The sequence below is a fragment of the Streptomyces sp. WAC 04229 genome, assembly GCF_003947455.1.
Classification (GTDB): domain Bacteria; phylum Actinomycetota; class Actinomycetes; order Streptomycetales; family Streptomycetaceae; genus Streptomyces.
Map to the genome: position 1 here is coordinate 1 of NZ_QHJH01000001.1, position 56394 is coordinate 56394.

The following is a 56394-nucleotide window of genomic DNA, read 5'->3' on the forward strand; positions in this document are numbered from 1 at the left end:
CCCGTGGGGTGGCCGAGGGTGAGGCGGGCGAGCAGGGCGACGGCGTCGGCCAGCGGGCGGGCGCCGAGGTGTTCGGCGACGGTGCCGGCCAGGCGGAGCAGCTCCGTGGCGCGGGCGCGCTCGTCCTCGCCGCCGGTGGCCAGGAGGGCGCCGGCCAGCCGGTGGCGGACGCGGGCGAGATCGTAGGGCCGCTTCAGGCGCTCGAAGGCGGTGACCGCCTCCGACCAGGTCTGCGGGGTGTCCTGGTCCCGGGCCCGGTGCAGTTCGGCGCGGACCCACTTCTCGTGGGCCTCCCAGACGGGGACGCCGGTGGTCAGGGACTTGGCGGCGGCCGCGATGCGGTCGAGCACCTCGGCCCGGCCCTGGTCGGCGGCCGGCACCGTGCGGGCGTCGGCCTCCGCCTCGGCGGCGGACAGCAGCAGCGGCCAGCCGTAGCGCTGCGTGCCGGGCGGGAAGCCCGCCTCCAGGATGCGGCCGAGTTCGGCGCGGGCGTCCGGGAGGCGGCCGTCGGCGGCGGCGATGCCGACGGTGAGGGCGGCCAGCGGCAGGTGGTGCTGCGGCATCGGGTCGTGGGCGCCGTAGGCGGCGCGGGCCTCGGCATGCAGCCGGGCGGCCTCGGCGCGCTCGCCGCGGGCGAGGCTGACGACGGCCCGCTTGAGGGCGGCGCCGCCGCGGGGTGCGGGGCCCCGGCCGGGGGTGGCGGCCATGTCCGCGGCCCGCATCGCCTCGTCCCAGCGGCCCAGGGAGATCAGTGACTCGGCGAGATTGCCCCAGACCCAGGCCTCGGAGTCCAGCAGTCCCATCCGGCGCGTGAGGTCGACGCCTTCCCGCAGGACGCCGATGGCGTCCTCGGACCGGCCCAGGCCCTCCAGTGTCGAGGGCAGATTGACGTGGCTGCGGGCCACCGCGGGGGAGCGTCCCTGCGCGACCACCAGGTCTCTGACCTGGAACATCTCCGCGAGTCCGGCCTCGATGTGCCCGGCGTCCACCATCAGGCCGCCGAGGGTGAGCCGGGCGTTCAGCTCGATGTCGTCGGCGCCGACCATGCGCGCGTACTCGACGGCCCGCTCGGCGGCGGTGACCGCGCCGGGGCCCGGGCTGTGCAGCATCTGCCAGTTGGCGGCCATGGCGAGGACCTCGGCATGCACCTGGGAGGGCGGCAGGCCGCGGACCAGTTCCTGGGCGATGCCCAGCTCGCGCCAGCCGTCGCCGCGGCCCTGGGCCTGGACCAGGAGGGAGCGCTGCGTCCAGAACCAGGCGGCGCGCTGCGGGTCACGGCCGCTCGCGCCGGACCCGGCCTCCGTGTCCGGCTTGTCCTCCAGGAGTCGCAGAGCCCGCTTGGTGATCTTCATCGCGCGTTCGCGCTCCCCGCACAGCCGTCCGGCGACGGCGGCCTCGGCCATCAGGTCCATGTAGTGCAGGGGCGTACTGGCCGGGTCGCAGCCGCAGGGAGGGTAGACCTCGGTGTAGTCGACGGGGCGCAGCGTGTCGCGTACGTCGTCGGGGGCGGCGTCCCACAGCTCCATGGCGCGCTCCAGCAGCCGGAGCTGTTCGGAGTAGGCGTGCCGGCGGCGGGCCTCGACGGAGGCGTCGAGGACGGCGGGCAGGGCCTTGGCGGCGTCGTGGGCGTGGTACCAGTAGCTGGCCAGGCGCATCACGCGCTCCGTCGCGGGCACCAGCGCGGGCTCGGCGTCCAGGGCCTCGGCGTAGCGGCGGTTGAGGCGGGAGCGCTCGCCGGGCAGCAGGTCGTCGCCGACGGCCTCGCGGACCAGGGAGTGGCGGAAGCGGTAGCCGTCGCCGTCGGGCGCGGGGAGCAGGATGTTGGCGTTCACCGCGGACCGCAGCGCCTCGATGAGGTCGTCCTCGGCGAGCCGGGCGACGGCGGCGAGCAGCCGGTACTCGACGGTGGAACCGCCCTCGGCGACGATCCGGGCCACCCGCTGGGCGCTCTCGGGGAGGGCCTCCACGCGGACCAGGAGCAGGTCGCGCAGGGAGTCGGTGAGGCCGGCGCAGCTGCCGTCGTGGGCGGCCACGGCGAGTTCCTCGACGAAGAAGGCGTTGCCGTCGGAGCGTTCGAAGATCTCGTCGACCTGGAGCGGGTCGGGTTCCCGGGCGAGGATGCCGGCGATCTGGCGGCCCACCTCGTCGCGGGTGAAGCGGCCCAGTTCGAGGCGGCGGACGGTGCGCAGCCGGTCGAGTTCGGCGAGCAGCGGGCGCAGTGGGTGGCGGCGGTGGATGTCGTCGGAGCGGTAGGTGGCCAGGACCACCAGGCGGCCGGTGCGCAGGGTGCGGAAGAGGTAGGCGATCAGGTGGCGGGTGGACGCGTCGGCCCAGTGCAGGTCCTCCAGGACGAGGAGGACGGTGTGCCGGGCTGCGACGCGCTCCAGCAGGCGGGCGGTGAGTTCGAAGAGGCGGGCCATGCTCTCCTCGTCGTGCCGGCCGCCGGTGCCCGGGGTGGCCTCGCCCAGTTCGGGCAGCAGCCGGGCCAGCTCCTCCTCCTGTCCGGCGGCCGCGGCGGCCAGCTCCGTCGGCAGGTGGCGGCGCAGCGCGCGCAGGGCGGTGGAGAAGGGCGCGAAGGGCAGCCCGTCGGCACCGATCTCGACGCAGCCGCCCAGCGCGACGACGGCGCCCTGCCGGCCGGCGGCGGCGGCGAACTCCTCGACGAGGCGGGTCTTGCCGACGCCCGCCTCGCCGCCGAGCAGCAGGGCCTGCGGTTCGGCGGCGTCGGCGCGCCCGAGCGCGTCCTTCAAGGTGTCCAGTTCACCGGCACGGCCGATGAACACGGGACTCACGGACCTGGTCTCCACGGACCAGAGCATCGCACGCGGGTCCGACAGTGGAGCAACGGTTTTGGGCGACGGGTCGGCCACGGATACGACGGCGGGGAGGGAGGCCGTGCGGCCTCCCTCCCCGGTCCCCCCGTTCACGCGACCCGGGCGAACCGGTGCCGGCGCTGTCGCGGCGTATGGCTCTCCGTCTCGGCGGCGGCGTGCCGGGCCTGGCGGCGCTCGGCGCGACGGGCCCGGACGGCCTCGCGGGCCAGCCGGGCCTCGTCGGCGCGGCGGATGAGTTCGGCGGAACGGTTCCGGTGGATCTCGTACTCGAACATGGTGTGTCCCTTTTCCCTGGTGTGAGGCCGGTTTCGGCTTCGCTCTCTGCGATGCCTCAACCTTCGTCTCCCAGGGGGGTCCGCCACATCGGGCAAGTGCCGCATCTTCGGCGCCGGGTGGGGCCTTAGACGTGCGTGAGGGGCCTTAGGAACGGCGCCAGGTGCGCGCCGGTGTCCTAAGACCCCTCAGAGGGCCGGGTCAGCCGGCGGACGGCAGGCCGAGAAGAACGTCCGTGTACTTCAGGACGGCCAGCAGCAGGCCGATGACGCCGAGGCCGACGCCCGCCCAGGCCACCGACTTGATCCACGGGGCCTGCGGCCGGCCGGGCACGCCGAACGCGGGGCGGGCCAGCACCACGACTCCTACGATCAGGGCGACCAGGGCGAAGATGCCGCCCCACATCGCGGTGGCCTGCCAGGCGTTGCCGTAGCCCTTCTCGATCAGCGCGCCGACGTCGGAGGACGACGTCGACTGGAGCTGGCCGATCAGCGACTCGCGCGCGGAGGCCACGGTGCCGACCCAGCTGCCGGTCAGGGAGACGATGCCCAGTCCGGCGGAGACGACGGCGCCCGCGCCCTGGCCCACGCCGGTGGGGCCCTCGTTCTCTCCGGCACCGGTGACGGCGTCGTCCTCCACTGCCTCGTCGTTCACGGCGTCGGTGGTCCCGGCCTCCGCGTTCTCGGGCGCCTCGGCCACCGCGTCCGTCTTGTCCTCGGTCTTCACACCGGTCTCGTCCACTGTCTTCGTTCCCATGCCTCGCACCGTACGGACGCTGTCTGAGAGGTCCCTTAATGATCCCTGTGAGCGGCACGCGCGCGTGCTTCGCGCCACTCGGGCGCGAGCACCGCCCACACCTCCATGTCCTGGCGGGCGCCCCGGTAGGGGAAGCTCTCGCGCAGCACACCCTCTCGCATCATGCCGAGTCGCCGCGCGGCGTTGACGCTCGGGGTGTTCGCCGAGGAGGCGTGCCACTCCACGCGGTGCATGCCGCGCTCGTCGAAGGCCCAGTCGATCAGGACGCGGGCGCCGCGGGTGACCAGGCCGCGGCCGGTTCCGGCGGGCTCGAGCCAGCAGCCGATCTCGCAGACGCCGGTGGCGGCGTCGAAGACGCGGTAGAGCAGGCCGCCGACGAGCTTGCCGTCCAGCCACAGCCCGTGCAGGAAGCCGCTGTCGGCGGCGTGCCGGTCGGCGTAGGCCTGGAGCACCTCGCGCGCCGAGTCGACGTCGGTGGCCTTCGCCCCGAAGGGAATGTGCTCGGTGATGAAGTCCCGGCCCCGGTCCAGATGGGCCAGGAACTCCTCGGCGTGCCAGGTTTCCAGGGGGCGCAGTTCGGCGCCGTCGTCACCCAGTGATATCGCGTACATCCCGCTGCCGCTCCTTGTCCGCGAGAACGTCCGCCACCTCGGCGTCCGTCGCAGCGGCCAGCCTCTCATGGGCGGCCCGGCACTCGGGCGGCTCGATGCTGATGCGCGGCAGTACGGCGTCCAGGCGGCGGGGCAGCCACCAGTTGGCGCGGCCCAGGAGGTGCATCAGGGCGGGCACCAGCAGCGTGCGCAGGACGAAGGCGTCGAGGGCGACGGCGGCGGCGAGAGCGATGCCGAACATGGCGATCACCCGGTCGCCGCTGAGCACGAAGGCGAGGAAGACCGAGATCATGATGAGGGCGGCGGAGTTGATCACCCGGCCGGTCTCGGCGAGCCCGACCCGGACCGCACGGCGGTTGTCTCCGGTCTCCAGCCACTCCTCGTACATCCGGCTGACCAGGAACACCTGGTAGTCCATGGAGAGCCCGAAGAGCACCGAGACCATGATCACGGGCAGGAAGGGCTCGATCGGTCCCGCGCTGCCCAGGCCGAGCAGTTCGCTCCCCCAGCCCCACTGGAAGATCGCCACGACGACACCGAAGGCGGCGGCCACGGCGGCGACGTTCATGACGGCGGCCTTGAGGGGGATGCCGACGGAGCGGAAGGCGAGCAGGAGCAGCACGCAGCCCAGCCCGACGACGACGCCGACGAAGAGGGGCAGCTTGCCGACGATGACCTCGGCGAAGTCGTCGTATCCGGCCGTCACGCCGCCCACGTGCACGTCGAGCGCGGTGCCGGCCTCGGCACGCGGCAGCACCTCGGAGCGCAGCCGCTCGACGAGGTCGCTGGTGTCCCGGGACTGCGGGGCGGACTCGGGGACGACGGTGAGGTACGCGGCGTCGCCGGCCGAGTTGTACGTCACCGGAGTCACCGAGGAGACGCCCTCGGTGGTGCGCAGGGTGGCGTCGAGGTTGTCCAGCGCGAGGCGGTCCTCGGCGCCGCGGACGTCGGTGACCAGGGTGAGCGGGCCGTTGACGCCGGGGCCGAAGCCGTCGGCGAGGAGGTCGTAGGCCTGGCGGGTGGTCGTGGAGCGGGGGTCGTTGCCCTGGTCGGAGGTGCCGAGGCGCAGATCGAGGGTGGGCAGCGCGAGCACGGTGATGACGACGAGGGCGACGGCGCCGAGCAGCTTGGGGTGCCGCTCGACGAAGGCCGACCAGCGTGCGGCGAACCCGGTCGGCACCTCGGGTTCGGGCCCGTGCTCCGCGAGGCGGCGCCGCTCGCGCCGGCTGAGCGCCCGCGGGCCGATGTACGCCAGCAGGGCCGGCAGCAGGGTCACGGAGGCCGCGACGGTGAGGAGCACGGTCAGCGAGGCGGCGACGGCGACGCCGTTGAGGAAGCTGAGCCGGAGGATCAGCATGCCCAGCAGCGCGATGCAAACGGTCGCACCCGCGAAGACGACGGCGCGTCCCGTGGTCGCCACGGCACTGGCGGCGGCCTCGGTGACGGACAGGCCGCGCTTCAGTCCGCGCCGGTGCCTGGTGACGATGAACAGGGCGTAGTCGATCCCCACGCCGAGTCCGATGAGGGTGCCCAGCATGGGCGCGAAGTCGGCGACGGTCATGAAGTGGCCGAGGAGCGTGATGCCGGCGTAGGCGGTGCCGACGGAGACCAGCGCGGTGGCGATGGGCAGCAGGGCCGCGGCCACGGAGCCGAAGGCGAGGAACAGCACGACCGCGGCCACGGCCACGCCGACGGCCTCGGCGAGGTGGCTGCCGGGCGGCTCGGTGAGCGCGACGGCGCCACCGCCCAGTTCGACGCGGAGCCCGTCGGTCTCGGCCGCCTCGGCGGTCTCGACCACGGCCTGCGCCTCGCCCGCGTCTATGTCCCGGGAGGCGTCCTCGAAGGTGACCGTGGCGTACGCGGTGCGGGCGTTCTCGCTGATCCGGGGCGAGTCGGGGTCGTCGTACGGGTTGGTCACCCCGGCCACCCCGGGCAGCTCCGCGATGCGCTCCAGGGTGCCCGTCACGGCCTGTTCGACGTCGGGGGCGCGGACGGTGCCGTCCGTGGTGTGCCAGACGACCGTGTCGCTCTCGCCGTCGAGGCCGGGGAAGCCGGAGGCGAGCAGCCGGGAGGCGCGGTCGGAGTCCGTGCCGGGGATCGCGTAGTCGTTGGAGTAGGCGGAGCCCGTGACGGCGGCGGCCGTGGCCACGCCGCCGAGGGCGAGCAGCCACAGCAGGACGGCGATGAGCCGACGTCGAACACACCAGCGTGCGAGGGCTGCCACGAACGTGCTCCCAGGTGTCTGATTGTGGATCTTTGACCGGGGGCAGTCGTCCATGGCGTGAACGGCCCGCAAAGAACGCATGAGCAATGCGGAATCACTCTTGCAGGCCGAATTGATCGTTTGCGGACTTAGTGGGCTTATTCACAACAACGGCCCTGGGGGGACGCGCCGTGGCCGGCGCGTCCCCCCAGGGCTCGCGTGCTGCGGTGCCGCGGTGCTCAGCCCTCGGTCACACCCAGCTTCTCCAGGATCAGCTCCTTGACGCGGGCCGCGTCCGCCTGGCCCCGGGTGGCCTTCATGACCGCGCCGACCAGGGCGCCGGCCGCGGCCACCTTGCCGCCGCGGATCTTGTCCGCGACGCCCGGGTTGCCGGCGATGGCGTCGTCGACGGCGGCGGTCAGCGCGCCCTCGTCGGAGACGACCTTCAGACCGCGCTTGTCGACGACCTCGTCCGGCGTGCCCTCACCGGCGAGGACGCCCAGGATGACCTGGCGGGCCAGCTTGTCGTTCAGGTCGCCCTTCGTCACCAGCTCGGCGACGCGGGCGACCTGGACCGGCGTGATCGCCAGCTCGTCGAGCGCCTTGCCCGACTCGTTGGCGCTGCGGGCCAGCTCGCCCATCCACCACTTGCGGGCGGAGGTCGCGTCGGCGCCGGCGTCGATGGTGGCGACGATCGGGTCCAGTGCCCCGGCGTTGAGGATCGACTGCATGTCGTTGCCGGAGATGCCCCACTCCTCGCGGAGCCGGTTGCGGCGCACCAGCGGCAGCTCGGGCAGGGCGGACCTGATCTCCTCGACCCACTCGCGCGAGGGGGCGACCGGCACCAGGTCGGGCTCCGGGAAGTACCGGTAGTCCTCGGCCTCCTCCTTCACGCGGCCCGAGGTGGTGGACCCCGTGTCCTCGTGGAAGTGGCGGGTCTCCTGGATGATCGTGCCGCCGTCGTTCAGCACGGCGGCGTGCCGCTGGATCTCGAAGCGGGCCGCGCGCTCCACGGAACGCAGCGAGTTGACGTTCTTGGTCTCGCTGCGGGTGCCGAACTTCTCCCGGCCGTGCGGACGCAGCGACAGGTTGACGTCGCAGCGCATCTGGCCCATCTCCATGCGGGCCTCGGACACACCGAGGGCACGGATCAGCTCGCGCAGCTCACGGACGTAGGCCCGGGCGACCTCGGGGGCGCGTTCGCCCGCTCCCTCGATCGGCTTGGTGACGATCTCGATGAGCGGGATACCGGCGCGGTTGTAGTCGAGCAGGGAGTGCGAGGCGCCGTGGATGCGGCCCGTCGCGCCACCGACGTGCGTCGACTTGCCGGTGTCCTCCTCCATGTGGGCGCGCTCGATCTGGACGCGGAAGGTCTCGCCGTCCTCCAGCTGCACGTCGAGGTAGCCGTCGAAGGCGATCGGCTCGTCGTACTGGGAGGTCTGGAAGTTCTTCGGCATGTCCGGATAGAAGTAGTTCTTCCGGGCGAAGCGGCACCACTCGGCGATCTCGCAGTTCAGCGCGAGACCGATCCGGATCGCCGACTCGACGCCGGTCGCGTTGACGACCGGGAGGGCGCCGGGCATGCCGAGGCAGACGGGGCAGGTCTGGGTGTTCGGGTCCGCGCCGAGCGCGGTCGAACAGCCGCAGAACATCTTGGTCTTGGTGCCGAGTTCGACATGGACCTCGAGGCCCATGACGGGGTCGTACGACGCGAGTGCGTCCTCGTACGACACCAGGTCGGTCGTGGTGGTCACGGTGAAACTTCCCTCTCAGCCCAGCAGGACGTCGTCGTCGCCGAGCCGCTTCAGCTCGCGGTAGAGGATGGCGAGGTTGGTGACGACCGCGGCGCCCGTGACGACGGCGTCGAGCAGCCGCAGCGTGTCGTTGTCACCACGGGCCTTCTTGATCTGCTTGTAGACCCCGACGGCGCCGAACGCCGACGTGGCCATCGAGACGTACAGGCCGGACCGGGACTTCTTGAAGCCCTTTGCCTTGGTCAGTGCGCTCACAGCGACGGTGCCTCCTCGATCAGCGGGTGGCCCCACTGTTCCACGAAGGCGGCCTCTACGGCGGCGCCGACCTTGTACAGCCGGTCGTCCTTCATGGCGGGGGCGATGATCTGCAGACCCACCGGCAGGTTGTCCTCGGGGGCGAGGCCGCAGGGCAGCGACATGGCCGCGTTGCCCGCCAGGTTGGTGGGGATGGTGCACAGGTCGGCCAGGTACATCGCCATCGGGTCGTCGGCGCGCTCGCCGATCGGGAAGGCGGTGGTCGGGGTCGTCGGGGAGACGATCACGTCGACCTGCTCGAAGGCCCGCTCGAACTCCTGCTTGATGAGGGTGCGGACCTTCTGCGCGCTGCCGTAGTAGGCGTCGTAGTACCCGCTCGACAGGGCGTACGTGCCGAGCATGATGCGGCGCTTGACCTCGGGGCCGAAGCCGGCCTCGCGGGTCAGGGAGGTGACCTCCTCGGCGGAGTGCGTGCCGTCGTCGCCGGTCCGCAGGCCGTAGCGCAGGCCGTCGAAGCGGGCGAGGTTGGACGAGCACTCGGACGGCGCGATCAGGTAGTACGCCGACAGCGCCAGGTCGAAGGACGGGCAGTCCAGCTCGACGATCTCGGCGCCCAGCGACTTCAGCAGCTCGACGGACTCGTCGAAGCGCTGGATGACGCCGGCCTGGTAGCCCTCGCCGCGGAACTGCTTGACGACGCCGACGCGCATGCCCTCGACGCTGCCGTTGCGGGCCGCCTCGACGACCGCGGGGACCGGGGCGTCGACGGAGGTGGAGTCCATCGGGTCGTGCCCGGCGATCACCTCGTGCAGCAGGGCCGCGTCCAGGACCGTGCGGGCGCAGGGGCCGCCCTGGTCGAGGGAGGAGGAGAAGGCCACCATGCCGTAGCGGGAGACGCCGCCGTAGGTCGGCTTGACTCCGACCGTGCCGGTGACGGCCGCGGGCTGGCGGATGGAGCCGCCGGTGTCGGTGCCGATGGCGAGCGGGGCCTGGAAGGCGGCGAGGGCGGCGGAGGAGCCGCCTCCGGAACCGCCGGGGATCTTGGTGAGGTCCCAGGGGTTGCCGGTGGGGCCGTAGGCGCTGTTCTCGGTGGAGGACCCCATGGCGAACTCGTCCATGTTGGTCTTGCCGAGGATGACGACGTCGGCGTCCTTGAGGCGCTTGGTGACGGTCGCGTCGTACGGCGGGATCCAGCCTTCGAGGATCTTCGAGCCGACGGTGGTCGGGATGCCCTCGGTGGTGAAGATGTCCTTCAGCGCGAGGGGGACGCCGGCCAGCGGGCCGAGCTTCTCGCCGCGCTCGCGCTTGGCGTCGACCTCGCGGGCCTGGGCCAGCGCGCCCTCGCGGTCCACGTGCAGGAAGGCGTGCACCTTCTCGTCGACGGCCTCGATGCGGGCCAGGTGCGCCTCGGTGACCTGGACGGCGGTCAGCTCGCCGGCGGCGATCTTCGCGGCGATCTCGGCCGCGGTGAGCCTGATGATGTCGCTCATGGCGGTTACTCCTCCCCCAGGATCTGCGGCACCTTGAAACGCTGCTGCTCCTGGGCCGGGGCGCCGGAGAGCGCCTGCTCGGGCGTGAGCGACGGACGGACCTCGTCCGGCCGCATGACGTTCGTCAGCGGGAGCGGGTGCGAGGTCGGCGGTACGTCTTGGTCGGCGACCTCGCTGACGCGGGCGACCGCGCCGATGATGTCGTCGAGCTGTCCCGCGAAGTGCTCTAGCTCTTCGGGCTTCAGCTCCAGACGCGCCAGCCGGGCGAGGTGGGCGACCTCCTCGCGCGTGATGCCAGGCATGCAGCGTTCCTCTGGGGTGAGTGTGTGTACTTCGGGCAAGTCGGTTTGGCCCAATCCTATGGGGCAGGACCGGGTGCGCGTTAAACGGTTTCCCTCAGCGCCCCGAAGGGGCGCGGGGAACTGCGCGACCAGCCGCGACGAAGCCGCACCCGACCGACGGCCGAACGTGGCACCGGCGTGCCTATCCGACCCGCCCCGGGTCGTCCCCGGCGGCAGCCGGCAGCGCCGGCGCAGGCCGCTGCCACCCCCGCGACCCCCGCGCCCGCAGCCACGCCGTCGTCTCCTCCGGCGGCATCGCCGCCGCGACCAGCCACCCCTGTACGGCGTCGCAGCCCAGGTCGCGCAGGCCCTCCCAGGTCTCGTCGTCCTCGACGCCCTCGGCGACGACGAGCAGGCCGAGCGAGTGGGCGAGGTCGACGGTGCAGCGCACGATGGCCGCGTCCTCGGCGTCCACGGCCAGCCGCGCCACGAACGAGCGGTCGATCTTCAGCTCGCTGACCGGGAGCCTGCGCAGGTGGACCAGGGAGGAGTAGCCGGTGCCGAAGTCGTCCAGGGACATCTTCACGCCGTGCCCGGTCAGCGCGTTGAGGGTGTCGGCGGCGCGCTGCGGGTCCTCGAGGAGGACGTGCTCGGTGATCTCCAGTTGGAGCGCTCCCGCGGGGACTCCGTGCCGGGCCAGCCGGGCGGCCACCGAGCCCGCGAAGCCGGGGGTGTGGACGTCGCGCGGGGAGACGTTGACCGCGACCGGCACGAAGAGTCCCTGCGAGCGCCACTGGGCGACCTGTTCGAGCGCCGTCTCCAGCACGTACTCGGTGAGGTGGGGCATCAGCCCGGAGGACTCGGCGATCGCGATGAACTCGTCCGGCGGGACCTTGCCGCGCTCGGGGTGCACCCACCGGACCAGGGCCTCCAGGCCGGCGACCTGTCCGTCGAAGCGCACCTTGGGCTGGTAGTGGAGCTGGACCTCGTGGGCGTCCAGGGCCCGGCGCAGGTCGCCCAGCAGGCCGAGGCGGTCCGGGGTGTTGGAGTCCCGCTTGGACTCGTAGACCTCCACGCCCGTACGGTCCCGCTTGGCCTGGTACATCGCCACGTCGGCGCGGCGCAGCAGCCCTTCGGCGTCCAGCGCGTGGTCGGGGAAGACGGCGACGCCGGCGCTGGCCTCCAGGACGAGGGTGAGTCCGTCCAGGTCCATCGGGGAGCTGAGCGCGGCGACGAGTCCCCGGGCGATCCGGGTCGCCGACGTGGTGGAGTCGGCGACGGGCAGTAAGACGGCGAACTCGTCGCCGCCGAGCCGCGCGGCCTCCGCCCCGCGCGGCAGGGCCTGCCGCAGCCGGTCGGCGGTCTGGAGCAGCAGCCGGTCGCCGGCGAGGTGGCCGAGGGTGTCGTTGACCGAACGGAAGCGGTCGAGGTCGATCAGCATCAGCGCGGTGCGGGCACCGATGCGCTCGGCGTCGTCCAGCGCGGTCCAGGTCCGCTCCAGGAGCCACTGCCGGTTGGGCAGTTGGGTGAGGGGGTCGCGGAGCTGTTCCTCGGCGCGGGCGCGGGCGATCCACAGGGTGGAGTCGAGGGCGATCAGCGGAATGGCGAACAGTGGCAGCAGCAGCGGCTTGGCGACGGCGACGACGCAGATCAGCGGGGCTATGCCGAGCAGGGCTACGGCGACCAGGCCGTGTCTGACCAGGGCGGTGCGGGCAACGGTCGTCAGTCCGGGGCGGGGCGTCTGGAGGTACCACAACAGGCCGCGGGTGACGGCGAGATAGGCCGCGGCGACGAGCACCACCTTGGGCGCCGCGTACACGCCCCAGGTGTCGGGGTCCCAGGGCTCCTCCACCGACGGTACGGAGCCGCAGACGCCCAGCAGCAGGGCTCCCGCGGCGACGCCGAGGATGTCCACCGCGCCGTGCAGGACGCCCTGCCGCCAGCGGCCCCGGCGGGCTATGCCGACCAGGACGACGACGGTGAGGCTGACCATGCCGGCCGGAACCCAGCCGTACAGGAGCAGGACGGCGAGGGTGAGGGCGGCGCCGGAGCCGGTGCCGCCCCACCAGCGGGAGCGGCCGAGCATGACGAGGTGGCCGACGACGATGCCGGCCAGGACGGCGAGGGACCAGCCGGCGGTGCCGGCCGGGAAGAGGGCGTGGCCGCCGGTGAACGCCCGGTAGAGCCCGGCGCCCAGCACGAGGGCGGCGGTCGCGACGACGGCCGCGGGCAACGCGGGCCAGGACGGGTGCCGTTCGCTCTCGGCGCCGGACAGGTCGGGGGCGCGGCCCGGGCCCGGCGGCACCGACCCGCGGGCGCTCGCCGCGGGGTAGAGGGCACCACCCGCGCGTAGCCTCGCCCACCGGCCCGCGTGCCACGCGTCCGTCATGCGGCGCAGGCGCAGCCGTGAGCCCGCGGCGGCGCTCTCGGTCGGTTCCATTCCCGTCCCTCTCACAGCCTGCGGTGCCCACGCCACGCGGTCCTCGCCTCGACCACCATCAACGGCTCCGCGTTGGAAGACCCTGCCCCTGTCCCTCGCGGCAGGGGGGATGCCCCGACCGCGGCTGGGCACGGCAGGTGCACACCTCAACAGTAGGCCGCGGAAGGCTTCCAGGGGCACCGGTCGTCGACGGTTGCCCGAATGCGGCCCGGCCACCCTTATGCATCTGATATGCGCCGATCGGGTGGCCTTCAACCGCTATTCCTCAGCCGAAAGTGCGACGTCGGCCGCCGCTTCGGCCCCCTGTTCGAGCAGGACGGTGAAACCTTCCTCGTCCAGCACCGGCACCTTCAGCTGCATCGCCTTGTCGTACTTCGACCCGGGGTTGTCACCGACCACGACGAACGACGTCTTCTTGGACACCGATCCGGTCACCTTGGCGCCCCTGCTCTGGAGGGCTTCCTTGGCGGCGTCGCGGGTGAAGTTCTCCAGGGTGCCGGTGACGACGACGATGAGTCCTTCGAGGGGGCGCGGGCCTTCGTCCTCGCCGCTCGACCGGTCCTCGAGGGGAACGCCGGCCGCCTTCCACTTGCGCACGATCTCGCGGTGCCACTCCTCGGCGAACCACTCCTTGAGGGCGGTGGCGATGATCGGGCCGACGCCGTCGGTGTTCGCCAACTCCGCCTCGCTGGCCTGCTCGATGCGGTCCAGCGAGCGGAACTCGCGGGCCAGGGCCTGCGCGGCGACGGGCCCGACGTGGCGGATGGAGAGCCCGTTGAGGAAGCGGGCGAGGGGGCGGGTGGTCTTGGCCTCCTCGATGTGCTGGAGCAGCGCGAGGGTGTTCTTCTTCGGCTCGCCCTGCTTGTTGGCGAAGACCGTGACGATCTTCTCCTCGCCGGTCTTCGGGTCGCGCTTGGGCAGTCCGCTGTCCTGGTCGAGGACGTACGCCTTGATGGGCAGCAGTTGCTCGAGGGTGAGGTCGAAGAGGTCCCCCTCGTCCACCAGCGGCGGCTCCGCGGGCTCCAGCGGCCCGGTCAGCGCGGCCGCCACGACGCCGCCGAAGTGGTCGATGTCCAGGCACTCCCGGCCCGCGAGGTAGGTGACACGCTCACGCAACTGGGCCGGGCACGTACGGGCGTTGGGGCACCGCAGGTCGATGTCGCCCTCCTTCATCGCCTTCAGCGGCGTGCCGCACTCGGGGCACTTCGCCGGCATCACGAACTCCCGCTCGCTGCCGTCCCTGAGGTCGGCGACCGGCCCGAGGATCTCCGGGATGACGTCGCCGGCCTTGCGGAGCACCACGGTGTCGCCGATGAGCACGCCCTTGGCCTTGACGACCTCCTGGTTGTGCAGCGTGGCGAACTCGACCTCGCTGCCGGCCACGGTGACCGGCTCGACCTGCGCGTAGGGCGTGACCCGGCCGGTGCGGCCGACGCCGACCTTGATGTCGACTAGCTTGGTGTTGACCTCCTCCGGCGCGTACTTGTAGGCGATGGCCCAGCGGGGGGCGCGGGCGGTGGAGCCGAGCCGGCCCTGGAGGCGGATCTCGTCGAGCTTGACGACTACCCCGTCGATCTCGTGGGCCACGGAGTGCCGGTTCTCGCCGTAGTGGGCGATGAAATCGCGTACGCCCTCCAGGCCGTCGACCACCCTGTTGTGCGGGGAGGTGGGCAGGCCCCAGGTCTTCAGCAGGTCGTACGCCTGGGAGAGGCGGGTCATGCCCGAGTAGCCCTCCAGGACACCGATGCCGTGGACCACCATGTGCAGCGGGCGGGTGGCGGTGACGCGCGGGTCCTTCTGGCGCAGGGAACCGGCGGCCGCGTTGCGGGGGTTGGCGAAAGGCTTGTCCCCCGCCTCGTTCAACCGGGCGTTGAGTTCCTGGAACTTCTCCATCGGGAAGTAGACCTCGCCGCGGATCTCCACGCGGTCGGGGACCTTGTCGCCCCCCAGGCGCTCGGGGATCTCGGCGATGGTGCGCACGTTGGGCGTGATGTCCTCGCCGGTGCGGCCGTCGCCCCGGGTGGCCGCGCGGACGAGGCGGCCACGCTCGTAGGTGAGGTTGACGGCGAGTCCGTCGACCTTCAGCTCGCACAGGAAGTGGTACTCCTGCTCGCCCAGCTCCCTGGCGATGCGCTCGGTCCAGGCGGCCAGCTCCTCGTCGTTGAAGGTGTTGTCGAGGGAGAGCATGCGCGTGGGGTGCGCGACGGCCGTGAACTCGGTCTCGTAGGAGCCGGCGACCTTCTGGGTCGGGGACTCGGGGGTGCGCAGCTCGGGGTGGCGCTCCTCCAGCTCCTCCAGGGTGCGCAGCAGCCGGTCGAAGTCCGCGTCGCTGACGACGGGGGCGTCCTTCACGTAGTACCGGAAGCGGTGCTCCTCGATCTGCTCAGCGAGTTGCGCGTGCTTCTCGCGCGCCTCGGCGGGCACGCTTGTCGTCTCCGCTTGCCTGTCGCCGGCCACCGGCATGTCCTCCCGTTACTCTGGGTTGTCCGCGAGGGATCTCGCCGCCCGGACGCACTGGGCGAGGGCCCGGCGGGCGTACGCGGGGGAAGCGCCCGCGAGTCCGCACGACGGGGTGACGGTGACCGCCTCCGCGAGCAGCTCCGGCCGCAGCCCCAGCCTGCGCCACAGCGTCCTGACACCCATGACGCTACCGGCAGGGTCTGACAACGGGCCGTCGGTGCCGGGCACGACACCGGCGAAGAGCCGGGTGCCCGCCTCGACCGCCTCGCCGAGCGCCTCGTCGTCACGCTCGGTGAGGAGCGAGAAGTCGAAGGAGACGCCCGCGACGCCCGCCCGGCGCAGCAGGGCGAAGGGGACGTCCGGTGCGCAGGAGTGGACCACGACGGGGTCGCCGCCGTGCGCCCCGGCGACGTCGCGCAGGGAGGCCTCGACGACCTGGCGGTCCACGGCCCGGTGGGTGCGGTAGCCGCTGGCGGTGCGTACCCGGCCGCGCAGGACGGCGGTGAGCGAGGGTTCGTCGAGCTGGAGCACGACACGGGCGCCGGGCACGCGGCGCCGTACCTCCGCCAGGTGCAGGCGCAGGCCCTCGGCGAGCGAGGCGGCGAGGTCGCGGCAGGCGCCGGCGTCGGACAGGACCGCCTCGCCGCCCCGGAGTTCGAGGGCCGCGGCGAGCGTCCACGGGCCGACGGCCTGGACCTTCAGCGGCCCCTGATAGCCCTGAGTGAACTCCTCCAGGGCGTCCAGGTCCTCCCCGAGCCAGGCGCGGGCCCGTTTGGTGTCCCGTCCGGGCCGGTCGCCCAGCCGCCAGCCGCTGGGCTCCACGCGCGCGTACAGCTCGACGAGCATCCCGGCGGTGCGGCCGATCATGTCGGCGCCGGGGCCGCGGGCGGGCAGTTCGGGGAGGAAGGGGAAGTCCTCGAAGGTGCCGGTGGCGGTCTTGACGGCCTCGCGGGCGTCGTCCCCCGGGAGGGAGCCGACGCCCGTGGCGGGACCGAAGCTGGGCTGGCTGTTTTCACTCACCGCAGCAGCCTACGGAACACCCCGCCGGCGTCACCGTCCCGGGCGGACCGTGAGGTCGTTGATCTCGGCGTCCCTCGGGAGGTCGAGGGCCGTCAGGATCGTCGTGGCGACCGATTCGGGGTCGATCCACCGCGACGCGTCGTACTCCTTGCCCTCCTGCTGGTGGACCTTGGCCTGCATGGGGCTCGCGGTGCGGCCCGGGTAGACGGAGGTGACGCGGACGCCGTTCGCGTGCTCCTCCTGGCGCAGGGCGTCGGCGAGCGCCTTGAGGCCGTGCTTGGAGGCGCCGTACGCCGACCAGCCGGCGTGGGCGTTGAGGCCGGAACCGGAGTTGACGAACACCACCTGGCCCTGGGCGACGCGGAGCTGGGGCAGGAAGAGGCGGGTCAGCTCGGCGGGGGCGATCAGGTTGACGGCCAGCTGGTGGCGCCAGGTCTTCGGGGTGAGGTCGCCGACCGGTCCGAGGTCGACGACCCCGGCGATGTGCAGCAGCGAGTCCACGCGGTCGGGCAGCGTCTGGTGCGAGAAGGCCCAGGAGAGCTTCTCCGGGTCGGCCAGGTCGCCGACCAGCGTCTTCGCACCGGGGTGGGCGGCCGCCAGTTCCTTGGCGCGGCCCGCGTCGCGCGCGTGCAGGACGACTTCGTCGCCGCGCTCGTGCAGGCGGCGGGCGACGGCCGCGCCGATGCCGGAGCCCGCTCCTGTGATCACATGTGTAGCCATGCCCGCCATGCTCGCACCACCGCAGGGCTACTCGATGCCCTGGCTCTCCTCCAGGTAGGCCAGCGCGCCGACCGGCTCCTCGGCGAAGAAGACCAGCTCGGCCAGGGGGCGGGGCAGGAAGCCCTCGTCCTCCATGCGGCGGAACTGCTCCTTGAGGCCGTCGTAGAAGCCGGCCGTGTTGAGCAGGACGACCGGCTTGTCGGTGTGCCCGTGCTTCTTCAGCTCCAGGATCTCCGTCGCCTCGTCGAGGGTGCCGGTGCCGCCGACCATGATCACCACGGCGTCGGCCTTCTCCAGCAGCAGCCGCTTGCGCTCGGCGAGGTCCCCCGCGATCACCATCTCGTCGGCGCCCTCGCGCGCCTTGGCGGCCAGGAAGTCCACCGAGACGCCCAGCAGCCGCCCTCCGGACCCCTGCACGCCGTCGGCGACCACCTTCATCAGGCCGACGTCGGAGCCGCCCCAGACGAGGGTGTGGCCGCCCTTGCCGAGGAGTTCGGCGAACTGCTTCGCGGGGCCGGTGTAGCGCGCGTCGAGGTCGGCGGCGGAGAGGAAGACGCAGATGTTCATGGGGCAACGGTACGTTCGGCGCCCGGCGGGGAAGAACCCGGCTTCCGGACGCGCTGAAGTGACCGAACCCACTGTCCGAGGAGGACGATCGTGAGCAAGGGACACATCATCACCGTGGAGCCGAGCGGCCGGCACGTGCGCGCGGTGCACGGCGGCCGGGTCCTGGCGGAGAGCGACAAGGCGCTGGTCCTGCACGAGACGGGCTGTCCGGACCGCTTCTACATCCCGGCCGAGGACGTACGGCTCGACCTGCTGACGGCCCCTTCAAGGGCGACGCGTCCTACTGGTCGCTGCCCGAGGCGGCCGACCTAATCTGGGCGTACCCGGACCCGAAGACGGAGGTGGCTCAGATCAAGGACCACCTCTGCTTCTACGACGTCGAGGTCTCCTGAGCCGTCCGTGTCCTGAGCGATTAATCGCGTGCTTTGGGGCACTCTGCACAGACATGGAGAAGAACACCGTTTCGCGCGACGGCACGCGCATCGCCTACGAACGCACCGGGCGGGGACCCGCGGTGGTCCTCGTCAGCGGTGCCATGTCGACGGGCGCCACGACGGCACCCCTGGCGGCGGCGCTGTCGGACCGCTTCGACGTCACCGTGTACGACCGCCGGGGGCGCGGCGGGAGCGGCGACACGGCGCCCTACGCGGTGGAGCGCGAGATCGAGGACCTGGCCGCGCTGATCGAGGCGGTGGGCGGCGAGGCGAGTCTGTACGGCATGTCGTCGGGCGGCGCGCTGGCGCTCCGCGCGGCGGCGAGCGGGCTGCCGGTGCGCCGGGTCGCCGTGTACGAGGTGCCGTACGCGATGGACGACGCCGCGGCGCGGTCCGCCGCGGAGTACACCGAGGGGCTCGCCGAGGCGCTCGGCGAGGACCGGCGCGGGGAGGCGGTGGAGCTGTTCCTGCGCCGGACCGGCCTGGGCGAGGACATGATCCGGGGCGCCCGGCAGTCGCCGATGTGGGCGGGCATGGAGTCGGTCGCGCCGAGCCTGGCGTACGACGACGCGGTGATGGGCGACAGCCGCGTCCCGGCGGCCGCGATCGCCTCGATCACCGCTCCCCTGCTGGCCCTCGCGGGCGGCGCGAGCGACGCCTGGTGGCACGAGGCGGCGCGCGCGGTGGCCGACGCGGCGCCGAACGGCACCTACGGCACCGTGGCGGGACAGGCCCACATGGTGGAGCCGGGGGTACTGGCGCCGGTGCTGACGGAGTTCCTGGGTCGGTGAGCGCGGGCGGGCCCCAGAGGCCGACGTCCGGTTGCCTCCGTGGCTTCGGCCCGGACGACGGGCTCGGCGTTCAGGCCGCGCCGGCGGTGGCGCGCGTGGTGGACGCGATCGTCGCCGAGCCCACCACGCGGGTGCCGTCGTACAGCACGATCGCCTGGCCGGGGGCGACCCCGCGCACCGGCTCCGCGAAGGAGACCTCCAGTGCGTCGCCGACCAGCTCGGCCCGCACCTCGGTCTCGCCGCCGTGGGCACGCAGCTGGGCCGTGTAGGTGCCGGGGCCGACGGGGGCGGCGCCGCACCAGCGGGGCTTGATCGCGCGGAGGGCGTCCACGTCCAGGGCCGCGGCCGGGCCGACCGTGACCGTGTTGTCCACCGGCGAGATGTCCAGGACGTAGCGCGGCTTGCCGTCGGGGGCCGGGGTGCCGATCCGGAGCCCCTTGCGCTGGCCGATGGTGTAGCCGTAGGCGCCCTCGTGGGTGCCGAGCCGGTTGCCCGCCTCGTCGACGATGTCGCCCTCGGCGCGGCCGAGCCGGTCGGCGAGGAAGCCCTGGGTGTCGCCGTCCGCGATGAAGCAGATGTCGTGCGAGTCGGGCTTCTTGGCCACCGCGAGGCCCCTGCGCTCGGCCTCCGCGCGGATCTCGTCCTTGGTGGTGAGCGTGTCGCCGAGCGGGAACATCGCGTGGGCGAGCTGCCGGTCGTCCAGCACGCCGAGGACGTAGCTCTGGTCCTTCGCCATGTCGGAGGCGCGGTGCAGCTCGCGGACGCCGTCCTCGCGCAGGATCACCTTGGCGTAGTGGCCGGTGCAGACGGCGTCGAAGCCGAGGGCCAGCGCCTTGTCGAGGAGCGCGGCGAACTTGATCTTCTCGTTGCAGCGCAGGCACGGGTTCGGGGTGCGGCCGGCCTCGTACTCGGCGACGAAGTCCTCGACCACGTCCTCGCGGAAGCGGTCGGCGAGGTCCCACACGTAGAACGGGATGCCGATGACGTCCGCGGCGCGGCGGGCGTCGCGCGAGTCCTCGATCGTGCAACAGCCCCGGGCGCCGGTGCGGAAGGACTGCGGGTTCGCGGAGAGCGCGAGGTGGACGCCGGTCACGTCGTGCCCCGCCTCGGCCGCGCGGGCGGCGGCGACGGCGGAGTCGACCCCGCCCGACATGGCGGCGAGGACGCGGAGGGGACGGGTGCGCTGCGGGGTGTCAGTCATAACCCTTCCAGAGTAAGGGGAGGGCGGGAACCGGAGCGCGCGAGTATGCGTTGAAGATCGCATGGGGGCGAAGCACGAATCCACGAGTGGCTCCGCGGACGGGTCCGCGGGCGGGTCCGGCGACGCGGACCGGCGGATCGGCCGGCGCGCGCTGATCGTCGGCGGTGCCGCGACGGCGGTGGGCACGGCCGTGCTGGCCCGCGACGAGCTGGCCCGGCTGTGGTGGCGGGTGCCGGGCGTCGAGCGGCCCCGCGAGGAGGGCGCGGTCGACTACTCCGGCGCGCGCTGGGTGGCGGCGGCCGACGCGAACTGGCGGCGGGCCGACCGGCCGGACGACTTCGGCGTCGACATGGTGATCGTCCATGTGACGCAGGGCAGCTTCGACAGCGCGGTGAAGGCGTTCCAGGACCCGGGGCACCAGGCGGCCACGCACTACATCGTGGGCCAGGACGGGGGCGTCACCCAGATGATCCGCGAGCTGGACGTGGCGTACCACGCGGGCAACCGCGACTACAACGAACGCAGTGTCGGCATCGAGCACGAGGGCTTCGTGGACCGCCCGCAGGACTTCACCGACGCGATGTACGCCGCCTCCGCGCGGCTGACGGCGGGCATCTGCGCGCGGTACGACATACCCCTGGACCGCGAGCACATCATCGGCCACGTGGAGGTGCCGGGCACCGACCACACCGACCCGGGTCCGCACTGGGACTGGGAGCGGTACATGAAGCTGGTGCGCCGGGCGGCCACGAGCACCCCGTCACCCGGTCCGTCCCGGTCCGGGGCGTAGGCCACCCGCTCGCCGGCCTACCGGCCTACGTCAGTCCGGCCGCCCGCGCCCGCTCCACCGCGGGTCCGATCGCCTTGCCGAGCGCCTCCACGTCGGCCTCCGTGGAGGTGTGGCCGAGGGAGAAGCGCAGGGTGCCGCGGGCCAGGTCGGGGTCGGTGCCGGTGGCCAGCAGGACGTGGCTGGGCTGGGCGACGCCCGCGGTGCAGGCGGAGCCGGTGGAGCACTCGATGCCCTGGGCGTCGAGCAGGAGCAGCAGGGAGTCGCCCTCGCAGCCGGGGAAGGTGAAGTGGGCGTTGGCCGGCAGGCGCCCCTCCGGTGCCGGATCGCCGCCGAGGATCGCGTCCGGGACCGCCGTACGGACGGCGTCGACCAGGTCGTCGCGCAGGGCGCCGATCTCGCGGGCGAACCACTCGCGCTGCTCGGCGGCGAGGCGTCCGGCGACCGCGAAGGAGGCGACGGCGGGGACGTCGAGGGTGCCGGAGCGGACGTGGCGCTCCTGGCCGCCGCCGTGCAGGACGGGCACCGGGGTGTACTCGCGGCCGAGGAGCAGCGCGCCGATGCCGTAGGGGCCGCCGATCTTGTGGCCGGAAACGGTCATCGCGGCGAGCCCGGAGGCGGCGAAGTCGACCGGGAGCTGGCCGACGGCCTGGACCGCGTCGGCGTGCAGCGGTACGTCGAACTCGGCGGCCACGTCGGCGAGTTCACGGACCGGCAGGATGGTGCCGATCTCGTTGTTGGCCCACATGACGGTGGCGAGGGCGACGTCGTCGGGGTTGCGGGCGACGGCCTCGCGCAGCGCGTCGGGGTGCACGCGGCCGTGGGCGTCCACGGGCAGGTACTCGACCCGGGCGCCCTCGTGCTCGCCCAGCCAGTGCACCGCGTCGAGGACGGCGTGGTGTTCGACGGGGCTGGCCAGCACCCGGGTGCGGGCCGGGTCGGCGTCGCGCCGGGCCCAGTACAGGCCCTTGACGGCGAGGTTGTCGGCCTCGGTGCCGCCGGAGGTGAAGACCACCTCGCTGGGGCGGGCGCCGAGCGCCTCGGCGAGGGTCTCGCGGGCCTCCTCGACGGTGCGCCGCGCACGGCGGCCGGACGCGTGGAGCGAGGAGGCGTTGCCGGTGACGCCCAGGTGGGCGGTGAGTGTCTCGACCGCCTCGGGAAGCATCGGGGTGGTCGCCGCGTGGTCGAGGTAAGCCATGGTGAGGCCGATTCTACGGGGCCCTCGCGCCCGGCCTCAGGGCAAGGTTGGCCGGTTTACAGACTCCACGACATCGTGTTGTCCGTGGCCATGAACGCGACCAGGACCAGCAGGTCGGCGACGCCCAGGCCGAGACCGAGCAGGGCCCGGCCGCGGCGGGCGGTGCCGCGCCACAGGGCGACCGAGGCCAGGGCGATGGCGATCGGGCCCAGGAAGACGTTGAGGACGAGCAGGCCGAGCAGGCCGAGGACGAAGGAGGCGACGGCCATGCCGTCGGTGTCCCGGATGCCGGTGGGGCGGGTGGTGCGGTCGGCCGGTGCGGTGAGCTGCATGAGGTTCTCCCTGCCGTGCGTCAGTGGGCGGAGGTGCTCCGTCGGCGGCCGTGCCGCTCGCGGATCGCGAAGACGCCGAGCCAGACGGCGATGACCAGGCCGACGGCGACGGAGAAGGTGAGCGGCGCGTGGGCGACGGTGCCCAGCACCACACCGAGGAGCAGCAGTGCGACAACGAGAAAGATCATGGTGTGCGGATCCCCCCAATCTCTGGCATTCTCTGGTTACAGTTGTTCACTGACTACCCAGTCTAGCGCTCCGCACCGCTTTTCAATTCCAGAGAACAGTTGTTAACTGCATGGTATGAGTCACACTCCCGGCGTTCGGCAGGCCCAGAAGCTCAAGACCCGGCAGGCGCTCCTGGACGCCGCTCTCGGACTGCTGGAGGAGCAGAGCCTGAGCAGTCTGGGCCTGCGCGAGGTCACCCGCGCCGTGGGCGTCGCCCCGACCGCCTTCTACCGGCACTTCCGCTCCACGGCGGACCTGGGGGTGGCACTGGTCGAGGAGGCGCTGGGCAGCCTGCATCCGATGATCCGGACGACGGTGTCTCCGGCCGAGGACAGTGACGAACGCATCGCCCGCGCGGTCGAGTTGATCGCCGGGCATGTGGCCGCGCACCCGGCGCACGTCCGGTTCGTCGCCCGTGAGCGGCACGGCGGCGTGCAGCCGGTGCGCGAGGCGATACGGGAGCAACTGGCCCGGTTCGCCGAGGAGGTGCAGGCCGAGCTGGCCAAGGACGCGGAGTCGGCGGGCTGGAGCGCGACGGACCTGCGGATGCTGGCCGGACTCTACGTCGACCAGATGCTGATCACGGCCTCGCTGTTCCTGGAGGCCCTGGACGCCCCCGAGGAGGAGCGCAGGCGCGCCGCGGAGACGGCGACGCGCCAACTGCGGCTGATCAGCGTCGGCCGCCGGCACTGGCTGGACTGACCGAACCGCCGCGGCCGGAGCGCCGGGCGGCCGACGCGGCGCGGGTCAGGTGAGCCGGACCCGGGCCAGCTGCCGGGACTGGGCGACCAGGCGGTCGGCGCTGTCCCAGACCTCCCCGTCCTCCTCCAGGAAGCCGCCGGCGAGGTTGCGGGTGGTGATGGAGACCCGCAGCGGGCCCGGCGCCGGGCGGCACCGCACGTGCACGGTCAGCTCGACCGTGGGCACCCAGCCCTTCAGCCCCATCTCGAAGGCGGTCGGGGGCAACGCGTCCACCGCGAGGAGCAGCGAGAGCGGGTCGGCGTCGCGGCCGTCGGCCAGCCCGAACCAGGCGCGCATCTCGCCCCGGCCGGAGGGCTGTCCGAGCGCCCAGCCCAGCGTGGCGGGGTCGAGCTTCAGCTTCAGCCGGTCGGCGATGGCGGAGCTGCCGTCGACGGGGGCGGGGCCGTCCTCCGGGCCGAAGCAGTGCTCGACCGGCGGGATCGCGGGCGGCTTCGCGGAGGTGCGGACGTCGTCGGGCAGCGCGCCGAGGTCGCCGTAGGAGGCGAGGACGCGGATGCGCTCGACCTCGTTGCCCTCGTCGTCGTACTGGAAGAGGGAGGCCTGCCCCGTGGAGAGGCCGCGTCCCGCGCGGACGGTCTCGGTGCGCACGACCGCGGGGCCCGGGTGGGAGGCGGTCAGGTAGTGCGCCGAGACCGTGAAGGGGTCCGGGTGCGGGAGGGCGTCGCCCAGGGCGCGGCCCAGGACGGCCAGCAGGTAGCCGCCGTTGACGGCGTTGATGATCGTCCAGCCGGCGGAGAGGTCGACGTCGTAGACGCCGGGGGCGCGCCGGGTGACGTGGGTGTCCCGGTCGAACTCGCTGTCGCCGACGGTGGCCGGTACGGCCGGGGCGGAGGCTGCTTCTGGCATGGCTGCACGGTACAACAGGAAACTACTAAGCGGTAGCTTTCCACTGCCTCATGCGGGCGGCCTCACGGCTGCGGCCTCATTCCCGCCCCTCCCGTGCCCGCAGGTACGCCTCCAGTTCCGCGGCCCCGGCCAGCAGCGCCCTGCCCCGGGCGGAGAGGCGGTCGCGCCAGTCGCGCAGGGTGGCCTCCAGGGGCTCCAGCCCACCGGCCGACCGCACCTGCTCGATCACCGGCGCGATCCGGGCCAACGGGTAGCCGCCCCGCCTGAGCTGGTGGGCCAGCTTGGCGTCCCGTACGTCGGCCTCGCCGTAGACCCGGTAGCCGGTCAGCGGGTCGCGGCTCGGACGCACCAGCCCGGCACGCTCCCACTTGCGCAGGGTCGCGGGCCGGATGCCCAGCTCCCGGGCGAGCGGCCCGACGAACCTGCCCGCGGACGCGGGCGTCACGGTAGCGGCGGCGGTGGCGGCGGCGGTGGCGGTGGCGGTGACAGCGGGCCCCGGCCGCCCGAGGTCCCGCAGCGCGCCCTCGACGGCCTCCAGGGTCCGCCGGTCGTCGAGCAACTGCGCGTGGCTCTCGTCGATCAGCCGGAACGCCTCGGCCGTCGCGCCCTCGTTCACCGCCCGCATGACCGAGGTCGCCGTCCGGTGTCCGTGGCCGGGCACCAGGGCGAGGAAGGCGTCCAGCGCCCGCGCGTGCAGCGGGGTGTAGGTGCGGTAGCCGTGGGCCGTGCGGTCGGCGGCCGGGAGGATGCCGGCCTCCTCGTAGTTCCTGACCGCCTGCGTCGACAGACCGTGCCCGCGGGCCAGATCGACGGGCCTGAGCTTGTCCCCGCTTTGAAGGTTGTACGCCACGCACCGCACGCTATCGCGGCCAAGTCTCCACCGAAAGTTCAACGATACGGTTTAATGCATGGCTACTGGCATCAAGGACATCACCCTCCCCGCCGACGCCGCGGCCGTCCTGGGCATGCTCCCGGCCCGGCCCCGCGTGCTCGCCCTGGGCGAGCCCACCCACGGCGAGGACACCCTCCTCGACGTGCGCAACGACCTCTTCCGGCAACTCGTCGAGCAGGAGGGCTACCTGACCCTCGCGATCGAGAGCGACTGCCTGGCCGGCCTGGTCGTGGACGACTACGTCACCTCGGGCACCGGCACACTCGACGACGCGATGGAGCACGGCTTCAGCCACGGCCTCGGCTCCTCCGACGCCAACCGCGACCTCGTGCGCTGGATGCGCGCGTACAACGAAGGCCGGCCCCCGGCCGAGCGGGTGCGCTTCGCCGGTCTCGACGGCCCGCTGGAGATCACCGGCGCCGCGAGCCCCCGGCGGGCCGTCACCGCGCTCCACGAGCACCTGTCGGCACACGTCGACCCCGGCCTGCTCCCCTGCACCGCCGGGACGCTCGACCGCCTGCTCGGCGCCGACGACCGGTGGACCGAGCCCGCGGCGATGACGGACCCGGCGCGTTCGGTGGGGCGGTCGGCCGAGGCCGGGGAGTTGCGGGCCCTCGCCCACGACCTGGTGGCGCTCCTCGACGAGCAGACGCCGCACCTGCTCGCGACGGCCTCGCGGGACGACTGGTACCGGGCGCGGCTGTACGGGCGTACCGCGACCGGACTGCTGGACTACCACCGCTGGATGGCCGACCCCTCCCCGGCCCGGATGAACCGGCTGCTCGGCGTGCGGGACCGGATGATGGCCGGCAACCTCCTCGCGCTCGCGGAGCGCGGCCGGGTGCTGGTCCACGCCCACAACTCCCACCTCCAGCGCGAGCGGAGCTCGATGAGCATGTGGCAGGGGCCGGTGGCGTGGTGGAGCGCCGGTGCGCTGGTGAGCGCCCGGCTCGGCGAGGAGTACGCCTTCGTGGCCACGGCCCTCGGCACGATCCGCCACCAGGGTGTGGACACTCCCCCGCCCGGCACCCTCGAAGGCCACCTGTACGCGATGCCGGAGGACCGCCGCGTCGTGGACGCCGGGCGGCTGGCCTCCGCCCTCGGCGACCCGCGGCCCGCGCCCCGGGTGTCCCCCTGGTTCGGCTACGCCCCGCTCGACCCCGCGCACCTGGACACGATCGACGGAGTCGTCTTCATCAAGGACATGCCGGACAGGGACGTGCCATAGAGGCCCTGACGGGTCACTCCCTCACTCCCCCTCCATCACCGTCGACCGCCGGTTCCAGGCGCGGGGGGCCCGCCAGTGGAAGCGCAGCGCGAGCAGCCGCAGGACGAAGGCGGTGACGACCGCGAGTGCGCTGGTGAACGGGGTGAGGGCCTCGTAGCGGATGCACAGGGCGACCATCGCGGAGCCGACGATCGCCGGGACGGCGTACAGGTCGCGGTCCCAGCGCAGGAGTGAGGGCACCTCGTTGGCGAGCACGTCGCGCAGGACGCCGCCGCCGACCGCGGTGGCCAGGCCCAGGCAGGCGGAGGCGGTCAGGCCGAGCCCGTAGTCGTACGCCTTGGTGGTGCCGGCGACGCAGAACAGGCCGAGGCCGGCCGCGTCGAAGATGTTCACGCCGGTCTGGAGGCGCTCCACGTGGGGGTGGAGGAAGAAGACCAGCACCGTGGCGAGCAGCGGGGTGACGAAGTACCCGAGGTCCGTGAAGGCGGCGGGCGGCACCGCCCCGATGACCAGGTCCCGGAACAGCCCGCCGCCCAGGGCGGTGACCTCGGCGAGGACGGCGATGCCGAACACGTCGAAGTTCTTGCGTACGGCCAGCAGCGCGCCGGAGATGGCGAAGACGAAGATGCCGATCAGGTCGAGTGTGTGCTGGACGGTGGGGCTGAAGAGTTCCTCGTACACCCGGCCATTCTCACCCGCCGACGAGCCCCGCCTCACGCATGAGGGCGGGGGCTCGTCGGCGGACGGGTCACTTCTCCTTGGCGGGAGGCTCCTCGTCGGTGGCCTCAGCCGAGGCCTCGGAGGTGGCCTCGGTGCTGGTGGCCTCGGCGGACGCCTCTCCGGACGTCTCTCCGGACGCCTCTCCGGACGTCTCTTCGGCCTCGGCGATCGCCTCGACCTCCGCGGCCACGGCCGCCGAGGTCGCCGCCGACTCCGCGAGGGCGTCCTCCGACACCAGCTCCGCCGCCTCCTTGGCGGCCGTGAGCAGGACGACGTCCTGCGGGGCCTGGTCCTCGAAGTTCTCCGGGTGGTGGCAGGCCACCTGCTGGCCCGGACGCAGCTCCTTGAGCGGCGGCTCCGTGGTGGTGCAGATCTGCGTCGCCTTCCAGCACCGGGTGTGGAACCGGCAGCCGCTCGGCGGGGCGATCGGCGAGGGCACGTCGCCCTTGAGCAGGATGCGCTCGCTCTTGGCACCGCGGCGCGCCGGGTCCGGAATCGGCACCGCCGACATCAGGGCCTTGGTGTACGGGTGCATCGGCGACTTGTAGAGCAGGTCGCGGTCGGCCAGCTCCATGATCTTGCCGAGGTACATCACCGCGATCCGGTCCGAGACGTGCCGGACGACGGACAGGTCGTGCGCGATGATCACGTACGTCAGGCCCAGCTCGGCCTGGAGGTCGTCGAGCAGGTTGACGACCTGCGCCTGGATCGACACGTCCAGGGCGGACACCGGCTCGTCCGCCACGACCATCTTCGGGTTGAGCGCGAGCGCGCGGGCGATGCCGATGCGCTGGCGCTGGCCGCCGGAGAACTCGTGCGGGTAGCGGTTGTAGTGCTCGGGGTTGAGGCCGACCACCGACAGCAGCCGCTGGACCTCCTTCTTGACCCCGCCCTCGGGCTCGACGCCCTGGAGCTTGAAGGGGGCGCTGACGATCGTGCCGATGGTGTGGCGCGGGTTCAGCGAGGAGTACGGATCCTGGAAGATCATCTGCACGTCGCGGCGCAGCGGGCGCATCCCGCCGACCCCGAGGTGGGTGATGTCCTTGCCCTCGAACTCGACCTTGCCCGCTGTCGGTTCGAGCAGCCGGGTGATGAGCCGGCCCATGGTCGACTTGCCGCAGCCCGACTCGCCCACGACGCCGAGGGTCTCACCCGCGCGGACCTCGAAGTCGATGCCGTCGACTGCGCGGACGGCTCCGACCTGGCGCTGCAGCAGGCCCTTCTTGATCGGGAAGTGCTTCTGCAGCCCGGTGACCTTCAGCAGGGTCTCGCCGGGGGCGGCGTCCTTGGTGAGGGTGGCGCCGCTGCTCTGTGCGGGGATGGTCACCGCTGTGTCCTCTGCCTTCGCTTTGTCACTCACAGCTTCGGCGCAATCTCTTCGGTCCAGATACGCTCCCGCTGCTCCTGCGACATGTGGCAGGCGGCCCAGTGCTTGCTGCCGACCTCGGTCAGGTCCGGGCGGACCGTGCGGGTGATGTCGTCCTTGGGCACGTCGGCGTACGGGCAGCGCGGGTTGAAGGCGCAGCCGGACGGGAGGTTGATGAGGGAGGGCGGGGAGCCCTTGACCGGGATGAGGCGTTCCTGCTGGTCGCGGTCGAGCCGCGGCATCGAGCCGAGCAGGCCCCAGGTGTAGGGGTGCCGGGGCTCGTAGAACACCTTCTCCGCCGGGCCCCGCTCGACGCACCGGCCGCCGTACATCACCAGGAGGTCGTCGGCCAGTTCGGCGACGACGCCCAGGTCGTGGGTGATGATGATGACCGCGGAGCCGAACTCCTTCTGCAGGTCCCGGATGAGGTCCAGGATCTGGGCCTGGACGGTCACGTCCAGGGCGGTGGTCGGCTCGTCCGCGATGAGCAGCTCGGGATTGTTGACCAGCGACATGGCGATCATCGCGCGCTGGCGCATACCGCCGGAGAACTCGTGCGGGTAGCTGTCCACCCGCTTGTCCGGCTGCGGGATGCCGACGCGGTCGAGCATCTCGACGGCGCGGCGCTTGGCGGTCTTCTTGTCCACGTCGTGGTGGATGCGGTACGCCTCCACGATCTGCTGCCCGATCGTGTAGTACGGGTGCAGCGCGGACAGCGGGTCCTGGAAGATCATCGCCATGTTCCGGCCGCGCAGCTTGCGCACGTGGTCCGGGTCGGCGGAGAGCAGCTCGGTGCCGTCCAGCCAGATCTCGCCGGATATCCGGGCCTTGCGCTTGCCGTACTGGCCGGCGGTGTGCAGGCCCATGATGCCGAGCGAGGTCACCGACTTGCCGGAGCCGGACTCGCCGACGATGCCGAGGGTCTTGCCCTTCTCCAGCTGGAAGCTGAGACCGTCGACGGACTTGACCAGGCCGTCGTCGGTGGGGAAGTGCACCTTGAGGTCGCGCACTTCCAGGAATGCCTTCGGAGCGGGCGAGGTGGCGGTGGGCTCGCCCACGGCCGCCCCGCTCTTGCTGAGTTCGGTCATGCGAGCCTCACTCGGGGGTCGATCACGGCGTACAGGACGTCCACCACGAGGTTGGCGATCAGCACCGCGAGAGAAGTGATCAGGACGACACCCAGGATAAAGGGCAGGTCCTGGTTCTGGATCGCGTCCAGCACCTTCTGGCCGAGGCCGGGGAGGCTGAACGTGGTCTCGGTCAGGATCGCGCCGCCCATGAGGGCGCCGAGGTCCATGCCGAGCATGGTCAGCAGCGGGGTCAGGGTGGACCGCATCGCGTGCTTGCGGATGACGACCTGCTCCTTGAGGCCCTTGGCCCGCGCCGTGCGGATGTAGTCCTCGCCGAGGATCTCCATCATGGTGGCCCGGGTGATCCGGGCGTACATCGCGGCGTACAGGAAGGCCAGGGTGATCCAGGGCAGGATCATGCCGCCGAACCAGCCGGAGAGGCTCTCGTCCAGCGGGACGAACTCCGCGTTGATCCAGCCCAGGCTGTGGGAGAAGATCGCGAGGCTGAGCAGACCGGTGAAGTAGATGGGGAGGGAGACGCCCGCGAGCGCGACGACCATCGCACCGCGGTCCCACAGGGTGCCCCGCTTGAGCGCGGAGAGCACGCCCGCCGCCAGACCGAAGATCAGCCACAGCACGGCCGCACCGAGCGCGAGAGCCAGGGTCACCGGGAATCGCTCGGTCAGCACCGGCCAGACGGCCTGTTCGCTGCGGAAGGAGTAACCGAAGCAGGGGGCGGAGCACTGGGTGACGTCGCCGCCGCCCGCGTAGGTCCGGCCCGCGAAGATGCCCTTGAAGAACTCCCAGGCCTGGACGAAGATCGGGTCGCCCAGACCCAGCTTCTGCCGCACCGCTTCGACGGAGGCCGGGTCGGCCTGCTTGCCCACGAAGCTCGTGGCGATGTCGACGCCCGCCCACTTGGGGACGAGGAAGAAGATGCCGAAGACCACCAGGATGATGACCACGAGCATCACTACGGCGGCGAACAGCCGCCTGATGAGGTAAGCGAGCACAGCTTACGGCCCGCCGCGGATCGCGGGCCGCCGGAGGTCTTCCGGCGGCCCGCGGTCACGCCGCGCCGGCCTTCACCTGCCTTTCGTGCCGTACGGCGGGTGTACCGGTTACTTCGAGGACTTCAGGCCGAGGTTGACGAAGTCGTACATACCGCTGTAGCCGTCGGTCGTGTAGACGTTCGCCAGGCGGCTGGAGCGCCAGTTGATGAACTTCTCGAAGACGAAGGGCAGGTAGTAGCCGCCCTCCATCACCTTGTGGTTGATCTGCTTGGCGATGTCCGCCTTGCCGGTGTCGTCCAGGGTGGTGACGTACTTGTCGAACAGGCCGTCGATCTCCTTGTCCTTGATGAGCGCGTAGTTGTTGTTACCGCTCTCGAGGATGTAGTCGCTGCTCCACAGCGGGAGACCGTAGCCCTGGACCGACGGGAAGTCGGGGCCCCAGCCCATGATGATGATGCCGTAGTTCTTCTTGATCACGTTCGAGGGGCTGCCGATGATGCCGGCGGTCTGCGAACCGTCGTACTGGTCGATGTCGACCGTGATGCCGATCTTCTTCAGCGACGCCTGGAGCGACTCGGCGGTGGCCACCTCGACCGGCTTGTTGTTGCGGACCGCGATGGTGGTCTTGAAGCCGTTGGGCTTGCCGCAGGCCTTCAGCTCTTCCTTGGCCTTGGCGACGTTGCCCTTCTTGTTGGCACCGGCCATCTCGTACGGGTCGTACTTCTGGCCCTCGGAGCCCGGCACCGCCGGCGGCAGCATGTTGGTGCCGATGTCGCCACCGGCCTGCGGGCCACCGCGCGCGGTCTGGAGCGAGACGTGGTCGGCCCCGTAGAGCACGGCCTTGCGGCAGTGGATGTTGTCGAACGGCTTCACGCTCTGCGGGAAGACCGCGTAGCGGATGTAACCGGAGACCGGGTTGTCGACGTTGCCCTTGTGCTGCTTCAGGGCGGTGGTGCGGCCCTGGGGCGACAGACCGGTCTGGGCCAGGTCGATGTCGTAGTCGCCGGCGATCAGACGCTGGTCCAGCTCGTTGGCGTTGGTGAAGAACTTGATCGTGATCTTGTCCGGGTACGCCTTGCGGACCGGGTCCGAGTCCTGCTTCCACTCGGTGTTGCGGACCAGGGTGAGGTCCTTGCCCGGGTTGTAGGACTGGAACTTGTACGGACCGGAGGAGAACGGCTTCAGGCCGTACTTGGACTTGGTGTCCTTGTCCTGGCGGACCGGGGACGCCGAGGTCAGCGCGAGCATCTCCTCGAAGTCCGAGTTGGCCTGCGGCAGCTTGAAGACGATGGTCTTGTCGTCCGGCGTCTCGATCGCCTTCAGACCCAGCTTGTCCGCGGACTTGTCCTTGTAGGGACCCTGGTACTTGTCCTCGGGGTCGAGCACCTCCTTGAGGTACGTCGGACCGCCGGAGAGGACGTCCTGCGCCCACACGCGCTCGATGCCGTACTTGATGTCCTTGGAGGTGATCGGCTTGCCGTCCTCCCAGGTGACGCCGTCACGCAGGGTGTACGTGTAGGTCTTGCCGTCGTCCGAGACCTTGGCGACGTCGGTGGCGAGGTCGGGGGTGACGCCCGCGCCCTTCTCACCCGGCGCCGGCGTGTTCGTCACGAGCTGGCGGGAGTAGTACCGCGAGAAGTTCCACATGAAGCCGTAGTAGCCGCGGGTGGTGTCCCACGAGTCGGCGTCCTGGACGCTGGCGAACTTCAGCTCGCCGCCCTTCTTGGCCTGGTCGGCCTGGGCGACCTTGTTGTTCGCGGCGTCGAAGCCGGCCGCGCCGTTCTTCGACCCCTCGCCGTCGCTGTCACCGCCGCCGCACGCCGCCGTGGTCAGCAGCGCGGCGACCACTGCGGCAGCGGCCATGGCCTGCTTGCGCCGCCCTGAGGTGCGTTGGGTAGTCACGATCTCGGATCCTCCGGATTAGATGAGAGACCCCGTGCAGGTGCCACGGGTCGCTTGCCGGTACGGCAGGTCAGCGGGAGCCCTTCGGGTCCAGCGCATCGCGTACGCCGTCACCGAAGAGGTTGAAGGCAAGAACGGTGATGAAGATCGCCAAACCGGGGATCACCATGTACATGGGATCCGACTGGTAGTAGTCGATCGCGCTCGAGAGCATCTGCCCCCAGGACGACGTGGGCGGCTTGACGCCCACGCCCAGGAAGCTGAGTGCCGCCTCGGTGAGGATGTTGGTGGGGATCATCATCGTCGTGTACACGATGATCGGGGCCACCAGGTTGGGCAGCAGTTCCTTGAACAGGATGTAGAAGCGTCCGGCACCCAGGGACCGGGCGGCCTCCACGTACTCCCGCTCACGCATGGAGAGCGTCTGGCCGCGTACCACGCGCCCGATGTAGGGCCAGCCGAAGAAGCCGATGACGAGGATCATCACGAAGAGGCGTACGCCCGTGCCGCTGAGTCCCAGCATCTCGTTCGGCATCACCGAGACCAGCGCGATGATGAAGAGCAGCTGCGGGAAGGCCAGCAGGCCGTCCATGACCCGGCTGATCAGGGCGTCGACCCAGCCGCCGAAGAAGCCGGCGAGCACACCCAGGACGGTTCCGATGATCACGGCGACGATCGCGGACAGGAAGCCGACGAGCAGCGAGATCCGGGCGCCGTGGACGATGCGGGCGAAGATGTCGCGGCCGTTGACCGGCTCGACGCCGAACCAGTGGTCGCCGCTGATGCCGCCGAGTGACCCCCGGGGCGTGCCGAACAGCGGGTCGATCAGGTCCTCGTGGTAGACGTCCGGGTCCTGCCCGACGATGTTGGTGATCAAGGGCGCGAAGATCGCGACCACGACGAGCAGGAGCACCACGACGCCGCCCGTCAGGGCGAGCTTGTCCCGCTTCAGCCGCTCCCAGGCGATCCTGCCGAGGGAACGCCCCTGTACCGCCTTGGCTTCGGCGCCGGCAACCGCCGCTTCCTCGGCAGCACTCGGGGCCGCTTCCGCGGTCGGCTCGTGCAATGGTGCCGTCATCTGGCAGGGACCCCTCTCAACCGGCGGTAGCCGGCCCGCACTTGCCGCTGTAGCGGCGTGATCCGTCCGTCGTACAAAGGGGCGAGCATCCACCCCTTGTTGCGGGAGTCTTCAACGCTTTGGCGATCTGTAGCCAGACTTGACGGTGAATGGATGCGCAACCGTGATGCTGTTCGAGGTGTTCCGTTATCCGGACAGTGGGTAACGGGGGCCGGACACGGATGAGTTGGGGCAGAGGGGACAAGGCGGCGCTTTGCACCCTCATCTACGCGCGAAGATCGCCACCGGTCACCCCGGGGCCGGACCCCCGACCGTCAGGACCGGCCCCCGGCCGGAGGGTATCCGTACCCGCCCGCCGGCGCCTGCGCGGGGGCGGGGGCCTGGGCCTCGCGGGCGTAGAACGGACGGGCGTGGGCGCGCAGCCACATGGCGACCGGGTCGTGGAGGTCGGTCATCGCCACCGTCGACACCGCGAGCCCGTCCGGCACCGCGCCGACGGACTGCTGCATCATCGCGCGCACCGCGTCGACGGCCGGCGGCGAGGTGTCGTAGACCTCGAGACCGATGGCGAGGTAGGGCGCCCCGAGCGCGGGCTGCACCCAGGCGCGGCGCAGCGCGCGGACCGCCGGGGTGCGGTGGGCGTTCTGCGTGAGCAGGGCGTAGAACTGGGGGATCTCGATGGCCGGTTCGGACAGCCTCAGGGGTCCGGCGGGCTGGCGGTCCAGGCCGGAGGCGATCCGGCGCAGGTCCGGCCAGGGGACGCCGACGCCGCCGCCGGGGGCGTGCGGGTTGAGCCAGAGGCCGAAGTGGTCCGGGTAGAGGGCGCGGGCCGCCTCCAGGCCGTCGACCACCTCGTACGACCTGTTCCAGCCGCTGGCCGACAGCTCCTGGGCGGAGGTGACGCACGGCGCGTAGCCGTAGCCCTCGACCTCCATGTTTCCGTACTGGGCGTCCGGGGAGCCGGCCTGGCCCTGCCACAGCAGCATCCAGACCTGGCCGGAGGTGGGGGTGGCGAGCGCGCGCAGCAGGGCCTCGTAGGCGTCGTAGCGCCCGGGCGTCACCTGGCGCAGCATGTGCTCGACCTGCCCGGTCGTGGTGCCGCTGGCGCTCACGTCTGTGGCCCTTTCTGGAAGTTCCCGGTCGTGGAAACAGCTTAAGGCTCCGCGGGGTGGGGGGCGCCTATCAGCTCGGGGGGCGCTGTCGTCCTGCGGGTGCGGGTTCGTTGTGGCTGGTCGCGCAGTTCCCCGCGCCCCTGGGTTGGCTGCCCTGACCGGCGTTTACAAGTCCCGGTCGTAGAAGGGCCGGACCCGCTCGCGCATCCAGTCGCAGACCGGGTCCTGGGCGGCCTCCAGGAGGACCAGGTTGACCGGCCACTTCGGCGGGGCGGCGGTGAGGGCGCGGCCCAGGGCGTCCAGGGGGAGGGCGCGGGCGTCGCCCTCCCAGTGGGTGAGTTCGACGCCGACGAACAGGGTCGGGTCGGCGGTCTCGACGGCGGCCAGGCAGCGGCGGGCGGTGCGCACGACGCCGGTGGCGGCGAACTCGGCGGAGGCCGCGGCGAGGAAGTCCACCGGGTCGTCCTGCCAGTCCGGCTCGAAGAGGCGGACCCGGCCGCCGGACGCGGGCCCGTCCAGCGGGGTGCGGCCGGCCCGGCACAGCTCGGCCACGGCGGGCGGCGGCAGCGGGATGCCGACCACGCCCTCCGGGTTCACGGCGATGCCGATCTGCGGGGGCAGGCCGCGGGCGAACTCCGCGGCGGGGGCGACGGTGTACGCCATCTGCGCCCCGGCGACCTGGCGGAGCTGCTCCTCGGAGCTGAACACCGGCACATAGGCCTGGCCGTCGATCTCCAGGGAGGGCAGGTCGAGGGGGCCGCTGTGCGGGCCGCCGCCGTTCGGCAGGGGGACCCAGAGGAAGCTGCGGCCGAGCACCTCCACGATCCGCCCGCCGGCGCCGGGTATGCCGAGGGAGGCGGAGAGCACCTCCTCCAGCTCGTTGCCGGGCCAACCGCCGTGCGGGTGGGGGTGTGCCTGTGCCGGGAACCCGGGGAAGTCCATCTGCCTACCGCCTGCCTGGTACCGCTGTCCTGGCTGAAAAGGCTAACCCGTTCGGCCCAGCCCCCCGTGGTCCGTCATCCGGTGAAGGCGATGCGGCGGAGGTTGTCCGCGGCCGCCCGGTCCAGGACGACCGCCGAGGTGCAGCCGGCCGGCAGGGCGCCCCCGGTCACGGCGCGCAGCAGGCGGGAGTTGGCCGCGCGGTGCCGCAGGAACGCGTACCGCGAGACGCCGCGGCCGCGCTCGCGCTGTCCGGCCAGGGCCTCGTCGACGCCGACGTCGAGGAGCAGCAGGTGCAGGGTGCCGTCGCGGCGGCGGGCCTCCCGGGCCAGCCAGCCGCGCACCCAGGACTGTGTGCCGCAGTCGTGCACGACGACGCCCTCGCCGGAGCGCAGCGCCTTGCGGAGCCCCGCGTAGTGGGCGAGGCGGACCAGGGGGCGGTAGAGCGCGTACGGCAGGAAGCCCGGCATGCGGCGCTCCCAGCGGTCGCGGGTGTCCTGGGAGTCGATGCGCGGGCCGCGCACGGTGCGCGCCATCAGGGTGGACTTGCCGCTGCCGGGCAGGCCGGTGATCACCACCAGGTCCCGGGGTCCGAAGAGCAGGGCGTGCGGGCTGTGCCCGTCCCGCTCGCGCAGGTCGCGGACGACGGGCGCGGGCCGCTCGGCGCACGACTGCGGGGCCGGGGCGGAGGGCTGCTCGGGCAGCGCGAGGCCCGAGGTCGTGGCGTAGGCCGTGGTCCTGTTCACCGTGATCGTCTCCCCTGGGGCGGTTCACGAGTTCCCATCCCCGTCGAGTGTAAAGAGAAGGTAATGCGCGGGTCTCGCGATTTCGTTCGCTTACTGCCACAAGCCGGTTACAGATCACGGTCTGCCACGAATCGGCCGGTCGTGCAATGATGGCGGCGCCAACTGCATACCGGCCGTTTGAATCCGCGCGGGAGAGTCCCCGGCCACGCCGGGGCGCCGAAGGAGCAAGTCCCTCCCTTGAATCTCTCAGGCCCCCGTTACCGCGCGGGCGAGGCACATCTGAAAAGCGGGCCGCCGTTCGACGGCTGCCCCACCCAAGGTGCAAGCCCTGATCGCCGTACTCCGGTGGTCGTGGCGAACCTCTCAGGTTCCGATGACAGATGGGGAGGACCGACCTCGCCCGTGCCGTCCTGTCCTGGGAGACGACCGACCGATGAGCAGTTCGAACACCCGCCGTACCGCGCTCGACGCCACCCATCGCGCGCTGGGCGCGACGATGACCGACTTCGCCGGCTGGGACATGCCCCTGCGCTACGCCTCCGAGCGTGACGAGCACGTCGCGGTGCGCACCCGGGCCGGTCTCTTCGACCTCTCGCACATGGGCGAGATCACCGTCACCGGGCCGCAGGCCGCCGCGCTGCTGGACTTCGCGCTGGTCGGCAACATCGGCGGCGTGAAGCCGGGCCGCGCCCGCTACACCATGATCTGCCGCGAGGACGGCGGCATCCTGGACGACCTGATCGTCTACCGGCTGGCGGACGCCGAGTACATGGTCGTCGCCAACGCCTCCAACGCGCAGACCGTGCTCGACGCGCTGACCGAGCGGGCGGCCGGCTTCGACGCCGAGGTGCGCGACGACCGCGACGCCTACGCGCTGCTCGCCGTGCAGGGCCCCGAGTCCCCGGGCATCCTCAAGAGCCTCACCGACGCCGACCTGGACGGCCTGAAGTACTACGCCGGTCTGCCCGGCACGGTGGCCGGCGTCCCGGCGCTGATCGCGCGCACCGGCTACACCGGCGAGGACGGCTTCGAGCTGTTCGTGAAGCCGGAGCACGCCGTCGAGCTGTGGCAGGCGCTGACCGAGGCGGGCCGGGGCGTCGGTCTCGTCCCCTGCGGCCTGTCCTGCCGGGACACGCTCCGCCTGGAGGCGGGCATGCCGCTGTACGGGCACGAGCTGACCACCTCCCTGACGCCCTTCGACGCCGGGCTCGGCCGGGTGGTGAAGTTCGAGAAGGAGGGCGACTTCGTCGGTCGCGCCGCGCTGACCGGGGCCGCCGCCGAGGCCGAGCAGAACCCGCCCCGCGTGCTGGTCGGCCTGGTCGCCGAGGGCCGCCGGGTCCCGCGCGCCGGTTACCAGGTCGTCGCCGGCGGCCAGGTGATCGGCGAGGTCACCTCCGGCGCCCCCTCCCCCACGCTGGGCAAGCCGATCGCCATGGCGTACGTCGACGCGGCGCACGCTGCACCGGGGACCGAGGGTGTGGGCGTGGACATCCGGGGCAGCCACGAGCCGTACGAGGTCGTGGCACTGCCCTTCTACAAGCGCCAGAAGTAGACACTGAGGGCGGAGGGCCGCCGGCCCCCCGCGCGTGTCCTTGCTGCTCAACGGCAGTGTCAGCAGTCCCCCATTCATCAGCAGTCACCCGCGTACAGGAGAATTCAGGCCATGAGCAACCCCCAGCAGCTGCGCTACAGCAAGGAGCACGAGTGGCTGTCGGCCGCCGAGGACGGCGCCTCGACGGTCGGCATCACGGAGCACGCGGCCAACGCGCTCGGTGACGTCGTCTTCGTGCAGCTTCCCGAGGTCGGCGACTCGGTGTCCGCGGGCGAGACCTGCGGCGAACTGGAGTCGACCAAGTCCGTCTCCGACCTGTACTCCCCCGTCTCCGGTGAGGTCACCGAGGTCAACGAGGACGTCGTCAACGACCCGTCGCTGGTGAACAGCGCCCCCTTCGAGGGCGGCTGGCTGTTCAAGGTCCGGGTCACGGACGAGCCGGGCGACCTGCTCTCCGCCGACGAGTACACCGCATTCGCCGGCGCCTGAGGAGTCACGGACGCATGTCGCTTCTGAACACACCCCTGCACGAGCTCGACCCCGACGTCGCCGCCGCCGTCGACGCCGAGCTGGACCGCCAGCAGTCCACCCTCGAGATGATCGCCTCCGAGAACTTCGCGCCCGTCGCGGTCATGGAGGCCCAGGGCTCGGTCCTCACCAACAAGTACGCCGAGGGCTACCCCGGCCGCCGCTACTACGGCGGCTGCGAGCACGTCGACGTGGTCGAGCAGATCGCCATCGACCGGGTCAAGGCGCTCTTCGGCGCCGAGCACGCCAACGTGCAGCCGCACTCCGGTGCCCAGGCCAACGCCGCCGCGATGTTCGCGCTGCTCAAGCCCGGCGACACGATCATGGGTCTGAACCTCGCCCACGGCGGGCACCTGACCCACGGCATGAAGATCAACTTCTCCGGCAAGCTCTACAACGTCGTCCCGTACCACGTCGGTGACGACGGCCAGGTCGACATGGCCGAGGTGGAGCGGCTCGCCAAGGAGACCAGGCCGAAGCTGATCGTCGCCGGCTGGTCGGCCTACCCCCGTCAGCTGGACTTCGCCGCGTTCCGCAAGGTCGCGGACGAGGTCGGCGCGTACCTCATGGTCGACATGGCGCACTTCGCCGGTCTGGTCGCCGCGGGCCTGCACCCGAACCCGGTCCCGCACGCGCACGTCGTGACCACCACCACGCACAAGACGCTGGGCGGCCCGCGCGGCGGTGTGATCCTCTCCACGGCCGACCTGGCCAAGAAGATCAACTCCGCCGTCTTCCCCGGTCAGCAGGGTGGACCGCTGGAGCACGTGGTCGCCGCCAAGGCCGTCGCCTTCAAGGTCGCCGCGAGCGAGGACTTCAAGGAGCGCCAGACCCGTACCCTGGAGGGTGCCCGCATCCTGGCCGAGCGCCTGGTGCGGGACGACGCGAAGGCGGCGGGCGTGTCGGTCCTGACCGGGGGCACGGACGTCCACCTCGTTCTGGTGGACCTGCGCGACTCCGAGCTGGACGGCCAGCAGGCCGAGGACCGCCTCCACGAGGTCGGCATCACGGTCAACCGCAACGCCGTCCCGAACGACCCGCGTCCGCCGATGGTGACCTCCGGGCTGCGCATCGGTACGCCGGCCCTGGCGACCCGCGGCTTCACGGCCGAGGACTTCGCCGAGGTCGCGGACGTGATCGCCGAGGCGCTGAAGCCGTCCTACGACGCCGAGGCGCTGGCGGCCCGGGTGAAGGCCCTGGCCGACAAGCACCCGCTGTACCCGGGTCTGAACAAGTAGACACCACGTGATCGGGGCGCCGCGCCCGCCACAAGCGGGTCCGGCGCCCCGCCCCGAAGCACCGCCCTCTGCACCACCCCCGTTCTGAGGAGACCCCCGTGGCCATCTCGGTCTTCGACCTGTTCTCGATCGGCATCGGCCCGTCGAGCTCGCACACGGTCGGCCCGATGCGCGCGGCCCGCATGTTCGCCCGCCGCCTGCGCAACGAGGAGCTGCTGGACTCCGTCGCCTCGGTCCGGGCCGAGCTGTACGGCTCGCTCGGCGCCACCGGGCACGGCCACGGCACCCCCAAGGCGGTGCTGCTCGGCCTGGAGGGCGACTCGCCGCGCACGGTGGACGTGGAGACGGCCGACGACCGCGTCGAGACGATCAGGTCCTCCGGCCGCATCCGCCTCCTCGGCGAGCACGAGATCGCCTTCGCCTACGACGACGACATGGTCCTGCACCGCCGCGAGACCCTGCCCTACCACGCCAACGGCATGACCCTGTGGGCGTACGACGCCGAGGGCGCCGAGGTGCTGACCAAGACGTACTACTCGGTCGGCGGCGGCTTCGTCGTCGACGAGGACGCGGTGGGCGCGGACCGCATCGTGCTCGACGACACGGTGCTCAAGTACCCCTTCCGCACCGGGGACGAGCTGCTGCGCCTGGCCCGGGAGACCGGCCTGTCGATCTCCGCCCTGATGCTGGAGAACGAGCGGGCCTGGCGCGACGAGGACGAGATCCGCGAGGGCCTGCTGGAGATCTGGCGGGTGATGCGGGCGTGCGTGGACCGCGGCATGACCCGCGAGGGCATACTCCCCGGCGGCCTGAAGGTCCGCCGCCGCGCCGCCAACACCGCGCGCAAGCTGCGCTCCGAGGGCGACCCGCAGGCCCTGGCCATGGAGTGGATCACCCTCTACGCGATGGCCGTGAACGAGGAGAACGCGGCCGGCGGCCGGGTCGTCACCGCCCCGACGAACGGCGCGGCGGGCATCATCCCGGCCGTCCTGCACTACTACGTCAACTTCGTGCCCGGCGCCGACGAGGACGGCGTGGTCCGCTTCCTGCTCGCGGCCGGCGCGATCGGCATGCTCTTCAAGGAGAACGCCTCCATCTCCGGCGCCGAGGTCGGCTGCCAGGGCGAGGTCGGCTCCGCCTGCTCGATGGCGGCGGGCGCCCTCGCCGAGGTGCTGGGCGGCTCCCCCGAACAGGTGGAGAACGCCGCCGAGATCGGCATGGAGCACAACCTCGGCCTGACCTGCGACCCGGTCGGCGGCCTCGTCCAGATCCCGTGCATCGAGCGCAACGGCATGGCCGCGGTGAAGGCGGTCACGGCGGCCCGGATGGCGATGCGCGGCGACGGCTCCCACAAGGTCTCCCTCGACAAGGTCATCAAGACCATGAAGGACACCGGCGCCGACATGTCGGTGAAGTACAAGGAGACGGCCAGGGGCGGGCTGGCCGTCAACATCATCGAGTGCTAGGCGGATGGGCTCTGACCAGCGCGTTCGCATCTTTCAGCGCTGTCAGGGCCTTGGCTGCCTACGCAATGGAGAATCTTCCGATTCACGTGTCCCGAGGCGCAGCGAGAAGAAGCATGACGTCGTCGATGGGCTGTTGCATGTCGACGGTTCGGTCGGTGAGCCACTGGAGCTGGATGCCGTCGGCGAGCGCGACAAGGATCGCGGCAAGCCGTTCAGGGGGCAGGTCCGTGCGCACGGCGCCCTCGTCCATCCGTCGCTGAAGGAATGCGCTGATGAGAGGCCGGATTTCGGCGTACCGCTCCGCGAAGAGGCTGTGGGCGGGGTGGGTCGTGTCGCTGGCGGCAGCAGCCATCGATACGAACAGCTCCACCAAGCCGGGGGTGTCCGCGCCCTCCTGGATGATGGAGCGGTAGGTTTCCGCGCCCTTGAATTCCGCGTGCCGGGCACGTGCCGAGGTGTCCCGGGCGCGGAGGACCTGTGTGAGGAGGTCTTCCTTGGAGTTGAAGTAGTGCATGAGTCCGGGCAGGCTCAGGTTGCAGCGAGCGGCAACCTTGCGCAGTGAGGTGCCGCGGTAGCCCTCCTGCGCGAAGATCTCCAGCGCTACTTGGAGGATCTCTTCCCGCTTTGCCTCGCCCTTTTCGTAAGGGCCACGTCGCGCCATGACGGTCACACTAGCGTGCGAACGGGCGGGTTCCCGTTTGCTGTCACCGCGGGGGCGGGCAGGTAGCCGTCCCTCGCGAGGGCGCCGAGCCAGTGCGCCGACGGCTTGGGGGTGCGGGCGAAGGTGCGCGGGTCGACGGCGATGAGGCCGAAGGTGGGCCGGTAGCTGCCCCATTCGTAGTTGTCCAGGGCGCTCCAGTGCAGGTAGCCGCGGACGTCGGCGCCGTCATGCATCGCGGCGGCCAGGCCGGCCAGTGCTTGTTCGGTGTAGGCGATGCGGCGTTCGTCGTCGCTGGTGGCGATGCCGTTCTCGGTGACGAGGATGGGTACGTGCTGTCCGACGATCTGACGGGTGTGCTGGACGGCTTGGCCCAGGGCCTGGGGGTAGAACTCCCAGCCAGTCAGCGTGGTCTCCGCGCCGTCCGGTACGGGCAGCGGGCCGTTCACTGCGATGCGGTGGCGGGTGTACGCCTGGACGCCGATCCAGTCGTTGTCGCGGGCGGCGTGCAGGAAGACGTCCTCGCGGGACATGCCATGGGCCCTGGCGACTTCCTCGGCGCCGGGTTCGGGTTGGTAGACCTGGTTGGCGACGGTCCAGCCGACCAAGTAGTCGGGGTTTGCGTCCTTGAGGACGCTGACGGTGGCTCGGTGGGCTCTGATCAGCGCCGCGGTGACCTGCTCGTCAGGTTCGACGGTGGAGGGGTCGAAGGCGACCCCTCCACCGGTGCCGCCGCCGTCGTGGGATGCCCGGCGGCGCAGGGCGTGGACGAGGGCGACCATGTTGGGTTCGTTGATGGTGGCGACATAGCGCACGTCGTCACCGAGGATCTCGGTCGCGGTGCGCGCGTAGGTGGCGAAGCGCTCGGCGGAGTCCTCGGCGAGCCAGCCGCCGCGCTCGCTGAACCAGCGGGGCGAGGTGAAGTGGTGCAGTGTGACGACCGGTTCCAGGCCGCGCTCCCGTGCGCCGACGACCATGGCCCGGTAGTGGGCGATCGCGGCGTGGGACACACGCCCGTCCTCCGGTTCGATGCGGGCCCATTCGATGCTGAAGCGGTAGGCGTTGAAGCCGAGTTCGCTGAGCAGGTCCATGTCCTCGGGCCAGCGATGGAAGCTGTCGGCCGCGTCTCCGCTGCGCTCGGGCAGCACGCCACCCGGCCTGTTCTCCAGCGCCCACAGGTCGCTGGAGATGTTGTTGCCCTCGGTCTGGTGCGCGGAGGTGGAGGCTCCCATGAGGAAGCCGGGTGCCAGGGGGTACCGGGCGGCGGGCGGTACGGCCATCGCTGCAACTCCTTTGTCTGTGCGGGTGTCAGGGAAGCACCCCCACAAAAAGCGTTCACTGATCGGTTTTCGTGTTAGCGTACAGGTGTTTCCAGGGCTGGATGAAGGGACTTCGTGGGGGAGTCGCCGCTTCGGCCCCGGAAGCCCGACGCCCAGGAGTCCCGTGCCGAACCTGACCCCGGCGCCCGGGCACCTGGGCGCCCGGCCGCCGCGGAGATCCGCGATGCATGCCGTCTTCCCTGCTCCTGCCGACCACGTCGTGCACGACGGACCATCGGGTCCGTCTGCCGCCGGACCGTGGAGGCTGACCTCCGACGATCCGGCCCTGTCCGGCGTCGAGCGCACTGTCCGTGCCCTGTTCGATCCACACCTGGGTGAACGGGTTCTGCCCGCCGGCGGTGCCGGGCAGGGCGCGGAGATCCGCCTGATGCTGGATGCCTCCGTACCGGCCCGTCGGCGTACCCGTGGAGTGGCTCCCGGCGGTACGTCGCGCCCTGCCGACGAGGCGTACGCCGTGAGGGTGGAAGGGGGAGCGGTCGTCTGCAGCGGGCGTACACCTGCGGGTGTCTTCCGAGCGGCGACGACGGCCCTGCAGCTGATCGCCCTGGCCGACCCGGACGAGCTTCTGGTGGCGCAGGAGTTCACCGACGCACCGCACTATGCGTGGCGGGGCCTGCTTCTTGATACGGCGCGCCGTTTCATTCCCGTCCACGAGATGCACCGCCTGATCGATCTCGCCGCCCTGTACAAGATCAACGTGCTGCATCTGCACCTGACGGACAACGAGGGCTGGCGGATCGAGGTCCCCTCACTCCCCGCCCTGACGGCCGGCTCGGCCGACGACAGCTTCTACACGGCAGACGACTACCGTGCCCTGCAGGAGTACGCCGCCGCTCGGCACATCGTCCTGGTCCCCGAGATCGACCTGCCCGGACACTGCGCCTCACTGCGGGCCGCGCTGCCCGGCCTGCCGCCCGCACCGGCCCCGCCGGGTCTTGCCGGCCGCTTCCCGTACACGCCCCCCCTCGACCTGGCCGACGCCGGCACACGGGAGGTGGTGCGGACGATCCTCACCGATGTGTGCGCCCTGACGGACGGCCCGTTCGTCCACGTCGGCGGCGACGAGGCGGTAGGGATCACCGAGGAGGGATTCGCCACCGCGGTGCGGGAGTTGCGGGCGATGGTGCGCGAGCTGGGCAAGCGGCCGCTGGCCTGGCAGGAGTCCTCACGGGCCGGTGTTGAACCGGGGGACATCGCCCAGTTCTGGGTGGATCCCGAGATGATGGATCTGCCCGGCAGCGAGGAAGAGCTGACCCGGCGTCCCGATCTGGCGGGTGCGGGCTTCAACGGGGAGTTCCTGGCAGCGCTGAAGCGGTTCTTCGCCCCGTCCGCCGATGACGCGCAGCGTGTGCTGGACGGCGGGGGGATGCTGCTGCTGTCCCCGCAGTCTCATCTCTATCTCGACAGGCGCTACGCCCCGGAGATCGCTCCCCCGGGGCAGGCCGAGCAGGCAGCCACGTTGGGCTTCCCCAGCTACCGGCCGCGCAGTGTGGAGTACATCGCCGGGTGGGATCCGCAGTCGCACGCGCTGCCCGAGGAACGCATTGCCGGTGTGGAGGCGACATTGTTCGCCGAGAACCTGAGCGACTTCGAGGAGCTGACCACGCTGCTGCTGCCCCGTCTGGCATCGGTGGCCTCGATCGCCTGGTCCGGCAGCCCGCAGCCGTGGCAGGAGCACCGCCAGGCGCTGGGGCGGCACAGCAGGTTGTGGCGCGAGCGCGATCTGTCGTTCTTCCCGGCCACGGACGTCGACTGGACGTGAAAGGGCGTGTGGACCGCAGACCGGACATTTGGTCTGCGGTCCACAGCTCTACGCGGTCACCGTGCGGCTCAGGAGGTGGCGGGGGCGTAGTTGTAGATCGAGGGGACGGCCATGCCCGACTGCGGCTGGGCCTTGATGCCGGGGCCGGTGACGAGCTGGTACTGCATGCGGTAGAAGGGCACGAACCAGCCCTCGTCGACCAGGTGCTTGTTGAGGGCGCGCGCGGCGTCCGCGGCCTTGGTCCCGTCGCCGGCCTGGATCCGCGGGAGCAGGCTCTTCACGGTCTTGTCGCTGGTGCCGAACATGTTGAAGGTGCCGGGGACGACGAGGTCCTGGGTGGTCACCCAGTCGAGGGGTGACTGTCCCATGTTCATGACCATCGCCGAGTAGGCGCGCTCGCGATAGATCTTCTGCAGGGCGCTCGCTCCGTCCAGCGCGTCCCAGTCGACCTTGACGCCGATCGCCTCGAGATCGGAAGTCAGTGAGCTGGCGAGGGCGTCGTTGACGATGGCGCTCACGCGCGGCAGCTTCAGCGTGAAGCCGTCCTCGTAGCCGGCCTTGGCGAGGAGCTTCTTGGCCTTCGCGGGGTCGTGCCGGTAGGCGGTGTCGAGGCTCTTGTCGTATGCCTTGGTCTCCGGGCCGAAGACCTGGTCGGTGAGTTCACCGCGTCCCTGGCGCAGTTGCTGGAGCATGGTCTTTCGGTCGATGGCCAGGTTGAGCGCCTGGCGCACCTCGGGCTTGGCCAGAGCGGGGGTGTGCACGCCGCCGCGGTCGAAGAGGAGCAGGGCCTGGAAGTCGAAGGTGTAGTCGGCCTTCTTGAGGCGGGTGTCGGAGGCGACGGAGCTCTGCTGCCCGGCGTCCTGCAGGACAGCACTGTCGATCTGCCCCGTCTTCAGGCCGTTGACGACGGCCGTCTCGTTGTCGAAGACGCTGATGGTCAGGGACTTGAAGGGCAGCTTGTCGCCCCAGTAGCCAGTCTTGCGCTCGTAGACGTACTTGTTGCCGATGGCGGTCTTGGCCTTGTCCAGGGTATAGGGGCCGGTCCCGACCGGCTTGGTCCTGAGGGAGCCGTCGGCCAGCTTGGCGGGGCTCGCCATCAGGCCGGCCGCGTCGCTGAGCGAGAACAGCAGCGCCGGGTCGGGAGCCGACAGGGTGAGGGTCAGGTGGGTGGCGTCCTTCACGTCGATGTTCTTGAGCGCTGCGAGCGTCTTGGCCGCGCCGCCACCGCCCTTTTGAAAGTGCTCCAGGTTCGCCTGCACTGCCCTGGCGTCAAAGGCGGTGCCGTCACTGAACTTCACCCCCTCGCGCAAGGTGAGGTCGAGATGGGTCCGGGTGGCGTCGTAGTCCCACTTGGTCGCGAGCATCGGCTTGAAGGTGCCGTCCGGCGTCCGCTTGATCAAGGTGTCGTAGACGGCCTGGAAGTAGGGAAGTGCGCTGCCGATGGCGTCCTTGGGGTCCAAGCTCTGTGCGGCGGTGAGCGTCGCGATGTCGAGCGCGGAAGGCGTCGCGGTCTTGGAGCCCTCGCCTCCCCCGCCACAGCCCGCGAGAACCAATGACGCGGCAACCGCGGTCGCCGCGACAGCACTGATGCGTGCCGAAATCCTCATGTCGTCACTCCGTCGGAGGGGCCGGGAACACGTCACCGGCAGCAGATGTGGCACGAAGGCACGTGGAAACAGGACTTCTCGATACGAAGTCCCCCACCAACAAAAACCGTAAGCTGATCGGTTTTCGTAGTCAATGGCTGAACCAGGTATGGAGGCTCCTCTTGCGCGGGGCTGGTGTCAGTCGGAGGGCGTGCGGGCGGCGCGTTCGCACAGGGCGTCCAGGTGGGACAGCGGCACGGGGCTCTGCGGGAACTCCGCGATGACCTCCAGCGGCATGCCGGTCAGAAAGCGGCGCAGTACCGGATCGGCCAGCGCCCCCGCCGCCCCGCCCCCTTGCTGGGCACGTCCGGCGGCGAACGCCTCCAGGAGCAGAGGGCCGCCGACGGGGTGGGCCAGCCACTCCCCCAGTGTGCTGCGTCCGGTCAGACGGGCGGTGGAGACGTCGCCGTCCACCGTCAGGGGTGCCGTGCAGCGGATGTCGCGGGAGGAGGCGCCCGCCGCCACGGAATAGGTGCCGCCCTCGACGAACCAGCCGGCTTCGCGCTCGCTGTAGTAGGCAAGGTCAGCGCGGTCGAACGTGATCGTCACCGTGCGGGACTGGCCGGGTTCAAGGTCGATCTGTGCGAAGCCGCGCAGTTCCCGTACCGGGCGGGCGACGCGGGAATCCTCCGGGGCGCTCACGTAGAGCTGGACGGTCTCGCGGCCGGTGCGCGGGCCGGTGTTGGTGACGGTCAGACGCGCCTCGATCCGGTCCGCCGGCGTCTGTGTCACGGTGAGGTCGCCGTAGGCGAAGGTGGTGTAGGTCAGGCCGTGGCCGAAGGGAAAGGCGACGTCGTTGGCGCGCCGGTCGTGTCCGCGGTAGCCGACGAACACGCCCTCCCCGTAGCGCACATGACCCTCTTCGCCGGGGAAGGACAGGTGGCTGGGGGCGTCTTCGAGGCGGAGCGGGATGGTCTCGGCGAGGCGCCCCGAGGGGGCGGCATGGCCGTAGAGGATGCGGGCGAGAGCGGTGCCTCCGCCCTGGCCGAGGAGCCAGCCTTCCACCAGGGCGGGAACGCGCTCGTGCCAGGGGGCGGTGCGCACCACTCCGCCGTTGGACAGGACGACCGCGGTGCGCGGGTTGGCTTCGAGGATCCGCTCCAGCAGGGCCGGCTGGGCGGCGGGCAAGTCGATGTGGTCCCGGTCGAAGCCCTCGGACTCGTCCTGGGCGGGCAGCCCGAGGAAGAGGACCACGGTGTCGCTCGCGGCCGCCAGCCGTGCGGCCTCGACGAGCAGTTCCTCGTCCGGCTCGCCGCCGATCCGGTAGCCGGCGGCGTACTCCACGACCGCGTCACCGGCCAGGTCGCGCAGTGCGTCCAGCGGGGTGTCCAGTTGTGTGGGGGTGACCTGGGAGCTGCCGGCTCCCTGGTAGCGCGGAGTACGGGCGAGTTCTCCGATCACCGCGAGCGAGCCGGCGGCCGGGTCGAGCGGCAGCAGGTCCTGCTCGTTCTTGAGCAGGACGATGCACCGCTCGGCCGCCCGGCGCGCGAGGTCATGGTGCGCCTCGTAGTCGAGGGGGTCCGCTGGCGCAGACAGGCCGGCGGTGGCGCGGTGGGCGAACCGCGCGAGTCGTTCGACGGACGCGTCCAGCTGCTCCGCGGCGAGTTCGCCGTTCTTCACCGCCTGGACGACTTCGGCATCGGTGCGGCCGCGCGTGGTCGGCATCTGCAGATCCAGGCCCGCGGTCAAGGCGGCGACGCGGTCGCGGACGGCGCCCCAGTCGGACATGACGATGCCGTCGAAGCCCCATTCGCGGCGCAGGATGTCGGTGAGCAGGCGCCGGTTCTCGCTCAGCGGGGTGCCGTTGAGGGCGTTGTAGGCGGACATGACCGACCACGGCCGGTCCCGGCGCACGATGCGTTCGAAGGCCCGCAGGTAGATCTCGCGCAGCGGCCGCTCATCAATGTCGGCGCTCACCCGCATCCGGTCGCTTTCCTGGTTGTTGGCCGCGAAGTGTTTCAGCGCCGCGCCGACACCCGAGCGCTGCATGCCGCGGACCATGGCGCCGCCGAGTTCGGCGGTGAGCAGCGGATCCTCGGAGAAGTACTCGAAGTTGCGGCCGCACAGCGGAGAGCGCTTGATGTTGATGCCCGGCCCCAGCACCACGTGGACGCCGTTGTCCCGGGCTTCCGCGGCGATGGCTCCCGCCACCTGTTCGGCCAGCGCGACATCCCAGCTGCTGCCCAGCGCCACGGCCGGCGGGAAGCAGGTGGCCGGGGCCGCGCTGTGCAGGTCGAGCTGGCCTCCGTCGCCTGCCTCCTTGGGCAGACGCAGTCCGTGCGGTCCGTCGGACATGGAGACGGCCGGTACCGCGCCGATCGCCTCGGTGACGAAGTCGCCTGCGCCGCTGGTCAGCGACGCCTTCTCGGTGAGCGTCAGCGTGGCGGCCGTCGAGTGGGAGGGGGAAGGGTGCTGGGTCATGGGCGTGGCCCCCGGTCGTTCTGAATCGGGCGGCACCATGCCGCCCAACCAAAACCATATAGTGATCGGTTTTTGAAGTCGAGACGTCTCCCGCACCCACGGCGGCCTCGCAGCCCGAAGGTCAACGGCCACGTCGGACCCGTTGACGACCAGAAACCGTACGACTTACGGTTTTCGCGCTCGGCCGGTTCCTCGGGCGGGACCGGCGCTCCGGGCCTTCTACTCACGAGAAGAGGTACAGCGATGACGCTGCACCCCGCCTTGCTCCGCCCCTTCGGCACACGCCTCTTGCGCCGCACGGCCTGGATCACGGGCTGCGCCTCCCTCGCCCTGGCAGCCGCCGTCCCGCCGGCCGGCGCCGTGCCGACGGCCGGCCACTACGCGGCACTCGGGGACTCGTTCAGCTCCGGCCTGGGCATTCCCACCCAGACCGACGCCACCTGCGGACGGTCGGATCACAACTACCCCACCCTGGTGGCCTCGGCGGTCGGCGCGTCATCCGCCACAGACGTGACCTGCGCCGGCGCCACCACCCGGCACATCACCGGATCCCAGGACGGCATCGCCCCGCAGATCGACGCGGTGCGCGCCGACACGGCCGTGGTCACCCTCGGTATCGGAGGCAACGACCTCGACCTGGCCGGCACGATCAAGCGCTGCGTACTGCTGGCCTATCTGAGCCCCAACGGCGCTCCGTGCAAGACCAGCTACACGCTCGGCGGAACCGACGAGATCGGCTCGCGCATCAACGCGACCGCGCCGAAGGTCGCCGCCGGCCTGCAGGCGATCCGCGCCAAGGCGCCGCAGGCCAGAATCCTTCTGGTCGGCTACCCCGCCCTCGTCCCCGACGACGGAACGGCCTGCCGCAGCACCATCCCGCTGGCCACCGGCGACTTCCCCTGGCTCCGCGACAAGACCCGTCAGCTCAACAGCGTGCTGTCGCAGGTGGCCGCAGCAGGCGGAGCCACGTTCGTGGACACCTACACTCCGTCGGTCGGCCACGACGCCTGCAAGCCCGCCGGGGTGCGCTGGATCGAGCCCACCGACACTGCGGCAGCGGCCGGCTTCCACCCCAACGCCGCCGCCCACCAGAACACCGCGGCCGGGATCACAGCGCTGCTGGGCAATTAGCCCTTCCCGCAGGGGCGTTCCCGGGCGGCGTCGGCCCGCCGCAGGCCGAAGCCGCCCAGGAAGTCCCACACCCGCTGTTCCATCGGCGCCGCATCCGGTTCCAGCAGCCACTGGATCTGCATGCCGTCCATCATCGCCAGCAACTGCTGGGCCACCGCACGCGGATCAGCAGGCCGCGGCGGCGACGTCTGCGCGAACAGTTCCGCCAGCAGAAGGGCGATCTGCTCGCGCAGCAGCCGGTAGCGGCGGACGAAATAGCCGTGGGCCGGGTGGTCCGGATCGGAAGCCTCGGCGGACAGCTTCGCGTACAGGGCGACCATGCCGCGGGTGCGGGTGTTGCGGTCGACGAAGGCGACCAGCCGCTCCAGCCGCTGCTGCGCCGGAGCAGCGTCGGCCGGCCTCGGCGTTGCATCGTCCAGCAGGCCCGGGAACAGCAGGGCGGCGTCCTGGCGGTCCCGGCGCCACAGCACCTCGAGGAGCAGTTCTTCCTTGCCGGGGAAGTGGTGCAGCAGTCCCGCATGGGTCATGCCGGAGTGGGCTGCGATTTCGCGCAGGGAAATGGGGTGGTAGCCGGAGCGGGCGAAGAGTTCGGTCGCGGCGTCGAGGATCCGCGCCCGGGTGCGCTCGCCCTTCGTACGAGGTTCCTGACTCACGGAAAGGGAGCTCCTTGGGGCCGGCTGGCTGCTGGAACCGGAATCTACCAGGCGGTAGAAAACGCTCGACGAAAACCTACCAACTGGTTAATTCCGAGGGTATGGTGACCGCCAGCCCCGCTGTCACTGCACTGGGGGCACCTTCTTTTCGCGCCAGCACGGGCTCTCGCACGAGTCTGCGCCAGTGCCGCTCACGCCGGCCCCACGGGCCGCCGGTCATGGATGCCGAGACTCATGCTGACCTTCATCGCACGCAGAATCGGGGCCGGAGCAGCGCTCCTCCTCGTCATCTCCCTGCTGACCTATCTCCTGCTGTCGATACCCGACTCCGACATCGGCCGCCAGATTCTGGGCCCCGGCGCCCCGCAGGCCGACGTCGACGCCCGCAACACCGCCCTCGGGCTCGACCAGTCCGTGCTCACCCAGTACTGGCAGTGGCTCACGCACGCCCTCCGTGGCGACTTCGGCACCTCCTGGTTCTCCAGTGAGGACGTCTCCCTCGCCATCAGCAACCGACTGCCCGTCACCCTCAGCCTGATGCTCGGCGTCACCCTGGTCACGGCTCTCGTCTCCTTCCTCCTCGGCGTGTGGGCCGGGGTGAGGCGCGGCGTCGTCGACCGGGTCGTGCAGATCCTGGGCGTGGCCGGCTACGCGTTGCCGGGCTTCCTCGTCACTCTGGTCCTGGTTCTGGTCTTCGCCGTCCAGCTGGGCTGGTTCCCCGCCATCGGCTACACCCCCTTGACCGAGTCGCCCACCGGCTGGCTGTCCACCGTGACCCTGCCCATCGCCTCGCTGTCAGTCGCTTCCATCGCGGGCGTCTCCCAGCAGGTGCGCGGCGCCGTCATCGACGTGATGCGCCAGGACTACGTGCGCACCCTGCGCGCCCGCGGGCTCTCCCCCCGGCGCATCGTCCTCAAGCACGTCCTGCGCAACGCCGCCGCACCCGGTCTGTCCGTGCTGGGCATGCAGTTCGTCGGGCTCCTCGGCGGCGCCGTCCTGGTCGAGCAGATCTTCGGCCTGCCCGGCCTGGGCAGCATGACCGTCACCTACACCACCCGCGGCGACATCCCCGTGATCATGGCCCTGGTCATGCTCACCGTCATCGGCGTCGTGCTGATCAACCTCGCCGTCGACATCCTGATCGGCTGGCTCAACCCGAAGGCGCGCATCGCATGAGCGACACCCTCAACCCCACCGTGCCGGACGCGGCCACGGGCCCGCCGCCCCGGAACACGCTGGGCCGCCTGATACGCAACCCGCTCGCCGCCGTGTCCCTGCTGATCCTGGCCGTACTGATCATCGCGTCGGTGTGCGCGCCGCTGCTGGCACCGCACGGCCCCGCCGACGCGAGCCTGGCCGACGCCTTCGCCCACCCGGGCGGCAGCCACCCGCTCGGCGCCGACTCCGCGGGCCGCGACATCCTTTCCCGCCTGATCTACGGCGGCCGCAACACCCTCGGCGGGGCCGTCATCGCCCTCGCCCTCGCCCTGTTCCTCGGCGTTCCCGCCGGCCTGTACGCCGGCTACCGCGGCGGCTGGTTCGACGCCGCCGCAAGCTGGAGCGTCAACCTGGTCATGGCGCTGCCCGCCATGGTCGTGCTGCTCGCCTCGCGTGCCATTCTCGGCCCCAACGTCTGGGTCCTCATGATTGTCCTCGGTGTGCTGGCCGCACCGAGCTTCTACCGGCTCGTGCGCGGCATCGTCGCCGACATCCGCGGCGAGCTGTACGTCGACGCCGCCCGCGTCTCCGGCCTGTCCGACGCCCGCATCGTCGCCCGCCACGTCCTGATCGTCGTACGCGGACCCATCATCATCCAGACGGCTCTCGTCGCCGGTGTCGCCATCGCGCTGCAGGCCGGACTCGAGTTCCTCGGCATCGGCAGCGGGTCCACCGCCACCTGGGGCGCCATGCTCAACGAGGCGTTCCAGAACATCCAGCGCGCTCCCCTGCTCATGCTGTGGCCCGGTCTCGCTCTCGGCCTGACCAACGCCGCCCTCGTCCTGCTGGCCGCCGCACTGCGCGACACGCTCGAAGACCGCTCCCCGCATCGGCGCGGCCCCCGACGCCCTCACGCGACCCCGGCCGCAGCGCTGGCAGACCACAGCATCAGCGAGGAGCGGACCGGACTGCTGTCCGTACGCGGACTGAAGGTGGCCTACACGCTGGCCGATGGCTCCGACAAGGAAGTCGTCCACGGCATCGACCTCGACGTTCAGGAGGGCGAAATCGTCGGCCTCGTCGGCGAATCGGGCTCCGGCAAGACCCAGACCGCCTTCTCCGTCCTGGGTATCCTCCCCGAAGGCGGCCGGGTCAGCTCCGGCAGCATCCAGCTCTCCGGTCAGGAACTGGCCGGCCTGCCGGAACGAGCCCACCGCACCCTGCGCGGCACCACGGTCGCCTACATTCCGCAGGAGCCGATGAGCAACCTCGATCCCGCCTTCACCGTGGGAAGCCAGCTCACCGAACCCATGCGCCACATCCTCGGTCTGACCCGCAAGCAGGCCACCGACCGGGCTGTCGAGCTGCTGCGTCAGGTCGAAATCCCCTCCCCCGAAGACGTACTGCGCCGCTACCCGCACGAGATCTCCGGCGGCATGGCCCAGCGCGTCCTCATCGCCGGCGCCATCTCCTGCGACCCGCAGCTCCTCATCGCCGACGAACCCACCACCGCACTCGACGTCCGCGTCCAGGCCGAGATCCTCGACCTGCTGCGCCGCCTGCGCGACGAACGCGGCCTCGGCGTCCTGCTCGTCACCCATGACCTCGGCGTCGTCGCGGACCTCTGCGACCGCGTCGCCGTCATGAACCAGGGCCGCCTCGTCGAAACCGGAACCACCCGCCAGGTCCTGCACCACGCACAGGACCCCTACACCCAGAACCTCCTCGGCGCCGTCCTCGACTCCACCCCGCCGCGCGAGCCCTGGCAGCCCGGGCCCACAAGGAGCATCCCCGCATGACGACCCAGCCCGATTACCTGCTCACCGTGGACCGACTGCGCGTGTCCTTCCCCGGCAAAGGGTGGCGCGCGGCGCGCACCGAAGTACTCAAGGGCATCGACCTGAGCATCCGCGCCGGAGAAACCCTCGGCCTGGTCGGCGAGTCCGGCTCCGGCAAGACGACCATCGGCCGCGCCATCCTCGGCCTGGTCCCCGTCGCCTCCGGCACCATCACCTTCGACGGCCGGTCCATCGAGAACGCGAGCCGGGCCAAGCGCCGCGCACTCAGCAGCGAGATCCAGGTCATCTTCCAGGACCCCTACACCTCCCTGAACCCCTCCCGCACCATCGGCGACACCCTCAGCGAACCCCTCCTCGCCCAGAGCATGAAAGGCGGCCAGGCGCGCAGCCGCATCAATGATCTCCTCGACCAGGTACGCCTGCCCAAGGACTCGGCAACCCGACTGCCTCGCGAATTCTCCGGCGGACAACGCCAACGCGTCGCCATCGCCCGCGCCCTCGCTCTCAGCCCCCGGCTGATCGTGTGCGACGAGCCGGTCTCCGCCCTCGACCTCACCACCCAGGCCACCGTCCTCGACCTGCTCCTCGACATCCAGCAACAAACCGACGTCGCCTACCTCTTCGTCTCCCACGACCTGTCCGTCATCCGCCACATGAGCCACCGCGTGGCCGTCATCCACCACGGCAGCATCGTCGAAACCGGAGACGCGGCCCCCCTCACCACTCAGCCTGAACATCCCTACACCAAGACCCTCCTCCTCTCCGCCCCCGTCGCCAACATCGACGAGCAACGCCGACGCCGCGAACAACGGACCGCTCTCAGCCCCGCATAGACGAGGTGCCACTCACGTCGAGCAGGGCGGGCTGCGCCCCGGGCCAGGTCTGGCCGCGCCGACTCGGCGCGATCCCCCCTCACCGACGCGCGCCCTACGACCGCGATGATGATCAGCCAGCCACGGAGGAATCACCACGCCGGACAATCCTGTATCAGCCCCTGAGTTGCCGTTCCGATCAGCGCATTCGCATCTTTCAGCCCGCTGGTCGCTGTGCTCGTAGAGACCTGGCCCACGAAGGTCGACGGACCACAGTCGTTCGTGTACGACGAGCGGCTGAGGCCGGACCGCGAGGGCTGTGTCACGGTCGTCGTCTCCCGCCCGGACGACCGGCCTCGCAACGCGCGCTCCGCGTGCGGCGTCAACTGGATCGCCCGGCCCGAGAAGGGCGACGGCGCGGGACACCCGGACGACGCACCGCTGCTCCTGCGCAACAGGCTGCCGGCCTGGAACTTCAGGCAGGCACCCCGGTTCACCAGGCCCGCCGACGACGAGGCCGATGTGCCGGGCCACTGCCTGTCCACGAGCGAGTACACCGACGAGGCGGGCTTCGAGAAGACAGGCTGCCCTCGCGACAACTGACGCGCTCGCGTGCCGCCCCGGCCCGGATCAAGTCCGACGTGCCGGAGTGCGCTCGGCACTCCGGCACGTGGCCATGGAATCACGGTGCCGCGTGCGCCGCTCCCCGGCTCAGCCGAAGTCCACGTCGCTGCACCACATGTAGGCCTGGTCGAGGTGCGAGGCCTGCCAGATCACGAACACGACGTGGTGTCCGGTGTAGCCGGAGGTCTGGACAGGGAACGTGATGTCCTGCGCCGGGGCGAAGCGGCCGGTCTGCGTGATGAAGTCGAGGTTGCCCCAGCCCAGGCTCTGGGTCTTGGGGTTGAAGCCCTGCTTGCTCACGTAGACCTTGAAGTAGTCGGCACCGTGGGATGCCTGGTCGTACAGGTGCACCGAGAAGTTGTCGCCGACGGTGGTGGTCTTCCACTCCCCGGGCTTGTCCAGGCTGGCGTTCCTGGAGAGGTTGTTGCTGCAGAGCGTCCCGTCGGGGGTCCTCGCCTGGAACTGGCCCCCGAGTCCGTCGCGGAGGGCGCTCATCCAGTTCCACATGGTGTCGCTGTTGGACTGCCAGGCCTGCCAGCACATGGGGTCCTGGGTCTGCATGGCCGGGTTCGTGTGGTTGGTGCCCCACGTCTTCCAGCACTGGTACGCGCGGGAGGCGGGGCCGACGATGGTGCCGTGAGCCTGGGCGGGGGCCGACCAGGTCAGTGCGCCGGCGACCACGGCGAACAACATGACGAGCGCCTGGAGGGGCCGGCGGAGGGACGACCGCGAACGCCGGGTCAACGGAGTTTGTCTGCGCATGTGGGGGAACTCCTTCCAGTTCCATGACTGTTATGGGAGCGCTCCCAACGTCGCCCCTGCTGCGTGAAATGTCAACGACGCGAACGGAGTTGCTTTCAACGGCTGGCGGTGAGCAGGGATTCTGCCGTGAAAACGGGAGTCTGACCGCGCCCCTCGCTCCCTGAGGACCTCAACTCGGCCTGACGCACCGCCAGTTCGCTGTCCTGCTCGCGGTCTTGCGGATCCGGACCAGCCGGGGAGACTGCCTTCACCACCGTGTTCACCCGGTCCCCGGCAGCACCACGCCAAGCGGGTCGGTCCCACTTCACTCCCCGAGATGAGGGCTCATGAACCGAAACCGTGCCGCCGTCAGCGCGGTCGCCGTGGCGCTGCTCACCGCCGGCCTCGCCGTCGGCCCGGCGGGAGCCGCCACCGCCACCGAGGCCAAGGCCCGCGTCGGAGCCGACTGGACAACCCAGTCGATCCTCTTCACCGCCGCCCCGGGGCAGGCCAACGACCTCAACGTCTTCTCCATGTACACCAGCGAAGGGATCAA

The 56394-nt window shown here is 71.3% G+C and carries 50 protein-coding genes, 1 pseudogene and 1 riboswitch (1 of these 52 only partly in view); of the genes and pseudogenes, 16 read left to right on the forward strand and 35 right to left on the reverse strand.

Annotated elements, in window-relative coordinates; genetic code table 11:
- The 14 genes from DMH12_RS00005 to DMH12_RS00070 form a co-directional block, all read right to left on the reverse strand.
- Positions 1 to 2819 (reverse strand): AAA family ATPase (locus DMH12_RS00005; protein WP_185832066.1); only part of this gene is annotated, 2819 nt, incomplete at its 3' end.
- 104 nt (positions 2820 to 2923) lie between these two features.
- On the reverse strand, positions 2924 to 3109 hold the full coding sequence (locus tag DMH12_RS00010; RefSeq protein ID WP_125489412.1) for a hypothetical protein: 186 nt from the start codon (positions 3107 to 3109) through the stop codon (positions 2924 to 2926).
- Between the two features lie 199 nt (positions 3110 to 3308).
- Positions 3309 to 3863, reverse strand: a complete 555-nt coding sequence (locus tag DMH12_RS00015) for a hypothetical protein (RefSeq protein WP_125489413.1) — start codon at positions 3861 to 3863, stop codon at positions 3309 to 3311.
- Positions 3864 to 3898: 35 nt separating this feature from the next.
- Positions 3899 to 4474 carry a GNAT family N-acetyltransferase gene (locus DMH12_RS00020; protein ID WP_122617616.1) on the reverse strand — a complete coding sequence of 192 codons (576 nt, stop codon included), beginning with the start codon at positions 4472 to 4474 and terminating at the stop codon, positions 3899 to 3901.
- A complete protein-coding gene (locus DMH12_RS00025) occupies positions 4452 to 6698 on the reverse strand; it encodes an MMPL family transporter (RefSeq protein WP_125489414.1) in 2247 nt (748 codons plus the stop codon). The genes DMH12_RS00020 and DMH12_RS00025 overlap by 23 nt, the downstream gene beginning before the upstream one ends.
- Before the next feature lie 218 nt (positions 6699 to 6916).
- Positions 6917 to 8431, reverse strand: coding sequence for an Asp-tRNA(Asn)/Glu-tRNA(Gln) amidotransferase subunit GatB (gene gatB / locus DMH12_RS00030; protein ID WP_125489415.1), 1515 nt, complete (start codon positions 8429 to 8431; stop codon positions 6917 to 6919).
- Positions 8432 to 8446: 15 nt separating this feature from the next.
- On the reverse strand, positions 8447 to 8686 hold the full coding sequence (locus tag DMH12_RS00035) for a hypothetical protein (RefSeq protein WP_055421828.1): 240 nt from the start codon (positions 8684 to 8686) through the stop codon (positions 8447 to 8449).
- Complete coding sequence (gene gatA / locus DMH12_RS00040) at positions 8683 to 10176, reverse strand: Asp-tRNA(Asn)/Glu-tRNA(Gln) amidotransferase subunit GatA (protein WP_125489416.1); 1494 nt, start codon at positions 10174 to 10176, stop codon at positions 8683 to 8685. Before gatA ends, DMH12_RS00035 begins: the two co-directional genes overlap by 4 nt.
- A gap of 5 nt (positions 10177 to 10181) precedes the next feature.
- The gene (gene gatC / locus DMH12_RS00045) at positions 10182 to 10478 is read right to left on the reverse strand and encodes an Asp-tRNA(Asn)/Glu-tRNA(Gln) amidotransferase subunit GatC (protein WP_003973500.1); all 297 of its coding nucleotides are present in this window, start codon (positions 10476 to 10478) and stop codon (positions 10182 to 10184) included.
- A gap of 181 nt (positions 10479 to 10659) precedes the next feature.
- The gene (locus DMH12_RS00050; RefSeq protein WP_125489417.1) at positions 10660 to 12897 is read right to left on the reverse strand and encodes a bifunctional diguanylate cyclase/phosphodiesterase; all 2238 of its coding nucleotides are present in this window, start codon (positions 12895 to 12897) and stop codon (positions 10660 to 10662) included.
- A 258-nt stretch (positions 12898 to 13155) separates the two neighbouring features.
- The gene (ligA, locus tag DMH12_RS00055) at positions 13156 to 15360 is read right to left on the reverse strand and encodes an NAD-dependent DNA ligase LigA (protein WP_125489418.1); all 2205 of its coding nucleotides are present in this window, start codon (positions 15358 to 15360) and stop codon (positions 13156 to 13158) included.
- Between the two features lie 9 nt (positions 15361 to 15369).
- Positions 15370 to 16377 carry a methionine synthase gene (locus tag DMH12_RS00060; RefSeq protein ID WP_125489419.1) on the reverse strand — a complete coding sequence of 336 codons (1008 nt, stop codon included), beginning with the start codon at positions 16375 to 16377 and terminating at the stop codon, positions 15370 to 15372.
- A 30-nt stretch (positions 16378 to 16407) separates the two neighbouring features.
- Positions 16408 to 17106, reverse strand: a complete 699-nt coding sequence (locus DMH12_RS00065; RefSeq protein WP_125489420.1) for an SDR family oxidoreductase — start codon at positions 17104 to 17106, stop codon at positions 16408 to 16410.
- A gap of 18 nt (positions 17107 to 17124) precedes the next feature.
- Positions 17125 to 17664 (reverse strand): TIGR00730 family Rossman fold protein, encoded by a 540-nt coding sequence (locus DMH12_RS00070; RefSeq protein WP_125489421.1) that lies wholly within the window; start codon positions 17662 to 17664, stop codon positions 17125 to 17127.
- Between the two features lie 90 nt (positions 17665 to 17754).
- Here DMH12_RS00070 and DMH12_RS00075 point away from each other — a divergent pair.
- Both DMH12_RS00075 and DMH12_RS00080 read left to right on the forward strand, forming a co-directional pair.
- A pseudogene (locus tag DMH12_RS00075) lies at positions 17755 to 18056 on the forward strand (DUF427 domain-containing protein).
- Positions 18057 to 18109: 53 nt separating this feature from the next.
- Positions 18110 to 18889, forward strand: coding sequence for an alpha/beta fold hydrolase (locus tag DMH12_RS00080; protein ID WP_125489422.1), 780 nt, complete (start codon positions 18110 to 18112; stop codon positions 18887 to 18889).
- 70 nt (positions 18890 to 18959) lie between these two features.
- Here the strand turns inward: DMH12_RS00080 and mnmA are convergent, their stop codons facing one another.
- Positions 18960 to 20090 (reverse strand): tRNA 2-thiouridine(34) synthase MnmA, encoded by a 1131-nt coding sequence (gene mnmA, locus DMH12_RS00085; protein ID WP_125489423.1) that lies wholly within the window; start codon positions 20088 to 20090, stop codon positions 18960 to 18962.
- 61 nt (positions 20091 to 20151) lie between these two features.
- Here mnmA and DMH12_RS00090 point away from each other — a divergent pair, with 61 nt between their 5' ends.
- On the forward strand, positions 20152 to 20880 hold the full coding sequence (locus DMH12_RS00090) for an N-acetylmuramoyl-L-alanine amidase (protein WP_125489424.1): 729 nt from the start codon (positions 20152 to 20154) through the stop codon (positions 20878 to 20880).
- A 25-nt stretch (positions 20881 to 20905) separates the two neighbouring features.
- On the opposite strand, the gene DMH12_RS00095 is transcribed toward DMH12_RS00090, so the two are convergent.
- From DMH12_RS00095 to DMH12_RS00105, 3 genes are read right to left on the reverse strand one after another with little or no spacing between them, the layout of a single operon-like run.
- Positions 20906 to 22075 (reverse strand): cysteine desulfurase family protein, encoded by a 1170-nt coding sequence (locus DMH12_RS00095; RefSeq protein ID WP_125489425.1) that lies wholly within the window; start codon positions 22073 to 22075, stop codon positions 20906 to 20908.
- Positions 22076 to 22131: 56 nt separating this feature from the next.
- Positions 22132 to 22407, reverse strand: a complete 276-nt coding sequence (locus DMH12_RS00100) for a DUF4190 domain-containing protein (protein WP_125489426.1) — start codon at positions 22405 to 22407, stop codon at positions 22132 to 22134.
- Between the two features lie 20 nt (positions 22408 to 22427).
- Positions 22428 to 22595 (reverse strand): hypothetical protein, encoded by a 168-nt coding sequence (locus DMH12_RS00105; protein ID WP_122617602.1) that lies wholly within the window; start codon positions 22593 to 22595, stop codon positions 22428 to 22430.
- 115 nt (positions 22596 to 22710) lie between these two features.
- On the opposite strand from DMH12_RS00105, the gene DMH12_RS00110 reads away from it, so the two are divergent.
- A complete protein-coding gene (locus DMH12_RS00110) occupies positions 22711 to 23337 on the forward strand; it encodes a TetR family transcriptional regulator (RefSeq protein ID WP_125489427.1) in 627 nt (208 codons plus the stop codon).
- A gap of 45 nt (positions 23338 to 23382) precedes the next feature.
- Here DMH12_RS00110 and DMH12_RS00115 read toward each other — a convergent pair whose 3' ends face one another.
- Complete coding sequence (locus DMH12_RS00115) at positions 23383 to 24243, reverse strand: thioesterase family protein (RefSeq protein ID WP_125489428.1); 861 nt, start codon at positions 24241 to 24243, stop codon at positions 23383 to 23385.
- 76 nt (positions 24244 to 24319) lie between these two features.
- Entirely contained in the window at positions 24320 to 25093 is a 774-nt protein-coding gene (locus DMH12_RS00120) for a TioE family transcriptional regulator (protein WP_125489429.1), read from the reverse strand.
- A gap of 58 nt (positions 25094 to 25151) precedes the next feature.
- Here DMH12_RS00120 and DMH12_RS00125 point away from each other — a divergent pair, with 58 nt between their 5' ends.
- Positions 25152 to 26363 (forward strand): erythromycin esterase family protein, encoded by a 1212-nt coding sequence (locus tag DMH12_RS00125; protein ID WP_125489430.1) that lies wholly within the window; start codon positions 25152 to 25154, stop codon positions 26361 to 26363.
- A 21-nt stretch (positions 26364 to 26384) separates the two neighbouring features.
- Here DMH12_RS00125 and DMH12_RS00130 read toward each other — a convergent pair whose 3' ends face one another.
- The 9 genes from DMH12_RS00130 to DMH12_RS00170 all read right to left on the reverse strand — a co-directional run bounded on the left by DMH12_RS00130 (position 26385) and on the right by DMH12_RS00170 (position 36309).
- The gene (locus DMH12_RS00130) at positions 26385 to 27044 is read right to left on the reverse strand and encodes a trimeric intracellular cation channel family protein (protein WP_125489431.1); all 660 of its coding nucleotides are present in this window, start codon (positions 27042 to 27044) and stop codon (positions 26385 to 26387) included.
- A 67-nt stretch (positions 27045 to 27111) separates the two neighbouring features.
- Positions 27112 to 28410 carry an ABC transporter ATP-binding protein gene (locus DMH12_RS00135; protein ID WP_185832067.1) on the reverse strand — a complete coding sequence of 433 codons (1299 nt, stop codon included), beginning with the start codon at positions 28408 to 28410 and terminating at the stop codon, positions 27112 to 27114.
- 29 nt (positions 28411 to 28439) lie between these two features.
- Positions 28440 to 29537, reverse strand: coding sequence for an ABC transporter ATP-binding protein (locus DMH12_RS00140; RefSeq protein ID WP_125489433.1), 1098 nt, complete (start codon positions 29535 to 29537; stop codon positions 28440 to 28442).
- Positions 29534 to 30532 (reverse strand): ABC transporter permease, encoded by a 999-nt coding sequence (locus DMH12_RS00145; RefSeq protein ID WP_125489434.1) that lies wholly within the window; start codon positions 30530 to 30532, stop codon positions 29534 to 29536. Before DMH12_RS00145 ends, DMH12_RS00140 begins: the two co-directional genes overlap by 4 nt.
- 108 nt (positions 30533 to 30640) lie before the next feature.
- Entirely contained in the window at positions 30641 to 32434 is a 1794-nt protein-coding gene (locus tag DMH12_RS00150; protein ID WP_125489435.1) for an ABC transporter substrate-binding protein, read from the reverse strand.
- Positions 32435 to 32504: 70 nt separating this feature from the next.
- The gene (locus tag DMH12_RS00155; protein ID WP_122617592.1) at positions 32505 to 33512 is read right to left on the reverse strand and encodes an ABC transporter permease; all 1008 of its coding nucleotides are present in this window, start codon (positions 33510 to 33512) and stop codon (positions 32505 to 32507) included.
- A 314-nt stretch (positions 33513 to 33826) separates the two neighbouring features.
- Complete coding sequence (locus tag DMH12_RS00160; protein WP_125489436.1) at positions 33827 to 34624, reverse strand: enhanced serine sensitivity protein SseB C-terminal domain-containing protein; 798 nt, start codon at positions 34622 to 34624, stop codon at positions 33827 to 33829.
- 165 nt (positions 34625 to 34789) lie between these two features.
- Entirely contained in the window at positions 34790 to 35566 is a 777-nt protein-coding gene (locus DMH12_RS00165) for an enhanced serine sensitivity protein SseB (RefSeq protein WP_125489437.1), read from the reverse strand.
- Positions 35567 to 35640: 74 nt separating this feature from the next.
- Positions 35641 to 36309 (reverse strand): AAA family ATPase, encoded by a 669-nt coding sequence (locus tag DMH12_RS00170; RefSeq protein WP_125489438.1) that lies wholly within the window; start codon positions 36307 to 36309, stop codon positions 35641 to 35643.
- A gap of 178 nt (positions 36310 to 36487) precedes the next feature.
- Positions 36488 to 36582, forward strand: a riboswitch (glycine riboswitch).
- 160 nt (positions 36583 to 36742) lie between these two features.
- Between DMH12_RS00170 and gcvT the strand changes: the two genes are divergently transcribed.
- The 4 genes from gcvT (at position 36743) to DMH12_RS00190 (ending at position 41093) form a co-directional block, all read left to right on the forward strand.
- Positions 36743 to 37861, forward strand: coding sequence for a glycine cleavage system aminomethyltransferase GcvT (gene gcvT, locus DMH12_RS00175; protein ID WP_125489439.1), 1119 nt, complete (start codon positions 36743 to 36745; stop codon positions 37859 to 37861).
- A 111-nt stretch (positions 37862 to 37972) separates the two neighbouring features.
- Entirely contained in the window at positions 37973 to 38350 is a 378-nt protein-coding gene (gene gcvH, locus DMH12_RS00180) for a glycine cleavage system protein GcvH (protein WP_125489440.1), read from the forward strand.
- 14 nt (positions 38351 to 38364) lie between these two features.
- The gene (gene glyA / locus DMH12_RS00185; RefSeq protein ID WP_125489441.1) at positions 38365 to 39627 is read left to right on the forward strand and encodes a serine hydroxymethyltransferase; all 1263 of its coding nucleotides are present in this window, start codon (positions 38365 to 38367) and stop codon (positions 39625 to 39627) included.
- 98 nt (positions 39628 to 39725) lie between these two features.
- The gene (locus DMH12_RS00190) at positions 39726 to 41093 is read left to right on the forward strand and encodes an L-serine ammonia-lyase (protein WP_122617585.1); all 1368 of its coding nucleotides are present in this window, start codon (positions 39726 to 39728) and stop codon (positions 41091 to 41093) included.
- Between the two features lie 82 nt (positions 41094 to 41175).
- On the opposite strand, the gene DMH12_RS00195 is transcribed toward DMH12_RS00190, so the two are convergent.
- Both DMH12_RS00195 and DMH12_RS00200 read right to left on the reverse strand, forming a co-directional pair.
- Positions 41176 to 41754 carry a TetR/AcrR family transcriptional regulator gene (locus DMH12_RS00195; protein WP_125489442.1) on the reverse strand — a complete coding sequence of 193 codons (579 nt, stop codon included), beginning with the start codon at positions 41752 to 41754 and terminating at the stop codon, positions 41176 to 41178.
- 5 nt (positions 41755 to 41759) lie between these two features.
- On the reverse strand, positions 41760 to 43031 hold the full coding sequence (locus DMH12_RS00200) for a glycoside hydrolase family 1 protein (RefSeq protein ID WP_125489443.1): 1272 nt from the start codon (positions 43029 to 43031) through the stop codon (positions 41760 to 41762).
- A 223-nt stretch (positions 43032 to 43254) separates the two neighbouring features.
- Here DMH12_RS00200 and DMH12_RS00205 point away from each other — a divergent pair, with 223 nt between their 5' ends.
- On the forward strand, positions 43255 to 44853 hold the full coding sequence (locus DMH12_RS00205) for a family 20 glycosylhydrolase (RefSeq protein ID WP_125489444.1): 1599 nt from the start codon (positions 43255 to 43257) through the stop codon (positions 44851 to 44853).
- Between the two features lie 68 nt (positions 44854 to 44921).
- On the opposite strand, the gene DMH12_RS00210 is transcribed toward DMH12_RS00205, so the two are convergent.
- Positions 44922 to 46460 carry an ABC transporter substrate-binding protein gene (locus DMH12_RS00210; RefSeq protein WP_125489445.1) on the reverse strand — a complete coding sequence of 513 codons (1539 nt, stop codon included), beginning with the start codon at positions 46458 to 46460 and terminating at the stop codon, positions 44922 to 44924.
- A 177-nt stretch (positions 46461 to 46637) separates the two neighbouring features.
- A complete protein-coding gene (locus DMH12_RS00215; protein ID WP_125489446.1) occupies positions 46638 to 48920 on the reverse strand; it encodes a glycoside hydrolase family 3 C-terminal domain-containing protein in 2283 nt (760 codons plus the stop codon).
- Positions 48921 to 49163: 243 nt separating this feature from the next.
- Between DMH12_RS00215 and DMH12_RS00220 the strand changes: the two genes are divergently transcribed.
- Positions 49164 to 50051 (forward strand): SGNH/GDSL hydrolase family protein, encoded by an 888-nt coding sequence (locus DMH12_RS00220; RefSeq protein ID WP_125489447.1) that lies wholly within the window; start codon positions 49164 to 49166, stop codon positions 50049 to 50051.
- On the opposite strand, the gene DMH12_RS00225 is transcribed toward DMH12_RS00220, so the two are convergent.
- Positions 50048 to 50704 carry a TetR/AcrR family transcriptional regulator gene (locus DMH12_RS00225; protein WP_125489448.1) on the reverse strand — a complete coding sequence of 219 codons (657 nt, stop codon included), beginning with the start codon at positions 50702 to 50704 and terminating at the stop codon, positions 50048 to 50050. The two genes, DMH12_RS00220 and DMH12_RS00225, sit on opposite strands and share 4 nt — an antisense overlap.
- Positions 50705 to 50938: 234 nt before the next feature.
- On the opposite strand from DMH12_RS00225, the gene DMH12_RS00230 reads away from it, so the two are divergent.
- The 4 genes from DMH12_RS00230 (at position 50939) to DMH12_RS00245 (ending at position 55076) form a co-directional block, all read left to right on the forward strand.
- Complete coding sequence (locus DMH12_RS00230; RefSeq protein ID WP_125489449.1) at positions 50939 to 51880, forward strand: ABC transporter permease; 942 nt, start codon at positions 50939 to 50941, stop codon at positions 51878 to 51880.
- Positions 51877 to 53661 (forward strand): dipeptide/oligopeptide/nickel ABC transporter permease/ATP-binding protein, encoded by a 1785-nt coding sequence (locus tag DMH12_RS00235; RefSeq protein WP_125489450.1) that lies wholly within the window; start codon positions 51877 to 51879, stop codon positions 53659 to 53661. Before DMH12_RS00230 ends, DMH12_RS00235 begins: the two co-directional genes overlap by 4 nt.
- Positions 53658 to 54494, forward strand: a complete 837-nt coding sequence (locus DMH12_RS00240) for an ABC transporter ATP-binding protein (RefSeq protein ID WP_125489451.1) — start codon at positions 53658 to 53660, stop codon at positions 54492 to 54494. Before DMH12_RS00235 ends, DMH12_RS00240 begins: the two co-directional genes overlap by 4 nt.
- A 213-nt stretch (positions 54495 to 54707) precedes the next feature.
- The gene (locus DMH12_RS00245) at positions 54708 to 55076 is read left to right on the forward strand and encodes a hypothetical protein (protein ID WP_125489452.1); all 369 of its coding nucleotides are present in this window, start codon (positions 54708 to 54710) and stop codon (positions 55074 to 55076) included.
- 108 nt (positions 55077 to 55184) lie between these two features.
- Here the strand turns inward: DMH12_RS00245 and DMH12_RS00250 are convergent, their stop codons facing one another.
- Positions 55185 to 55790: a lytic polysaccharide monooxygenase gene (locus DMH12_RS00250; protein WP_125489514.1), complete on the reverse strand. Its 606-nt coding sequence runs from the start codon at positions 55788 to 55790 to the stop codon at positions 55185 to 55187.
- A 395-nt stretch (positions 55791 to 56185) separates the two neighbouring features.
- Here DMH12_RS00250 and DMH12_RS00255 point away from each other — a divergent pair, with 395 nt between their 5' ends.
- Positions 56186 to 56394: the beginning of a calcium-binding protein gene (locus DMH12_RS00255; RefSeq protein ID WP_125489453.1), read on the forward strand. Its footprint extends 562 nt past the window's final position; 209 of the gene's 771 nt are visible here — the first part of the coding sequence; its start codon is at positions 56186 to 56188; its stop codon lies off the right edge, out of view.

What these genes read in the sequence shown, in the direction of transcription:
- gatA (WP_125489416.1), bottom strand. Translation starts at nt 10,176, where the DNA reads ATGAGCGACATCATCAGGCTCACCGCGGCCGAGATCGCCGCGAAGATC.
- DMH12_RS00250 (WP_125489514.1), bottom strand. Translation starts at nt 55,790, where the DNA reads ATGTTGTTCGCCGTGGTCGCCGGCGCACTGACCTGGTCGGCCCCCGCC.
- DMH12_RS00115 (WP_125489428.1), bottom strand. Translation starts at nt 24,243, where the DNA reads ATGCCAGAAGCAGCCTCCGCCCCGGCCGTACCGGCCACCGTCGGCGAC.
- gcvT (WP_125489439.1), top strand. Translation starts at nt 36,743, where the DNA reads ATGAGCAGTTCGAACACCCGCCGTACCGCGCTCGACGCCACCCATCGC.
- DMH12_RS00100 (WP_125489426.1), bottom strand. Translation starts at nt 22,407, where the DNA reads ATGCAGCTCACCGCACCGGCCGACCGCACCACCCGCCCCACCGGCATC.
- glyA (WP_125489441.1), top strand. Translation starts at nt 38,365, where the DNA reads ATGTCGCTTCTGAACACACCCCTGCACGAGCTCGACCCCGACGTCGCC.
- gatC (WP_003973500.1), bottom strand. Translation starts at nt 10,478, where the DNA reads ATGCCTGGCATCACGCGCGAGGAGGTCGCCCACCTCGCCCGGCTGGCG.
- DMH12_RS00105 (WP_122617602.1), bottom strand. Translation starts at nt 22,595, where the DNA reads ATGATCTTTCTCGTTGTCGCACTGCTGCTCCTCGGTGTGGTGCTGGGC.
- DMH12_RS00230 (WP_125489449.1), top strand. Translation starts at nt 50,939, where the DNA reads ATGCTGACCTTCATCGCACGCAGAATCGGGGCCGGAGCAGCGCTCCTC.
- DMH12_RS00165 (WP_125489437.1), bottom strand. Translation starts at nt 35,566, where the DNA reads ATGGACTTCCCCGGGTTCCCGGCACAGGCACACCCCCACCCGCACGGC.
- mnmA (WP_125489423.1), bottom strand. Translation starts at nt 20,090, where the DNA reads ATGACTGACACCCCGCAGCGCACCCGTCCCCTCCGCGTCCTCGCCGCC.
- DMH12_RS00050 (WP_125489417.1), bottom strand. Translation starts at nt 12,897, where the DNA reads ATGGAACCGACCGAGAGCGCCGCCGCGGGCTCACGGCTGCGCCTGCGC.
- DMH12_RS00155 (WP_122617592.1), bottom strand. Translation starts at nt 33,512, where the DNA reads ATGACGGCACCATTGCACGAGCCGACCGCGGAAGCGGCCCCGAGTGCT.
- DMH12_RS00110 (WP_125489427.1), top strand. Translation starts at nt 22,711, where the DNA reads ATGAGTCACACTCCCGGCGTTCGGCAGGCCCAGAAGCTCAAGACCCGG.
- DMH12_RS00200 (WP_125489443.1), bottom strand. Translation starts at nt 43,031, where the DNA reads ATGGCCGTACCGCCCGCCGCCCGGTACCCCCTGGCACCCGGCTTCCTC.
- DMH12_RS00010 (WP_125489412.1), bottom strand. Translation starts at nt 3,109, where the DNA reads ATGTTCGAGTACGAGATCCACCGGAACCGTTCCGCCGAACTCATCCGC.
- DMH12_RS00080 (WP_125489422.1), top strand. Translation starts at nt 18,110, where the DNA reads ATGGAGAAGAACACCGTTTCGCGCGACGGCACGCGCATCGCCTACGAA.
- DMH12_RS00195 (WP_125489442.1), bottom strand. Translation starts at nt 41,754, where the DNA reads ATGGCGCGACGTGGCCCTTACGAAAAGGGCGAGGCAAAGCGGGAAGAG.
- DMH12_RS00095 (WP_125489425.1), bottom strand. Translation starts at nt 22,075, where the DNA reads ATGGCTTACCTCGACCACGCGGCGACCACCCCGATGCTTCCCGAGGCG.
- DMH12_RS00235 (WP_125489450.1), top strand. Translation starts at nt 51,877, where the DNA reads ATGAGCGACACCCTCAACCCCACCGTGCCGGACGCGGCCACGGGCCCG.
- DMH12_RS00220 (WP_125489447.1), top strand. Translation starts at nt 49,164, where the DNA reads ATGACGCTGCACCCCGCCTTGCTCCGCCCCTTCGGCACACGCCTCTTG.
- DMH12_RS00020 (WP_122617616.1), bottom strand. Translation starts at nt 4,474, where the DNA reads ATGTACGCGATATCACTGGGTGACGACGGCGCCGAACTGCGCCCCCTG.
- ligA (WP_125489418.1), bottom strand. Translation starts at nt 15,360, where the DNA reads ATGCCGGTGGCCGGCGACAGGCAAGCGGAGACGACAAGCGTGCCCGCC.
- DMH12_RS00210 (WP_125489445.1), bottom strand. Translation starts at nt 46,460, where the DNA reads ATGAGGATTTCGGCACGCATCAGTGCTGTCGCGGCGACCGCGGTTGCC.
- gcvH (WP_125489440.1), top strand. Translation starts at nt 37,973, where the DNA reads ATGAGCAACCCCCAGCAGCTGCGCTACAGCAAGGAGCACGAGTGGCTG.
- DMH12_RS00240 (WP_125489451.1), top strand. Translation starts at nt 53,658, where the DNA reads ATGACGACCCAGCCCGATTACCTGCTCACCGTGGACCGACTGCGCGTG.
- DMH12_RS00140 (WP_125489433.1), bottom strand. Translation starts at nt 29,537, where the DNA reads ATGACCGAACTCAGCAAGAGCGGGGCGGCCGTGGGCGAGCCCACCGCC.
- DMH12_RS00065 (WP_125489420.1), bottom strand. Translation starts at nt 17,106, where the DNA reads ATGGCGGGCATGGCTACACATGTGATCACAGGAGCGGGCTCCGGCATC.
- DMH12_RS00070 (WP_125489421.1), bottom strand. Translation starts at nt 17,664, where the DNA reads ATGAACATCTGCGTCTTCCTCTCCGCCGCCGACCTCGACGCGCGCTAC.
- DMH12_RS00215 (WP_125489446.1), bottom strand. Translation starts at nt 48,920, where the DNA reads ATGACCCAGCACCCTTCCCCCTCCCACTCGACGGCCGCCACGCTGACG.
- DMH12_RS00205 (WP_125489444.1), top strand. Translation starts at nt 43,255, where the DNA reads ATGCATGCCGTCTTCCCTGCTCCTGCCGACCACGTCGTGCACGACGGA.
- DMH12_RS00015 (WP_125489413.1), bottom strand. Translation starts at nt 3,863, where the DNA reads ATGGGAACGAAGACAGTGGACGAGACCGGTGTGAAGACCGAGGACAAG.
- DMH12_RS00090 (WP_125489424.1), top strand. Translation starts at nt 20,152, where the DNA reads ATGGGGGCGAAGCACGAATCCACGAGTGGCTCCGCGGACGGGTCCGCG.
- DMH12_RS00125 (WP_125489430.1), top strand. Translation starts at nt 25,152, where the DNA reads ATGGCTACTGGCATCAAGGACATCACCCTCCCCGCCGACGCCGCGGCC.